56 protein-coding genes and 1 pseudogene (1 of these 57 running past the window's edge) are annotated in these 56,171 nt (G+C 70.8%); 31 read left to right on the top strand and 26 right to left on the bottom strand.

Annotation, left to right across the window (positions count from 1 at the left end; all coding sequences use genetic code 11):
* Nucleotides 1–1,079: the 3' end of a diguanylate cyclase gene (locus tag AB0G04_RS25410; RefSeq protein ID WP_360987373.1), read on the top strand. The gene continues 2,239 nt to the left of window position 1, outside the view; the window shows 1,079 of its 3,318 coding nt (coding positions 2,240–3,318); the start codon falls outside the window, past its left edge; its stop codon occupies nt 1,077–1,079.
* Between the two features lie 206 nt (nt 1,080–1,285).
* Nucleotides 1,286–2,818 (top strand): S8 family serine peptidase, encoded by a 1,533-nt coding sequence (locus tag AB0G04_RS25405; protein WP_360987371.1) that lies wholly within the window; start codon nt 1,286–1,288, stop codon nt 2,816–2,818.
* 79 nt (nt 2,819–2,897) lie between these two features.
* Here AB0G04_RS25405 and AB0G04_RS25400 read toward each other — a convergent pair whose 3' ends face one another.
* Entirely contained in the window at nt 2,898–3,056 is a 159-nt protein-coding gene (locus AB0G04_RS25400) for a hypothetical protein (RefSeq protein WP_360987369.1), read from the bottom strand.
* 110 nt (nt 3,057–3,166) lie between these two features.
* Between AB0G04_RS25400 and AB0G04_RS25395 the strand changes: the two genes are divergently transcribed.
* Together AB0G04_RS25395 and AB0G04_RS25390 are read left to right on the top strand one after the other, a co-directional pair.
* Nucleotides 3,167–3,523, top strand: coding sequence for a hypothetical protein (locus AB0G04_RS25395; RefSeq protein ID WP_360987367.1), 357 nt, complete (start codon nt 3,167–3,169; stop codon nt 3,521–3,523).
* Between the two features lie 87 nt (nt 3,524–3,610).
* Nucleotides 3,611–4,252, top strand: coding sequence for a class I SAM-dependent methyltransferase (locus tag AB0G04_RS25390; protein WP_360987365.1), 642 nt, complete (start codon nt 3,611–3,613; stop codon nt 4,250–4,252).
* Between the two features lie 86 nt (nt 4,253–4,338).
* Here the strand turns inward: AB0G04_RS25390 and AB0G04_RS25385 are convergent, their stop codons facing one another.
* The 3 genes from AB0G04_RS25385 to AB0G04_RS25375 all read right to left on the bottom strand — a co-directional run bounded on the left by AB0G04_RS25385 (nt 4,339) and on the right by AB0G04_RS25375 (nt 5,929).
* A complete protein-coding gene (locus tag AB0G04_RS25385; protein ID WP_360987363.1) occupies nt 4,339–5,205 on the bottom strand; it encodes an ABC transporter permease in 867 nt (288 codons plus the stop codon).
* A 148-nt stretch (nt 5,206–5,353) separates the two neighbouring features.
* Entirely contained in the window at nt 5,354–5,584 is a 231-nt protein-coding gene (locus AB0G04_RS25380; RefSeq protein WP_360987361.1) for a hypothetical protein, read from the bottom strand.
* A gap of 27 nt (nt 5,585–5,611) precedes the next feature.
* Nucleotides 5,612–5,929 carry a hypothetical protein gene (locus AB0G04_RS25375; protein WP_360987359.1) on the bottom strand — a complete coding sequence of 106 codons (318 nt, stop codon included), beginning with the start codon at nt 5,927–5,929 and terminating at the stop codon, nt 5,612–5,614.
* Between the two features lie 93 nt (nt 5,930–6,022).
* Here AB0G04_RS25375 and AB0G04_RS25370 point away from each other — a divergent pair, with 93 nt between their 5' ends.
* Entirely contained in the window at nt 6,023–6,775 is a 753-nt protein-coding gene (locus AB0G04_RS25370) for an SDR family oxidoreductase (RefSeq protein WP_360987357.1), read from the top strand.
* A 113-nt stretch (nt 6,776–6,888) separates the two neighbouring features.
* Nucleotides 6,889–7,728, top strand: a complete 840-nt coding sequence (locus AB0G04_RS25365; RefSeq protein WP_360987355.1) for a patatin-like phospholipase family protein — start codon at nt 6,889–6,891, stop codon at nt 7,726–7,728.
* Between the two features lie 139 nt (nt 7,729–7,867).
* On the opposite strand, the gene AB0G04_RS25360 is transcribed toward AB0G04_RS25365, so the two are convergent.
* On the bottom strand, nt 7,868–8,224 hold the full coding sequence (locus AB0G04_RS25360) for a hypothetical protein (protein ID WP_360987353.1): 357 nt from the start codon (nt 8,222–8,224) through the stop codon (nt 7,868–7,870).
* Nucleotides 8,225–8,590: 366 nt separating this feature from the next.
* On the opposite strand from AB0G04_RS25360, the gene AB0G04_RS25355 reads away from it, so the two are divergent.
* From AB0G04_RS25355 to AB0G04_RS25315, 9 genes and pseudogenes are all read left to right on the top strand, one after another.
* Nucleotides 8,591–9,046: a hypothetical protein gene (locus AB0G04_RS25355; RefSeq protein WP_360987351.1), complete on the top strand. Its 456-nt coding sequence runs from the start codon at nt 8,591–8,593 to the stop codon at nt 9,044–9,046.
* Nucleotides 9,047–9,080: 34 nt separating this feature from the next.
* The gene (locus tag AB0G04_RS25350) at nt 9,081–9,605 is read left to right on the top strand and encodes a hypothetical protein (RefSeq protein ID WP_360987349.1); all 525 of its coding nucleotides are present in this window, start codon (nt 9,081–9,083) and stop codon (nt 9,603–9,605) included.
* Between the two features lie 13 nt (nt 9,606–9,618).
* On the top strand, nt 9,619–10,587 hold the full coding sequence (locus AB0G04_RS25345) for an aldo/keto reductase (RefSeq protein WP_360987347.1): 969 nt from the start codon (nt 9,619–9,621) through the stop codon (nt 10,585–10,587).
* A 261-nt stretch (nt 10,588–10,848) separates the two neighbouring features.
* Nucleotides 10,849–12,300, top strand: a complete 1,452-nt coding sequence (locus AB0G04_RS25340) for a Y4yA family PLP-dependent enzyme (RefSeq protein WP_360987345.1) — start codon at nt 10,849–10,851, stop codon at nt 12,298–12,300.
* A complete protein-coding gene (locus AB0G04_RS25335; RefSeq protein ID WP_360987343.1) occupies nt 12,297–13,616 on the top strand; it encodes a pyridoxal-phosphate dependent enzyme in 1,320 nt (439 codons plus the stop codon). The genes AB0G04_RS25340 and AB0G04_RS25335 overlap by 4 nt, the downstream gene beginning before the upstream one ends.
* 4 nt (nt 13,617–13,620) lie before the next feature.
* On the top strand, nt 13,621–14,811 hold the full coding sequence (locus AB0G04_RS25330; protein WP_360987341.1) for an aminotransferase class V-fold PLP-dependent enzyme: 1,191 nt from the start codon (nt 13,621–13,623) through the stop codon (nt 14,809–14,811).
* 44 nt (nt 14,812–14,855) lie between these two features.
* Nucleotides 14,856–15,605, top strand: coding sequence for a methyltransferase domain-containing protein (locus AB0G04_RS25325; RefSeq protein ID WP_360987339.1), 750 nt, complete (start codon nt 14,856–14,858; stop codon nt 15,603–15,605).
* 152 nt (nt 15,606–15,757) lie between these two features.
* Nucleotides 15,758–16,285 (top strand): GNAT family N-acetyltransferase, encoded by a 528-nt coding sequence (locus tag AB0G04_RS25320; RefSeq protein ID WP_360987337.1) that lies wholly within the window; start codon nt 15,758–15,760, stop codon nt 16,283–16,285.
* A gap of 161 nt (nt 16,286–16,446) precedes the next feature.
* Nucleotides 16,447–16,824, top strand: a pseudogene (locus AB0G04_RS25315) (transposase); the annotation flags it as partial.
* 12 nt (nt 16,825–16,836) lie between these two features.
* Here AB0G04_RS25315 and AB0G04_RS25310 read toward each other — a convergent pair.
* The 4 genes from AB0G04_RS25310 to AB0G04_RS25295 form a co-directional block, all read right to left on the bottom strand.
* Nucleotides 16,837–17,292, bottom strand: coding sequence for a GNAT family N-acetyltransferase (locus tag AB0G04_RS25310; protein ID WP_360987335.1), 456 nt, complete (start codon nt 17,290–17,292; stop codon nt 16,837–16,839).
* Nucleotides 17,293–17,376: 84 nt separating this feature from the next.
* Complete coding sequence (locus AB0G04_RS25305; protein ID WP_360987333.1) at nt 17,377–18,147, bottom strand: ABC transporter ATP-binding protein; 771 nt, start codon at nt 18,145–18,147, stop codon at nt 17,377–17,379.
* A complete protein-coding gene (locus AB0G04_RS25300; RefSeq protein WP_360987331.1) occupies nt 18,147–19,163 on the bottom strand; it encodes an iron chelate uptake ABC transporter family permease subunit in 1,017 nt (338 codons plus the stop codon). The genes AB0G04_RS25305 and AB0G04_RS25300 overlap by 1 nt, the downstream gene beginning before the upstream one ends.
* Complete coding sequence (locus tag AB0G04_RS25295) at nt 19,160–20,140, bottom strand: ABC transporter substrate-binding protein (RefSeq protein WP_360987329.1); 981 nt, start codon at nt 20,138–20,140, stop codon at nt 19,160–19,162. The genes AB0G04_RS25300 and AB0G04_RS25295 overlap by 4 nt, the downstream gene beginning before the upstream one ends.
* Nucleotides 20,141–20,274: 134 nt before the next feature.
* On the opposite strand from AB0G04_RS25295, the gene AB0G04_RS25290 reads away from it, so the two are divergent.
* The 10 genes from AB0G04_RS25290 to AB0G04_RS25245 all read left to right on the top strand — a co-directional run bounded on the left by AB0G04_RS25290 (nt 20,275) and on the right by AB0G04_RS25245 (nt 30,048).
* Nucleotides 20,275–21,633 carry an alanine racemase gene (locus tag AB0G04_RS25290; protein ID WP_360987327.1) on the top strand — a complete coding sequence of 453 codons (1,359 nt, stop codon included), beginning with the start codon at nt 20,275–20,277 and terminating at the stop codon, nt 21,631–21,633.
* Between the two features lie 31 nt (nt 21,634–21,664).
* Nucleotides 21,665–22,645 carry an ornithine cyclodeaminase family protein gene (locus AB0G04_RS25285; RefSeq protein ID WP_360987325.1) on the top strand — a complete coding sequence of 327 codons (981 nt, stop codon included), beginning with the start codon at nt 21,665–21,667 and terminating at the stop codon, nt 22,643–22,645.
* The gene (locus AB0G04_RS25280) at nt 22,642–24,030 is read left to right on the top strand and encodes an MATE family efflux transporter (RefSeq protein ID WP_360987323.1); all 1,389 of its coding nucleotides are present in this window, start codon (nt 22,642–22,644) and stop codon (nt 24,028–24,030) included. Before AB0G04_RS25285 ends, AB0G04_RS25280 begins: the two co-directional genes overlap by 4 nt.
* A complete protein-coding gene (hisC, locus tag AB0G04_RS25275; protein WP_360987321.1) occupies nt 24,027–25,139 on the top strand; it encodes a histidinol-phosphate transaminase in 1,113 nt (370 codons plus the stop codon). Before AB0G04_RS25280 ends, hisC begins: the two co-directional genes overlap by 4 nt.
* The gene (locus AB0G04_RS25270; protein ID WP_360987319.1) at nt 25,136–26,119 is read left to right on the top strand and encodes a cysteine synthase family protein; all 984 of its coding nucleotides are present in this window, start codon (nt 25,136–25,138) and stop codon (nt 26,117–26,119) included. The genes hisC and AB0G04_RS25270 overlap by 4 nt, the downstream gene beginning before the upstream one ends.
* 221 nt (nt 26,120–26,340) lie before the next feature.
* Complete coding sequence (locus AB0G04_RS25265; protein ID WP_360987317.1) at nt 26,341–27,342, top strand: metal ABC transporter substrate-binding protein; 1,002 nt, start codon at nt 26,341–26,343, stop codon at nt 27,340–27,342.
* 1 nt (nt 27,343) lies between these two features.
* A complete protein-coding gene (locus tag AB0G04_RS25260) occupies nt 27,344–28,099 on the top strand; it encodes a metal ABC transporter ATP-binding protein (protein ID WP_360987315.1) in 756 nt (251 codons plus the stop codon).
* Nucleotides 28,096–28,965, top strand: coding sequence for a metal ABC transporter permease (locus AB0G04_RS25255; RefSeq protein WP_360987313.1), 870 nt, complete (start codon nt 28,096–28,098; stop codon nt 28,963–28,965). The genes AB0G04_RS25260 and AB0G04_RS25255 overlap by 4 nt, the downstream gene beginning before the upstream one ends.
* Nucleotides 28,949–29,758 (top strand): metal ABC transporter permease, encoded by an 810-nt coding sequence (locus AB0G04_RS25250; RefSeq protein WP_360987312.1) that lies wholly within the window; start codon nt 28,949–28,951, stop codon nt 29,756–29,758. Before AB0G04_RS25255 ends, AB0G04_RS25250 begins: the two co-directional genes overlap by 17 nt.
* Nucleotides 29,755–30,048, top strand: coding sequence for a metalloregulator ArsR/SmtB family transcription factor (locus tag AB0G04_RS25245; RefSeq protein WP_360987310.1), 294 nt, complete (start codon nt 29,755–29,757; stop codon nt 30,046–30,048). Before AB0G04_RS25250 ends, AB0G04_RS25245 begins: the two co-directional genes overlap by 4 nt.
* 1 nt (nt 30,049) lies before the next feature.
* Here the strand turns inward: AB0G04_RS25245 and AB0G04_RS25240 are convergent, their stop codons facing one another.
* Genes AB0G04_RS25240 through AB0G04_RS25230 form a run of 3 tightly spaced genes read right to left on the bottom strand, consistent with a single transcriptional unit; the run spans nt 30,050 to nt 32,843 of the window.
* Nucleotides 30,050–31,135 carry a hypothetical protein gene (locus tag AB0G04_RS25240; protein ID WP_360987308.1) on the bottom strand — a complete coding sequence of 362 codons (1,086 nt, stop codon included), beginning with the start codon at nt 31,133–31,135 and terminating at the stop codon, nt 30,050–30,052.
* Complete coding sequence (locus AB0G04_RS25235; RefSeq protein WP_360987306.1) at nt 31,132–31,836, bottom strand: TIGR03943 family protein; 705 nt, start codon at nt 31,834–31,836, stop codon at nt 31,132–31,134. Before AB0G04_RS25235 ends, AB0G04_RS25240 begins: the two co-directional genes overlap by 4 nt.
* A complete protein-coding gene (locus AB0G04_RS25230) occupies nt 31,833–32,843 on the bottom strand; it encodes a permease (RefSeq protein ID WP_360987304.1) in 1,011 nt (336 codons plus the stop codon). The genes AB0G04_RS25235 and AB0G04_RS25230 overlap by 4 nt, the downstream gene beginning before the upstream one ends.
* A gap of 230 nt (nt 32,844–33,073) precedes the next feature.
* Here AB0G04_RS25230 and AB0G04_RS25225 point away from each other — a divergent pair, with 230 nt between their 5' ends.
* Nucleotides 33,074–33,523: a hypothetical protein gene (locus tag AB0G04_RS25225; protein ID WP_360987302.1), complete on the top strand. Its 450-nt coding sequence runs from the start codon at nt 33,074–33,076 to the stop codon at nt 33,521–33,523.
* A gap of 41 nt (nt 33,524–33,564) precedes the next feature.
* Here AB0G04_RS25225 and AB0G04_RS25220 read toward each other — a convergent pair whose 3' ends face one another.
* Complete coding sequence (locus AB0G04_RS25220) at nt 33,565–34,656, bottom strand: cellulose binding domain-containing protein (RefSeq protein WP_360987300.1); 1,092 nt, start codon at nt 34,654–34,656, stop codon at nt 33,565–33,567.
* A gap of 120 nt (nt 34,657–34,776) precedes the next feature.
* Between AB0G04_RS25220 and sigJ the strand changes: the two genes are divergently transcribed.
* Nucleotides 34,777–35,697: an RNA polymerase sigma factor SigJ gene (gene sigJ, locus AB0G04_RS25215; protein ID WP_360987298.1), complete on the top strand. Its 921-nt coding sequence runs from the start codon at nt 34,777–34,779 to the stop codon at nt 35,695–35,697.
* 76 nt (nt 35,698–35,773) lie between these two features.
* A complete protein-coding gene (locus AB0G04_RS25210; protein ID WP_360987296.1) occupies nt 35,774–36,883 on the top strand; it encodes an FAD-dependent oxidoreductase in 1,110 nt (369 codons plus the stop codon).
* An 80-nt stretch (nt 36,884–36,963) separates the two neighbouring features.
* Here the strand turns inward: AB0G04_RS25210 and AB0G04_RS25205 are convergent, their stop codons facing one another.
* Nucleotides 36,964–37,374, bottom strand: a complete 411-nt coding sequence (locus tag AB0G04_RS25205) for an ATP-binding protein (RefSeq protein ID WP_360987294.1) — start codon at nt 37,372–37,374, stop codon at nt 36,964–36,966.
* Here AB0G04_RS25205 and AB0G04_RS25200 point away from each other — a divergent pair.
* On the top strand, nt 37,310–37,651 hold the full coding sequence (locus AB0G04_RS25200; RefSeq protein WP_360987680.1) for a DUF6228 family protein: 342 nt from the start codon (nt 37,310–37,312) through the stop codon (nt 37,649–37,651). The two genes, AB0G04_RS25205 and AB0G04_RS25200, sit on opposite strands and share 65 nt — an antisense overlap.
* A 22-nt stretch (nt 37,652–37,673) precedes the next feature.
* Here the strand turns inward: AB0G04_RS25200 and AB0G04_RS25195 are convergent, their stop codons facing one another.
* The 8 genes from AB0G04_RS25195 to AB0G04_RS25160 all read right to left on the bottom strand — a co-directional run bounded on the left by AB0G04_RS25195 (nt 37,674) and on the right by AB0G04_RS25160 (nt 51,137).
* Nucleotides 37,674–38,558, bottom strand: coding sequence for a phosphotransferase (locus tag AB0G04_RS25195; protein WP_360987292.1), 885 nt, complete (start codon nt 38,556–38,558; stop codon nt 37,674–37,676).
* Between the two features lie 332 nt (nt 38,559–38,890).
* Complete coding sequence (locus AB0G04_RS25190; RefSeq protein ID WP_360987290.1) at nt 38,891–39,949, bottom strand: hypothetical protein; 1,059 nt, start codon at nt 39,947–39,949, stop codon at nt 38,891–38,893.
* Nucleotides 39,946–41,484 (bottom strand): plastocyanin/azurin family copper-binding protein, encoded by a 1,539-nt coding sequence (locus AB0G04_RS25185; RefSeq protein ID WP_360987288.1) that lies wholly within the window; start codon nt 41,482–41,484, stop codon nt 39,946–39,948. Before AB0G04_RS25185 ends, AB0G04_RS25190 begins: the two co-directional genes overlap by 4 nt.
* Nucleotides 41,485–41,538: 54 nt before the next feature.
* On the bottom strand, nt 41,539–45,468 hold the full coding sequence (locus AB0G04_RS25180) for a ThuA domain-containing protein (protein ID WP_360987287.1): 3,930 nt from the start codon (nt 45,466–45,468) through the stop codon (nt 41,539–41,541).
* Complete coding sequence (locus tag AB0G04_RS25175) at nt 45,468–46,493, bottom strand: multicopper oxidase domain-containing protein (RefSeq protein WP_360987285.1); 1,026 nt, start codon at nt 46,491–46,493, stop codon at nt 45,468–45,470. The genes AB0G04_RS25180 and AB0G04_RS25175 overlap by 1 nt, the downstream gene beginning before the upstream one ends.
* A 429-nt stretch (nt 46,494–46,922) precedes the next feature.
* The gene (locus tag AB0G04_RS25170) at nt 46,923–48,242 is read right to left on the bottom strand and encodes an extracellular solute-binding protein (RefSeq protein WP_360987283.1); all 1,320 of its coding nucleotides are present in this window, start codon (nt 48,240–48,242) and stop codon (nt 46,923–46,925) included.
* The gene (locus tag AB0G04_RS25165) at nt 48,242–50,743 is read right to left on the bottom strand and encodes a VWA domain-containing protein (protein ID WP_360987281.1); all 2,502 of its coding nucleotides are present in this window, start codon (nt 50,741–50,743) and stop codon (nt 48,242–48,244) included. Before AB0G04_RS25165 ends, AB0G04_RS25170 begins: the two co-directional genes overlap by 1 nt.
* 1 nt (nt 50,744) lies before the next feature.
* Complete coding sequence (locus AB0G04_RS25160) at nt 50,745–51,137, bottom strand: hypothetical protein (RefSeq protein WP_360987279.1); 393 nt, start codon at nt 51,135–51,137, stop codon at nt 50,745–50,747.
* 177 nt (nt 51,138–51,314) lie between these two features.
* On the opposite strand from AB0G04_RS25160, the gene AB0G04_RS25155 reads away from it, so the two are divergent.
* Entirely contained in the window at nt 51,315–51,776 is a 462-nt protein-coding gene (locus AB0G04_RS25155; protein WP_360987277.1) for a DUF427 domain-containing protein, read from the top strand.
* A gap of 87 nt (nt 51,777–51,863) precedes the next feature.
* Here AB0G04_RS25155 and AB0G04_RS25150 read toward each other — a convergent pair whose 3' ends face one another.
* Complete coding sequence (locus tag AB0G04_RS25150) at nt 51,864–52,964, bottom strand: hypothetical protein (protein WP_360987275.1); 1,101 nt, start codon at nt 52,962–52,964, stop codon at nt 51,864–51,866.
* Between the two features lie 439 nt (nt 52,965–53,403).
* Between AB0G04_RS25150 and AB0G04_RS25145 the strand changes: the two genes are divergently transcribed.
* Nucleotides 53,404–53,574 (top strand): excalibur calcium-binding domain-containing protein, encoded by a 171-nt coding sequence (locus AB0G04_RS25145; RefSeq protein ID WP_360987273.1) that lies wholly within the window; start codon nt 53,404–53,406, stop codon nt 53,572–53,574.
* A gap of 90 nt (nt 53,575–53,664) precedes the next feature.
* Here the strand turns inward: AB0G04_RS25145 and AB0G04_RS25140 are convergent, their stop codons facing one another.
* From AB0G04_RS25140 to AB0G04_RS25130, 3 genes are all read right to left on the bottom strand, one after another.
* Entirely contained in the window at nt 53,665–54,783 is a 1,119-nt protein-coding gene (locus tag AB0G04_RS25140; protein ID WP_360987271.1) for a winged helix DNA-binding domain-containing protein, read from the bottom strand.
* A complete protein-coding gene (locus AB0G04_RS25135; protein ID WP_360987269.1) occupies nt 54,783–55,142 on the bottom strand; it encodes a hypothetical protein in 360 nt (119 codons plus the stop codon). The genes AB0G04_RS25140 and AB0G04_RS25135 overlap by 1 nt, the downstream gene beginning before the upstream one ends.
* 140 nt (nt 55,143–55,282) lie before the next feature.
* The coding region (locus AB0G04_RS25130) for a hypothetical protein (protein ID WP_360987267.1) at nt 55,283–56,171 on the bottom strand (889 nt) is incomplete at its 5' end.

Here is a 56,171-nt window from a genome sequence, read left to right as displayed (position 1 = left end):
TCGCCGAGCGGGCCGCCGCCGGGATGGAGTCGCCCGAACAGCTGAACTGGGCGGACCGGCTGGAACGTGACTATCCGAATCTGCGATCGGCGATCGACCGGGCCCTGCGCGCGGGCGACCCGGACAGTGCGGCCCGGATCTGCCTGGGCCTGTGGCGGTACTGGCGGCAGGGCAGCCACATCCGCGAGGGCCGCGAGTGGATGGACCGCGTGCTCGCCGCCACCGGCGACGCGCGGCTGTACTACCCGGCCGCCGTTCTCGCCGCCACCCAGGACGACCACCTGACCGCTACCGATCTCGGGCTGCGTGGCCTGGAACTGGCCCGGGCGGCCGGCGACCGGGTGGCCACCGCCCAGGCCCACAACGTGCTCGGCGCCGCGCGCCTGGCCGCCGGGCGGTACCCGGACGCCGAGGAGCACTTCCGGCAGAGCCTGGCCATCTGGCAGGAGCTGGGCGAGGACCGGGGGACCGCGATGGCGCTCGGCAACCTCGCCAAGCTGTCGCTGCGCGTCGGCCGCGTCGAGCGGGCCGGCGAGTACATCAACGAGTGCCTGGCCCGGGAACGGGCGGCCGGCAACAGCGGCGGGATCCTGCTCGGCCTGGAGGTGCTCGGTGATGTGCTGCGTGCCCAGGACCGGCTTCCCGAGGCCCGGGACGTACTCACCGAGAGCCTCGCGCTGAGCCGCGACCTCGGTGACATGTTCGGTGAGGCGATGGCGTTGCACCAGCTGGGCACGGTGGCGAGCGCGTCCGGCGACGCTGCCGGGGCGCTGCGGCTCCTGCAGGAGTCGATCCAGCGCCGGCAGGAGGTCGGCGATCACGAGGGCCTGACCATCTCGCTGGAGAGCGTGGCGGAACTGATCGTCGGCCGGGAGCCGGAACTGGCCGTACGCCTGCTCGCCGTCACCGACGCGCTGCGGGAACGGTTCCGGCTGCCGGTACCGCCGGAGAGCCGCCCGCAACGCGAGTCCGTCCTGGTGTCGGCCCGGTCGGCGCTGGGTGAGCGGACGTTCGCGGCCGCCGGGCGGGCCGCGCCGCCGGACCTGGTCATCGACCAGGTGCTCGACCTGGACCGGTAGCCCACATCGACGGGCACGGCACCGTCCTGAAGACAATTCCGGGAATCTGCCCGAGCGGCCACCGCGCGAGCCGACGTCCGGTTCTGATCAGGCGCCGGACCCGCTGCAACCATCCGGATACTAATGACTTTCCCGACTTGTGCCCCCACTCTCGATGGCGAGCCGGGTGAATTCCGCCCGGAACGACCCACAAGGAGGCGCATTACATGCGTGCTCGTAACTCCCTGCGCCGCCGGGCGCGGATGGCCACCGCCGCGATCGCCGCCGGTGTCCTCCCGCTCGCGCTGGCGGCAGCCGCCCCGGCGCAGGCCGCCCCGACCAGAGCCGGACTCGGTGCCGACGACTGGTCCGGGATCTGGCTCAGCAACGGCGGCACCACCTCGGCGACCACCACGCTCGCCCAGGTACGCACCACCATCGGTGCCGATACCGGGGCCGCCCGGAGCCTCACCGGCAAGGGCGTCGGCATTGCCCTGATCGACACCGGGGTCGCCCCGGTGCCCGGTATCCCGGCAGCCCAGGTCGTCAACGGCCCCGACCTGTCCTTCGAGTCGCAGAGCGGCAGCCTGCGCTACCTCGACACCTACGGCCACGGCACGCACATGGCCGGCATCATCATCGGCAACGACGCCGCCACCGGGACCAGGGGCATCGCCCCCGGTGCCAAGCTCACCTCCATCAAGGTCGGCACCGCGAACGGCGCCGTCGACGTCACCCAGATGATCGCCGCGATCGACTGGGTGGTCGAGAACCGCAACCATGACCCGTTGAACCCGATCAAGGTCATCAGCCTGTCGTACGGCACGGGCGGCAACCCCACGGTCTGGAACGACCCGCTGTCGCTGGCCGTGCAACAGGCCTGGAAGGCCGGCATCATGGTGGTCGCGGCCGCCGGGAACCAGGGCAACGGCTACGGCAAGCTCACCCACCCCGCCGCCGACTACTACGCCCTCTCCGTCGGCGCGACCGCCCCGAACGGCACCACCGACCCGGCCGACGACACCCTGACCAGCTTCACCAACCTGTCCACCAACGGCCGCCCGCTCGACCTGCTCGCCCCCGGCTCCTCCATCCCGTCCCTGCGTGTTCCCGGCTCCAACGTCGACAACGGCTTCCCGTCCGCCCGCGTCGGAGACACCCTGTTCCGTGGCAGCGGCACCTCACAGGCCGCCGCCGTCACCGCGGCCGCCGCCGCTCTCGTCCTGCAGGCGCGGCCGGCCCTCACCCCGGGCCAGCTCAAGAGCGTCCTCATGCAGGGCGTCTGGCTGCCGAAGCTGCTCGCCGGCGGCCAGGGCGCCAAGCAGATCGATGTCAACATGGCACTCGCGGCCACCCCCGGCCAGACCTGGACGAGCGGAGACTCCGACGGCAGCGGCACCCTCGAAGCCACCCGCGGCTCCAGCCACGTGGTCGCCAACAACGTCACCCTGACCGGTCAGAAGTCGATCTTCGGCCCCTTCGACACGACCGCCTGGGCGGCCCGGACGAAGGCGGAGACCGCCTGGTCGGGCGGCACCTGGATGGGTCACCGGATGGCCGCCGACGGCTGGACCGGCACCTCGTACGCCTCCAAGACCTGGGGTCCGGCCACCTGGGCGGGCGGCGCCTGGGGCGGCACCAGCAGCTGGACCGACCCGGCCTGGAGCGGCCGCACCTGGAACGGTCGCTTCTGGGCCGCCGGCACCTGGACCGGCCGCTTCTGGGCCAGCGACGACTGGTCCACCGGTTACTGGGGCTGAGCTCCACCGACGGGCACCAGAGGCCGGGGCTGCCGAGTGACGGCAGTCCCGGCCTCGGTCTGCTCGAGACCGGGGCGGACTACCGCAGCGTCCGGCGTCCCTTGACCACACCGAGCACGATCGTCGCCGCCAGGGCGAGCACGCCGATGATCAGCAACCACTTGACGGCCTTCAGGAACAGGCCGAGCAGAATCAGCACCACCGCGAAAACGGCCAGGGTGGTCAGCAGAGCACGCATCTCGATCTCCTTCGACATCTCCGCCGGCGGCGGGTCGCCCACGGCATTCCCCGGCTCGGCTCCGCCCAACCCGCCGTTTCGCCGGAAAGGACGGCGGGTACCCGGCGGCCATGGCGTCCTACCAGTTGAACAAGGCAGCGGTCGCCCACGCCCGGCGGCTCATCGACGCCCGGCAGTACGTACTCGACAGCGACTGGGGAGACGTCCAGCCGAACGCCGCGGCCGGCAACACCTACCTGGAGTCCCACAGCTGGCCCGAGTACGCCGCATGGCATCTCGGCCTCACCGACGGCGCCCGCGACGAGACCAAGGCCCGGCACGCGTTCGTCTACGGCGACTTCCGCCGGGTCCACCGCAGCGGCCTGATCGCCTGCCTGTACCGCGCGGCCGAGTGGCGGCACCGCGACGTCATGCGGGCCGCCTTCGAGCTGCTGGAACATCTGGACGACCGGGCAGCGCGGCGCTGAAGGTGACTCCCGGACACCGGCGCGATCCGTGGCGTACGTCTTCGGCGCGTGACCGCGTCGTGGTGCCGCGTCTGCCAGGATGGCCGGATGGCGAAGGACTGGCTCCGCTGGCACGAGGATTACGGCACGGCCGGTTCCTCACTGGCGCGGCGGCTGGAGGTCGTCCGGGCGTACCTGGAGCGGGCGTTGACCGAGGCACTGGCCGGCCCCGACGGTCAGCGCCGCCTGATCAGCATGTGCGCCGGTGACGGCCGGGACGTGCTGCCCGTCCTGGCACGCCACCCGCGGGGCCGGGCGGTCCGTGCGGTGCTCGCCGAACTCGATCCGGAGCTGGCGCGCCGGGCCCGGGAGACGGCCGCCGAACTTCACCTGCCCGACGTGGACGTACGCACGGGGGACGCGGGCCGTGCGGACACCTACCGCGACACCGCGCCCGCGCACGTGCTGCTGGCCTGCGGGGTCTTCGGCAACATCACCGGCGCGGACGTACGCCGTACCGTCGCGGCCCTGCCGTCCCTGCTGGTGCCCGGCGGGATCGTGATCTGGACCCGTGGCCGAGGCGACGGCGGCCCGGACGCGAGCGCCCGCGTAGCGGACTGTTTCGCGGAACACGGCTTCCACGAGCTGGCCTTCACCAGCCCGTCCGATGCCCGGTTCCGGGTCGGCATGCACCGTCTCGACGGCACCGGGTCGCAGCCCGTACCGGACCGCCTGTTCACCTTCATCTGATCAGCCACCCCGGGCCAGCTGTCGCGCACCGATGCCGGAGCGTGGCTGCTGGCGTCAGCCGGGTGACCGGCGTTGCGGTGGGGTGATCACAGCGAGGACACCTTGCGGTAGCGGGCGAGCAGGAGCAGCAAGCAAGCGGTGACCAGGCACGCCGCCTCGATGCCGTAGATCGGGCCGAACCTGCCCACGCCCACGTCCAGCTCGCTCTCCCCCCGGGTGAGCCACTCGCCGACGCCTGCGATCAGGAAGGTCGGGCTGGCCAGCCCGGACAGGCTGTTGGCGGTGGTGTTCGGCAGCGAGGCCAGCACGCCGACGATCGGGATGGTCATCATGAAGACCGCCACGACGCCACCGGCGGCGAACGCCTGCTTCCCGGTGAGCGACGCGACCAGCAGACTGACAGCGGCGAACGTCACCGCCCAGAGCAGGCTGTAGGCCCAGCCGGGCAGCAGATCCCCGAGCTCGTTGAACACCCCGCGGACGCCGGTCTTGGTGGTGAACGCGGCGCCGAGGAACATGATGAACTGCGGTACGCCGAGCAGCAGCCAGGTCGCGGCCGTCATGGCGGCGACCTTGGCGATGACGTAGTCGGCGGCCCGCAACGGCCGGCTGAAGTAGAGCGGCAGCACTCCGGCCCGCAAGTCGCGGGAGACCAGCTGCGGTGCGACGATCGCCGCGAAGAAGATGATCAGCAAGCTCATCTGGTCGGCGTACTGGAAGTAGGTGAAGAAGACCTGTCCGGTGATCGAGCGGGCAGCCGCCACGATGACGGCGACCAGCAACATGATGGCGGCCACGAGCCAGGGGAAGATCTTCGCCTTGGCGGAGCGGCCGGACCCGAAGGCGGCGCGCAACCCGTGCACGAAGAGGGCCCGCTGCATCGCGACGCGGCCGAGCCGGGGACCGGAGTACCGCTGGTACCCGATGTCATGGATGACGCCGGTCTCGGACATCGGCGGTCTCCTTCGTGGTGAAGAGGCAGCCGGGCGTCACCGTGACGGCAGCACGAACGCGGAGGGCCTGGCCTGTCGGTCACTGCTCACGCTACCGGCGAGAACGGATCGGGAAACACCCGCCGAGACAACGCTGATGCCCAGCTGGTCAGGGGAGGGCTGCCAGGGTGGCGGCCCAGCTGCGCATACCCGAGTCCGGGGCCTGATCGCGGTACCGGCGGAACTGGTCACGAACCTCCGCCCGGCGGATCCCGCCCACGATCGTCGGCGGCACGTACCAGGGCAGGTCCGCACTGACCCGCCAGCCGGCAGCGACCGAGGACCCGCCGTCCGCGGGCGACTCGAGTCCGTAGTAGACGTCGGTCACCTTGAGTGCCATCGCGGGGAGACACCCGCCGGCGTCGGGCTACCGGGTGGTCCGCACCGCCGCGATCGCCTCCTCGCGGGTGTCGCCGAAACGCAGCGGCACGAACTGGTTCCTCGCGTCCCGGCCGCACCGCACCAGCCCGCCGGCCACCAGCCCGCCGCGCGGCGGGTCCCACGTCACCAGCGGGGAGAACCGGGCGTCGGCACCGGTGGCCGCCGACGAGTCGGCGATCTTCTCGGCGGCGACCGGCTCGGGCGACAACAGGTCCGACATCCAGCCGAAGACGCGGCCGACGCGTACGTCCTCACCGTCCAGGGTCGCGCACCACAGCGGGTACGCCTGCGGAATGGCCGTCACCGTGGCCTCCTCTCTCCACCCCGACCATTCTCGGACAAGGCGCGGGGTCAGCCGGCCGGTATGCGACATCCGGCGGGTGGGTACCAGCGGGCCATGACGGACATCGCCATCATCACCGGTGGTGGCGGCGGACTGGGCCGGGAGATCGCGCTCGGCCTGGCCGGGGCCGGGTACGGCGTGGTGGTGGCCGACGTCGACGAGCGGGCCGCGCACACCTGCGCCGCACTGGTGGAGGGGTACGGAGTGCCGGCCCGCGCGGTGCGTGCCGATGTGCGTGACGATGCCGATCTCGATCGGATCGTGGCGGCCGCGCGCGAACTCGGCGGCCCGCGGGTGCTCGTCAACAACGCGGGAGGCTGGACTCCGGGGCGGCAGTACCCGGCGGCGACCGCCGCCGAGTGGGGCGCGACGATCCAGCTGAACCTCGTCGCGCCGATGAGACTCACCCAGCTCGTTCTGGAGCCGATGCGCGCCCACGGTGGTGGTGCGGTCGTCAACGTCGCCTCCAGTGGGGGCGTCGGTTTCGATCCTTACGGTTCGCCCGAGTACGGGGCGGCCAAGGCCGGTCTGATCCGGCTGACCTCGAGCCTCGGCGCCCTCGACGGGGTGCGGGTGATGTGCGTGGTGCCGGACTGGATCGGGCTGGACCGCGCCCACGCGCAGTGGGAACGCATGAGCGCAGCCGAACGGGACCGGTCCGGCCCGCTGATCCCGCCGTCGGAGGTCGTGGCCGTCGTCCGGGACCTCATCCGGGACGGCGCAGGCGGAACCGTGGTGGAACTGCCGGGAGGCGGACCGCTGACCGTGCACGCTCCCCGGGACGGCTGGCCGGGCCGGTCCGGCTGATCGAAACGGCGGATCCGGGTGCCGGGCGGTCGAAGACGGCACCGGCCGCATCCGGCCACCGATCAGCGTTCCGGTGGCTGTCATCGCGGCGTTCCCGTGCTTGGATCTCATTCATGGGTGTTGACGGGAAGGCTCTCGTGCTTGGCGGTGGCGGCGTCACCGGTGTCGCCTGGGAGATCGGGCTTCTGCACGGCCTGGCCGAACGTGGTGTCGATCTGACGGACGCCGGTCTGTTCGTCGGTACGTCGGCCGGGTCCTCGGTGGCCGCACAGGTGCTTTCCGGCGTACCGCTGAGGGATCTCTTCGAAGCACAGCTCGCCGATGCGACCGGCGAGATGTCCGCCCGCATCGGTCCCGGGGTGATGCTGGGTTTCGCGGTCGCCGGTCTCTGGCCGGGCGATCCGGTGCGGGGCCGCGCCTGGCTCGGCCGGCGGGCGCTGCGCACCCGGACGATCCCGGAGGCGGAACGGCGTGCGGTGATCGCCCGCCGCATCGGTGACGGCGGCTGGCCGGCGGTCCGGTTGCGGATCGTGGCGGTCGAGGCGGAGACCGGGGTCGTACGGGTTTTCGACGCCTCCAGCGGTGTCTCGCTTGTCGACGCCGTCGCCGCCAGCTGTGCGGTGCCGCTCGTGTGGCCGCCGGTGACGATCGGCGGGGTCCGCTACGTCGACGGCGGTGTGCGCTCGGTCGCGAACGCCGACCTTGCCGAGGGCAGCCGTCAGGTGGCGGTGCTGGCGCCGACGGTCCGTTCGGCCCGGCGTGCCGGGCGCCCGGACGTGCAGCTGAGGAGCCTCGGGGCGGACGTACGCGGTGTCGTGGTGTCACCGGACGCGGCCGCTGTCCGCGCGATCGGCGCCAACGTGCTGGATCCGGCCCGCCGCCGTCCGGCCGCCGAGGCCGGCTACGCGCAGGCCGCCGCCGAGGCGGACCGCCTCCGCGCCGTCTGGGCGTAGGCCACGGCTCACGCCACGGCTCTCATCCCATGGCTCACGCCACCGCCGTCCTCCCGCCTGCCGACTGCGCCGCGATCTTGTGAGCTTGCGCCCTCGGGAGAGCCGCAAACTCACAAGTTCGCTGACTAAGCCGCTGACGCTAGTCGATGATCACGGCGATCTGAACCGGGCGCCGCAGGTGGTCGGCAAGGGTCTGGGCGATGACCGCGCGCAGCCGCGTCTCGATGATGTCGCGGGTGTACGAGTCGGGCACGGCGATGATGACGGTGTTCCCGACGATCGTGTCGATCCGGGCCCGGCCGAGGTAGGCGCGCTGCTGGTCGGAGGCGATGACGTGGCTGAGCCACGCCATCACGTCGGACCACAGACGGTCCGGGGCGACGGTGGCGTGCTTCCGGGCGGTGGCGGCGAGCCAGTCGCCGACGGTCAGGCCCGCCGAGGCCGCGGCTTCCGTGAACATCGCATGGTCATCGTGGCTGATCTTCACCTTGGGCATGGCGGCCATTCAACAATGCCGCGCAGTGACACGCGAAGGCCGTTCGGGTGAGTAGGCGTGTCGGGCGTGTCGGTCTGCCGTCCCACTATCCGGACAGGCCTCGAACTTCTTTTCTTTCAATTTCCGACATGCTGGCAGTGCTGCCGGGACGAAAACGCATGCCGGGAAGGCTCCCGACAAGAAAATGCGCAATAAAATGATGTCAAAGAGGTCAGGCGGGTAGCAATAGCTCCGGTGTGCGATGGTGTGCGACGAGCGTCGCCGACCGATGGGAATGTCGCTCGACAGCTGCTTGTCCCACTTGGTGCGACCAGCGAATCCGTGGCGGTTGCGGCTCTTCGGAGGCGGTATTTGACATCGCCGACCGTGAGCGACGGACATGGCTGGCGATCCACGGTGGCGAATCGCATCATCGGCGAACACCACGCCACCGGGAGAGTCTTCGACGGCATTTACCAGAACCTCCTTCCGTGCCTGCGCGAGATTCGCAGAGCCGATCCGGAGGAGACTCAGATCGACGGATTAATCAGACGCGTACAGGGAGTGACCGGTCATCGGTTCCGTGTTTCGGCGGTTCCGTTTCCGCACGTCATTCTCGACGCTGAGGTGCTCGTCTCGTACGCCCGGCTGGACAGTCAGACGGTCGGGACGGCGCTGGTGGACGCGGTGGACGACGCCGGTTGCCACATCGCGGTCTCGTCGCCGGCCTACCTGATCGCGCACACCGCGCTTCTCGCACTGTCGTACCGATGCGTCGTCGCCACGCTCGATCCCGGCGCCTATCACCGGCTCGGCTATCTGCGCACCGTCGACCTGACATGAATCCCACCGGCACCGCATCCGGAAGGAACGACCCATGCCTCAGAACAGGCTCGTGAAGTACCACCGGGCGATCCCGGTGTCGCAGTTGCAAGTCGATCCTCGCCTCGACGCGCAGCGGCAGTTCCAGGGAGGCTGGGCCACCACCCTCAAACGGATGTGGGACCCGGGCCTGATGCTGGTCCTCATCGTCTCCCGGCGCACCGACGGCCACTGCTACGTCCTCGACGGCCAGCACCGCAGACGCGTCGCGCTCGAGGTGGAAGGTCCGGACCTTCTGATGGACCGCTGGGTCATCGAAGGCCTCACCCCGCGGCAGGAGGTCCCGGCTGTTGCTGGCCGCCGACCGGGATCGCAAGGCGGTGCGCCCGTACGACACCTACCGGGTCGAACTCGCCGCGGAGGAGGAGGCGGCGATGCAGGTGCACCGGGAGGTGCGCGCGCCATCCACGGCAGCACCGGTGGCGGCGGTTCGCTGTCACGGTCGAATCCGCTGGCCCGCGACGTCGTCGCCGCCTACAACGAGCGCCTCGGGCCGGGCCGTACGCTGGTGGCGCCGTGACGGAGGTGCTGAGGTGGAGTTCACCAGACTGGGACGGACCGGGCTGAGGGTCAGCCGGGTAGGGCTGGGGTGCATGAGTTACGGCGATGCCGCGGCCGGCATGCACTCGTGGACCCTCGGCGAGGAGGCTGCGGCGCCGTTCTTCCGGCAGGCCGCCGAGCTGGGTGTGAACTTCTGGGACACCGCCAACGTCTACCAGGGCGGCAGCTCGGAGGAGTTCGTCGGGCGGGCCGTCCGGCGCTTCGCCCGCCGGGAGGACATCGTGCTGGCCACCAAGGTCAGCGGGCGGATGCACGACGGACCGGGTGGCAGCGGCCTGTCGCGCCGGGCGATCCTCGAGCAGGCCGACGCCTCGCTGCGGCGCCTCGGTACCGACTACATCGACGTCTACTACGTCCACCGGTTCGACCCGGAGACGCCGGTCGAGGAGACCATGCGGGCGCTCGACGACCTGGTCCGGGCGGGCAAGGTCCGTTACCTCGGCGCGTCGTCGATGTGGGCCTGGCAGTTCGCCAAGCTGCAGCACGCCGCCGTGCTGAACGGGTGGACCGCCTTCGCGGCCATGCAGGACCAATACAACGTCCTCAAGCGGGAGGAGGAGCGGGACATGATCCCGATGTGCCTCGATCAGGGTGTCGGGCTGACCCCGTACTCGCCGCTGGCGAAGGGGCGCGCCGCCCGGCCGTGGGGCCACGCGACGGAACGGTCGGCCTCGGACCGGGTGGCCACGGCGTTCGACCGTGACGCCGACGAGCCGGTGGTGCACGCGATCGAGAGGGTCGCCGAGGGCCGCGGCGTCCCGATGGCCAGGGTCGCGCTGGCCTGGGTGCTGTCCAAACCGGTCGTCTCCTGTCCGATCGTGGGCGCCACCAAGCCGCACCACCTGCAGGACGCCGTCGCGGCCCTGGACCTGAAACTCACCGACGACGAGATCATCGAGCTGGAGACCCCGTACCGGCCGCAGGACAACTACTGGTGGTGACGCCCGGCCCGGCCGGATGTGATCGTGAGGTGCGCGGCCCGCGGGTGTCTCCTCGTACGTGGGAACTGTTGCGCCGTGCCTTCTGTTGGAAACGATTTTCATTGTAATGTCAGGAGGTCCGGGCGAGGGCATATAGAGGTGTGGCGATATGCACAGCGTTGCATAGAGTAGTCGCCGCCTCACGATGTGGTGATCATCCTCTTGGCCCCGCCCGGTTCATGGATTACGTTCGGGCTGAACCGGTGTCGACACGGGGGTGAAATGGTTCCGTTCCTGCGACCGCGTGTCGAAGGCGACCTCGGGTCCCTGCTGGACGATCCCGCCTGGCTCCATCAGGTCGTCGACGCGCTCGGCTCACCGGTCAACCTCGTACTGCCCGACCGGCTCGCGCGCAACGTGGCCGAGTTCCGGGACGTGTACCGGGCCCATCACCTCAGTGGCGGCGTCTACTTCGCACACAAGGCGAACCGGTCCGCGGCACTGACCCGGGCGCTCGCCGCCACCGACGCCGGCATCGACGTCGCGTCGCTGGGCGAGCTGCAGCACGCGCTCGGCGCGGGGTTCGGACCCGCGCGCATCATGGCGACCGGGCCGAAGAGCCGCGAATACCTGTGGCTGGCCGCCCGTACCGGAGTGATCGTCAACGCCGACTCGATCGATGAGCTGGCCGAGACGGCCGCGCTGGTCACCGCGTACGGCCTGCCGAGGGTCCGGGTGATGGCCCGGCTGTCCGGCTTCGTCACCACCGGGACCAACGTGATGTCGCGGGCCAGCCGCTTCGGCATCCCGGCAACCGGCACCGCCGCGCTCTGGGACACCCTCGAGAAGCATCGCGACCAGCTCGACCTGCACGGCGTCGCCTACCACCTCGACACCACCGGGCTGCCCGAGAAGGCCGCCGCTCTGGAGGGCTGCCTGCACGCCATGGACGAGGCCGTCCAGCGTGGACTACGCCCGCGCGCCGTCGACATCGGCGGCGGATTCGGGATCAACTATCTGGACGACGAGAAGCAGTGGGAGGCGTGGACCACCGAGCTGACCGGCGCGGTGCTCGGCAAGCGGCCCCCGCTGACCTGGAACGGGCACGGTTACGGGCTGCGCAACGAGGCGGGCACCCTCCGCGGCGCGCTCAGCGTCTACCCGGCGCACCGGTCGGTGGCCGGGCCCGTCTACCTCGACCGGCTGCTGCGGACCGCTTCGGCGGCGCACCGGCGGCCGCTCGGGACGCTGCTGCTCGACAGTCTGTACGACCTGCACACCGAACCGGGACGGGCGCTGCTCGACCAGTGCGGGGCGGTGCTGCTGCGCGTCGAGGAGGTCCGCGGCGACGGGCGGGGCGAGACGCTGGTCCGGGTCGCCGGCAACGGCACCGACCTGGGACTGGAGCAGCACGGCGTACAGATGGATCCGCTGCTGGTCTCCCGGGGCGAACCCGGACCTGAGGGACCGGCCGGTGTGTATCTGACCGGGAATCTGTGCCTGGAAGCCGACTTCGTGACCCGGCGCAAGATCTTCCTGCCGCGACTGCCTCGGGTCGGTGACCTGCTGGTCTTCGTCAACACCGCCGGTTACCTGATGGATTTCAGCGCCGGCCACGCGCTGATGCAGCCCACCGCCCGTACGATTGCCGCCTTCCGGACCGGCGACGACTGGCGGTGGTGCCTGGACGAGCGGTACTGGCCCGTCACGGGCCGGGAGGAGATCAACGGGTGAGGTACGACAGCGTCACCGACGTCATCGGCGACACGCCACTGGTGCGCATCGACGCGGCTGTGCACGGCCTGCGCAACATCGACCTGTACGCGAAGATGGAGTTGTTCAACCCGTTCGGCTCGGTCAAGGACCGGGCCGCGTGGAACATGTCCCGCCATCGCCTGGCCGCGGCCGCCGAACGCGGCGAGACCGTGGTCGAGCTGTCCAGCGGCAACACGGCCAAGGCTCTGGCGGTGATCGCCGGCATGCACGGGCTGCCGTTCCGCAGTGTCACCAACCGCATGCGGGTACCCGAGATCAAGGACCTGTTGCTGCTGCTCGGCGCGCAGATCGACGAACTGCCGGGCCGGTCGGAATGCCTCGACCCGGACGACACCGACGACCCGCTCACCCGGATGTACCACGCGGTGTCCGCCGACGGTGCCGGCTACCTGCACACCGACCAGTACTTCAACGACCTCAACGTCGAGGCCCACGTACGGGGCACCGGCCCGGAGATCATCGCCGACCTCGGTGGCCGGGCGCCGGACTACTTCATCGCCTGCGTCGGCACCGCCGGCTCGTCGAGCGGGGTGGCCCGGGTGCTGCGCGAGCACGACCCGGGTGTCACCGTGGTCGGGCTGGTCGCGGAGAAGTCCGACTTCATCCCGGGTATCCGCGACATCGACGAGGTGCACGAGGTCGGCCTGTTCGATCCGGGCGTCTACGACGCCATCGAGGCGGTCAGCTCCGACGAGGCGATCGACGGCCTCCTCACTCTGGTACGCCGCTGCGGAACCCTGGCCGGGCCGACCGGCGGTGGCGCCTACCAGGGTGCGGTGCGCTACCTGCGCGGTGTCGACGCCGAACTGACCGAGCGCCGGACCGCGGTGTTCATCGTCTGCGACCGGGTCGAGAGCTACATGAGCTACCTGCGGGAGCGGCGTCCCACCCTGTTCCAGCAGCCGGCCCGGGCCAACTCGGTGCGCCACCTCACCGGCGAGGACCTGGCGGGCGCGCGGAGTGTCGGCGTGGCCGAGGCACGGGAGTGGATCGACACCGACGGTCCGCTGGTGGTGGACCTGCGCAGCCCGTTCGCCTACCGGGCACTGCACATCGACCGGTCGATCAACATCGTCGACGACCGGTTCGCCGAGATGCTGCACGACGGCCTGCCGTTCAGCCGCCGTCAGCCGGTGCTGCTGGTGTGCCCGGTGGGGGAGAAGTCGGCCCGGTACGCGGCCCTGCTGACCAGGATGGGTCACCCCGATGCCCGATCGCTGGCCGGCGGCGTGATCGCCTGGCGTGACGCGGGCGCCGAACTGGTGCGGGACTGACCGGGTGTTCCCCGACGACCTGCGGGACTGGCAGTCCCGGCTGCGCGAGCAGTTCCCGATCCTGCTCGCCCATCCCGGCCAGGCCTATCTGGACAGCGCCGCCACCTCACAGAAGCCGCGTGCCGTCCTGGACGCCGTCATGACCTATCTGACCAGCGGCAACGCCAACGCCGGCCGGGGCACGTATCCGTGGGCGAACCGGACGACCGCGATCGTCGAGCAGGCGCGGCACCGGGTCCGCGAGTTCCTCGGCGATCCGGAACCGGACCGCTCCGGCGTCCATTTCGTCAGCGGGACCACCGAGGGCCTGCGGTTGATCGCCCGGGACTGGCTGGTCCGGTGTCTCCGCGACGGCGACGAGATCATCGTGCCGCCGGCCGACCACTCGGCCAACAGTGTGCCGTGGCGTGAGGCGGCCGGTCAGCTCGCCCGTGAGGGCGTCACGGTGCACGTCCGGGAGATGCCGTACGACCCGGCCCGCGACTACGACCACCGGCTGCTCCCGTCGATCGTCACCCAACGGACCCGGTTCATCGCCGTCACGCACGTGCACCACGTCTACGGCGGCGACATGAACCTCCACCGGATCCGCGCGGCGGCCGGCCCGGACGTGGTGATCTGCGTGGACGCCGCCCAGAGCGTCGGGCACCTGCCGGTGTCGGTTGCCGCACTGGACGTCGACTTCCTGGTCTTCTCCGGCCACAAGGCGATGGCACTGCCCGGCACCGGCGCGATCTGGGCCGCGAACCGGCGCGGTCCCCGGTTCCAGCCGGGCGGCTGGGCCGGCACGCCCAACACCAGCGGCATCGTCAGTCTGGCGGCCGCACTGGACTGGCTGGACGAGGCCGGTACGGACCGGATCGCCCGCTGGACGGTCGCGCTGGCTGCCCGGCTCACCGACGGCCTGCGACGGCTGCCCGGCTACGAGATCCTCGGATGCCAGCGCAGTCTCGCGGCCGGCTCGCCGGTGCAGCAGCGGCACGGCATCGTCACCTTCCGGCATCACCGGATCGGTTCCAACGATCTCGGGTTCATCCTGGCGGCGGACGGTTTCATGGTTCGCGCTGACGGTCACTGCCAGGCCGAGGCGGGGGAGAGGACCACGTCGGTACGGGTCAGCGTGCACGCGTACAACACGGCCGAGGAGATCGACCGCTTGCTCGAACTGCTGATCCGGCTCGACACCGAGGGCTGACCACCTCCACCTTATTGAAAACGAATTCCGTTAAAGTGGCCCTCGTGTCCCAGTCGCCGCCCGCCGCGCTCACGCTCGACCGCATGACCGTCGACCGATGGCGCCGTTCGTGGGACGAGATGATGGCCGGCTTCCTGCCCGGTGCCGCGAGCTTCGAGGCCGCGCTGCCGGTCGTCGCCGAGGCCCTGTCCGGTGGTGTGCCGCGCCGGGTTCTCGACCTCGGCGGCGGTCCCGGAGTCTTCGCCGAACGGATGGCCGGCTTCTGGCCGGACGCCGACGTCGGCATGATCGACCTGGACCCGGTGCTGCTCGCGCTCGCCCGCGCCGGGACCGGTGGCCGGATTCGCGTCCACCGCGGCGACCTCGAGTCACCCTGGTCCGGCACGGTCGTCGCCGACGGCCCGTACGACCTGGTCACCGTCGTGATGACCATGCACTACCTGGCACCGGAGGCGGCGCGTGCGGTGTACCGGGCCGCGCGGTCGGTGCTGCGCCCCGGCGGACTGTTCATCGTCGCCGACCTGATGCCCGAGAGCGGGCTCGGCGTGTTCGCGGACCGGCTGAATCCGTCCGTCGCGGGGCCGGCCTGGAACCGATGGTGGGAGGAGCTGCGCTGCCAGGAGTCGCTGCAGGACCTGCTGGACGAGCGGCGGGCGACCTTCGCCGGCCGGACGCCGGCCGAGTTCGCTCCGCCCGAGCACTGGCATCGATCGGCGGCCCGGCAGGCGGGCTTCGGTCAGGCGGGTGTCGTCTGGCGCTGGGGCGCGCACGCCGCGCTGGCAGCCGTCGCCTGAGAACCCGGCCTGTCCTCAACCTTCGGCCCAACTCAGTGGCGCTTCGGACGAGCCCATTGAGTCGCTAAGGTGCCGGTGACGCGGGGCGCTGGTCCCGCCTTCCAAACTTGGTTGGGGTTGCATGAACCTTCCTGAAGTCGTGATCCTTAGCCGTGCTCAAGCTGATCAACCCAACGACGGAGCTGCGTGCAGCATGGTTGGCGTCGCGCGACGAGTGGGGCATCGGCGTCCACCAGCCTGGCAGTGGTCTGCGCCCCAGCGATGACCTCGATTCTCCCGCTGGTTTCGCCGAGTGGGTGGCGCGGTTACGACGCGAAGGCGACGAGAGCCTGCCGCCAGCTGCCGGTTTGGTGCATGCCGCGTACTGGTGGATCCTCGGTCCCGAGGGCACAGTCGTGGGTGCCATCTCGTTGCGGTACGCGCTCACCGACTTCCTGCTGCAGGCGGCCGGCCATATCGGCTACAGCGTTCGTCCATCTGCGCGGGGTCGCGGCGTGGCGAGCTGGGCGCTCACTGAGGTGTTGGACACGGCTCGGCGACGACGCCTCGACTCCGTGCTCATCACTTGCGACGAGGACAATGCCGCATCGGCACGGGTGATCGAGAAGCATGGTGGAGTACTGGAGGACGTCCGCGACACACCTGTCGGACGCAAGCAACGCTTCTGGATCGGGCTCTGACGCCGATGGCTCAGCTTGGGCCCTTGCGAGACGCAGCCTTACCCGGTCCGATGAGGTGGCGACGCTTCGGCGGCTCGCGACCAAGTCCGTAGCGTATCGATCGTCGTTGTTGCAGTCGTGACTAACCGGGCGGAAGCGATCAATATGTCGGCCGGCATCCGGAGCAGTTATACCAATGCCCTAGCGCCCGGTCGGACGCGTTGTTCGAGCTGACCGATGCGGTGTTGTGCGTGGACCGGGCCGGTCAGCGCGTTGGTGGATCTGACGTTGCCGGCCGAGCACCGGCGCGGACACGGCGCGCTGTATGACGGGATCAACCAGCGTCGCATCGATCAAGGGCGGCTGCGCCGGGCGTTGACGGCGTTGCCTGTGCCGCGCTTCGCCGGCGGCCGGATCGTTCTGGCGGTGGACGTGTGGCGCGTCTCGGCCGCGTCGACGACTCCGCCGCGGTTACCGCGACTCAGCTGCGCTACGTGGTGAACCGGTTGATCGCCTGCGGCCGGCAGCAGCCAGGCGATCCGAACATCCTGATCGTCTGCATGGAACAGGTGCTACAGGTTCTTGGCCATGTTCCGGCCGGTCTCGGCGAAGCCCAGCCGTTCATAGAGGGCTCGGGCACCGGTGTTGTGGGCGAACACGTGCAGGCCGATGCGGCTCAGCCCGTTGTCGTGGCACCAGCGCTCGGCCGCCAGCATGATCGCCCGGCCGTAGCCCTGACGGCGCAGGTCCGCCTCGACCGCGACGTTGTAGACGAACGCGGTGTCGCGGGTGACCTTGATCCAGAGGAAGCCGACCCGGCGGTCGCCGTCGTAGGCGTACCAGAAATGGTGGTCCGGGGTGTCGATCTCACCGGGAAGCAGCTGTGCGTAGGTGTCGGCGGCGGTGCGGGCCGCCTCCTCCGCGGACCGGCCCGTGGCGGCGACACTGTGCGCGTAGTGCGCCTCGGCGTCGGCCCGCCACGGCTTGTACTCGTCATCGGTCATGGGCTGCAGCCGAACGTCCGTCATGCCGGAAACCTACAGACTTCGATGACGGTCGAGACGTCCGGGACGGTACGCGCCCGGGTCCTTCCGCCGAGGCACACGCTGTCGTCAGCGGCACCCCAGGTAGGTGATGCGGACGGCGCCGGTGGCGGGTTCCCGGTCGATCAGCACGTCGACGCCGTAGACCGCGGCGATCAAGTCGCGGGTGAGCACGGCCTCGGGCGGTCCCGCGGTGACGACCCGCCCGCCGTCGAGCATGACGACGTGGTGGCAGTAACGGGCGGCGAGGTTGAGGTCGTGCAGCGCGACGACGCAGGTGACGCCGAGGGTGCCCAGCAGTTGCAGGAGCTCGAGCTGGTGACGGATGTCGAGATGGTTGGTGGGCTCGTCGAGCACGATCTCGCGGGGCTCCTGGGCCAGCGCGCGGGCGAGTTGGGTGCGCTGCTTCTCACCGCCGGACAGGGTGTGCCAGTCGCGGTGCCGGCTGCCGCCGAGACCGGTCCGTTCCAGGGCATCGTCGATGATCTTCTGATCGTGGGCGGTCAGCGCGTCGAAGCGGCCCCGGAAGGGCGTACGGCCCAGTTCGACCACCTGCCGGACGGTGACGTGATCGTGGGTGGAGACGTCCTGTTCGACGACGGCGAGCCGGCGGGCGAGCGCGCGGCGGCCGAGGGAGGCGATATCGGTGCCGTCGTAGCTGATGGTCCCGGCGTCCGGGCGGCGCAGCCCGGCCAGCAGGCGCAGCAGCGTGGTCTTGCCCGATCCGTTGGGGCCGAGGAGCCCGACGATCTGCCCGTCGCCGGCCTCCAGGTGGATGTCGTCGAGCAGGCGGTGACCCTGGGCCGACCAGGACACGCCGCTCGCGGTGAGGCGGCCCATCAGGCGACCACCCTGCGCAGGACCAGCGCGAAGGCGGGCGCGCCGAGCAACGCGGTGATGACACCGGCCGGCAGTTCGTGGGGCGTGAACGCGGTGCGCGCGAACGTGTCCACCCAGATGAGGAACGTCGCGCCGACGATCGCGGACAAGGGCAGCAGGGTGCGATGCATGGGACCGGCCATGATCCGTACGGCATGCGGGACCAGCAGCCCGATGAACCCGATCGCGCCGGAGGCCGCCACCGCGGCCGCCGTCATGACGGCGGTCAGGACCATCAGCCGGACGCGGGCGGCGGTGACGTTGATGCCGAGGGCGGCGGCGGAGTCCCAGCCGAAGGTGAAGGCGTCCAGCGCGGGGGCGAAGAACTGGACCGCCACGGCGCCGGCCAGCACGATCACGCCGGTGACGATGACCGGCTGCCAGCGGGCACCGGCGAGGGAACCGAGAAGCCAGTAGGTGAAGCCGCGGGTGGAGTTCGCGTCGCCGCTGACCATGAGCACGACCGAGGTGACGGCGGCGAAGAACTGGGACACCAGCACACCGGTGAGCACCACGCGGGCCGGGCTGGCGACCCGGCCGCCACCGAGCAGGAGCAGCAGCACCCCGAAGGAGACCAGCGCGCCGGCGAACGCGCCGGTCGACAGGGACAGGCTGCCCGCGCCGATGCCGAGCATGAGGACGGCGACCGCGCCGGTGGAGGCGCCCGAGGAGACACCGAGCAGGTAGGGGTCGGCCAGGGGATTGCGGGTGACCGACTGCAGGACGGCGCCGGAGATCGCCAGGGCGACGCCGACGGTGCCGCCCAGAAGTACGCGGGGGATCCGTGACTCCCAGATCAGCGCGTCCAGCAGTCTCGGCAGCGGCTCGGCGGGGGCGATCCCACCGAGCCCGGCGTGCCGCAGCACCGTGGACACGACGTCGAGTGGCCCGACGTCCGCGGTGCCGAACATGGCCGCCCCGACGATCGAACCGAGCAGCCCGGCGGTTGCCAGGCCGAGCAGGACGCGGCTGTTCACCTGAGGGCGGCCAGTCCGTCGACCAGTGCGGGCACCGCCTGCACGCTGCCGTGGCCCGGGTCCATGTAGCGGCCGGGGATGGTGACGAACCGGTCGTTCGCGACGGCGTCCAGCCTGCTGGTGAGCGGGTCCTTCTTGAGCAGGGCGATCTTCTCCCGCGCGGTGTCGTTGGGTTCGCCGCGGGTCAGGTCGGCGAGGATGATCACGTCGGGGTTGCGGGCGGCGACCTCGTCCCAGCTCACCTCGGCCCACTTGGTCTTCGCGTCGTCGAAGACGTTCTTCACGCCGACGAGCTCGGAGATGTGCTGCGGCAGGCCGCCGGGACCGGCGGCCCACGGGGTTCCGGCGTAGGTGGAGTAGAACCACATCACCTTCGGGGTGCCTTCGATCTTCTTGCCGGCCAGCGCCTTGTCGATCACGGCCTGCTGCTCGGCCACCAGCTTCTCCCCGGCGGACGGCACGTCGAAGATCGCGGCCAGGTCGCGGTATTCCTCGAAGAGCAGCTTGAAGTCCGCGTCCGCCACGGTCTCGTGGTAGGTGCAGTCGAACTCGGTGAGGTACGTGGGTACGCCGAGCTTGTGCAGTTCGGCGCGGTCGCCGGACTGGTCGGCGGTGAACATGCTCGCGAACGAGCCGTACACGAAGTCGGGCTGGGCCTGCAGCAGTGCCTCGTGCTTGATCTCGGCGCCGGGCGCGGACAGGATCGGGATCTTCTTGTACTCGGCGGCGATGTCGTCCGGGGTCTTGTCGATCTCGTAACCGGAGCCGGCGACGCGGTCGCCCAGGCCCAGCCGGATGAGGATCTCGGCCGCGGACTGGTTCAGGGTGACGGCTCGTTTCGGCGCCGCCTCGACGGTCAGGTCCGTGCCGCAGTTCTTCATGGTGAGCGGGTATGACGTTCGCGCCTCCCCGGCCGCCGCCTGCTCGGTGGTGCCCCTGGCGGTTCCGGTCCCGGCGCATCCGGTCAGGACGGACAACGCGGCAACGGTAACCCAGACAGCACTGGTTTTCGTTTTCATTTTCATGTGGCGGAGCGTAGCAGTCCGTCCTGATCGGCCAGAAACCCCTCTTGAAAATGATTGTCAACACCATGTAGGAAGATGGGGTGTCGATGAACGAACCTCCCCTCGCCCTCCCCGCTCTGCGAAATCCGGCCGTCTCGGCGCTGCTCGACAACGATCCGGCCCTGCTGGAGAGCCTTGTGGACGGACTCGGATCACCGTTGCACGTGGTCCTGCCCGAGGTGTTCGAGGACAACGTGACCGCACTCCGGGAAGCGTTCACCCGGTCCGGCGCGGTCGTCGACATCCTGTTCGCCAAGAAGGCCAACAAGGCGGACGCCTACGTCCGGGCTGCCGCCCGGCTCGGGATCGGCGTCGACGTCGCCAGCACGCCCGAACTGATCGGATCCCTGGCCGGCGGTGTGCCCGGACAGCGGATCGGCGTCTCCGGGCCCGAGAAGGACGACACGCTGCACGCCCTGGCCGTCCACCATGGATGCCTGGTGGCGGTCGACTCCCTCGATGAGGCACGCCGGCTGGCCGCCACCGCGCGACGGGCCGGCACGACGGTCCGCGTGCTGCTGCGGGCCCGGGCCCGCAGCCAGCCCCGGAGCCGGTTCGGGATGGCCGCCGAAGAGCTTCGCGCCGCGGTCGGCCTCTGCGGGGAACTCGCCGGCGACATCACCTTGCGGGGGTTCTCCTTCCACCTCTCGGGCTACTCCGCCGCGGAACGCGCGGCGGCTGCCGACGAGATGATCGACCACTGCGTGCACGCCCGGCGGTGCGGTTCACCGTCCGCGGAGATCGTCGACATCGGCGGAGGGCTGCCGGTGCGGTACGTCGAGCCGTCCCGGTGGGACGAGTTCCTCCAGCGCAACGAACCGGGCCGGTACCACGCGAACAAAGAGATCAAGGACTTCTATCCGTACGGCGGACAGCCGGCCGTCGAAGCGGCGCGCGACATCATGGCGTACCCGGTGAACGACCGGGAGAGTCTCGCGCGGCGCGCGGCCCGCGACGGCATCCGGTTCATCGTCGAACCCGGCCGGGCACTGCTCGACCAGGCCGGATTCACCCTGTTCCGGGTCCAGCAGGTCGACGACCGGAGCGACACCGACGGCTACGCGATCGTCACCGTGGCCGGCAGCAGCTTCAGCCTGTCCGAACAGTGGTTCGGCAGCGAGTACCTGCCCGACCCGGAACTGCTGACGGCCCGGCCCGCCGGCGCGGAGGTGTTCCCGGCATGCGTCGCCGGTTCCACGTGCCTGGAGAGCGACATGCTGACCTGGCGCAAGATCGCGTTCCCCCGGCCGGTACGGCGCGGCGACCACCTGGTCTACCTGAACACCGCCGGCTACCAGATGGACTCCAACGAATCACCGTTCCACGACATCCCGTTGCCGCGGAAGGTCGTCCTGCGCACAAGCGGTGACGGACGCTCCCCGAGCTGGCGGCTGGACGGGCTCTGACTTCCGCCTCACCACCAAGGAGACACCTCTCATGTCCCACAGTTACGCCCCGCCGGGGCAGTTGTGGCTGCTACCCCAGAGCCAGCAGGAAGGCCTCGCGCTCGACCACCGGCAGGTGCTCGGGGTCGTCGAGCGGGCCTACCGGGCACTGCGCGAGACCGGGTCCGACAACCCGGTCAAGACGATCATCGAAGCGCCGGGCGACCGGTCGCTGAGCTACTCGATGGTGGCCCGCGACGCCGCCAGCGACACCGTCTGCTTCAAGGCCGTGTACGAGTTCGATCCGCGGCGTGCCCGCGACGGCTACCGGTTCCACTCGTTCGTGTTCCTCTGCGACGACACCACCGGCGCGCCGATCGCGCTGATGGACGTGGTCAAACTCGGACCGCTGCGGTCGTCGGCCACCACCGCCCTGTTCGCCCGCGAAGCCTGTCCCGACGCCCGCAGCGCGCTGGTCGTGGGCACCGGTGTGCAGGGGCAGACGGCACTGCCGATGCTGCTCGCCGCGCTTCCCGGCCTCGACCGGCTGCAGGTCTACGGCACCTACCCGGACGGGCTGCGCGCCGTCCGCGACAGCGCCGGCGGCCGGGACGTGGAGATCGTCGAGGACCTGCAGAAGGCGGCCGGCGAGGCGGACATCGTGATCGGCGCCGCCGGTCTGTCCGTACGCGAGGAGGTCCGCCGCGAGTCGATGAAGCCGGGTGCGATCGCCGTGCTGCTCGGGTACGGCGTGCACGCCGACGTGTGTCACGGCGCCGATCATCGGATCGCCACCGACACCGCGCAGATGCATGCCACCGGCGACGACCTGCGCGGACCGGACGGCAGCCTGCCCACGGTCGACGCCGAACTGCCGGACATCCTCCTCGGCCGGGCCCCCGCCCGCCGGGACCCCGGCGACGTGGTGTTCGCCTACAACAGCGGTATGGCCGTCACCGACGCCGCGCTCGGCCGGTACATCGCCGATCTGGCGCTGGCCGCCGGGCGCGGGGAGAGGGTCACGTTCTGGTGACCGGCTGGTGGATCACGAACTCCCGCAACCTGCTCGCACTCGCTTTCCCGCTGATCCTGACCAACTTCGCCTACGTCGCGCTGACCACCGTGGACATCGTGATGCTCGGCCGGCTCGGTGCACTGGAGATCGCCGCCGCCGGTCTGGCCATCACCCTGTTCAACCAGCTGCGCACCACCGGGACCGGCCTGGTCACCGGGGTCGGCAACCTGGTCGCCGAGGCCGCCGCCCGCGGCGACCACCGGCGGATCCGCGAGCTGCTGTTCGCCGGCTTCTTCTGGGCCACCGCCGGCGGTGCCGTCTTCGGGGTGGCGCTGCTGTCGATCGGCCCGCTGCTGGTCCTGCTGGGCCAGGACCCGGCCGCCGTCGCGAAGGCCGGTGACTTCCTGATGATCCTGGCGCCCGGGATGCTGCCGTGCCTGTGGTTCCAGAACCTGCGGCACTTCACCACCGGGCTGAAGCGGCCCGGCCCGCTGCTGGCCATCACGATCGTGTCCATCGGGCTCACCATCGCCCTGAACTACGTGCTGATCCACGGCAAGCTGGGCCTGCCCGCGTTCGGCTTCCTCGGTGTCGCGATCGCCACCGTCACGGTGTTCCTGCTGTCCTTCCTGGCCTTCGCCGTGGTCGTCCGCCGGGACGGCACGCTCCGTCCGTACACCGAAGGGTCCGTTCGCGGGGTCTGGTCGTCCGAGGCGGTCGGCTCGGTGTGGCGCCTGGGGCTGCCGATCGCGGGCACCTACGCCTCGGAGGCCGGGTTCTTCAGCGTGCTCACGCTGCTGGTCGGCACCCTCGGCGTGGAGGCGCTGGCCGCGCAGACCGTACTCAATCAGATCGTCTACATCGTCTTCATGATCTCGGCGGGCATCTCGCACGCGGCATCGATCCACATCAGCGACGCCGTCGGCGCCGGCGCCCACGCCCGGGCCCGCCGCCTCGGTCTGCTGGGTCTGGCCTGGGGTGTGATCGCGACGCTGGTCGTGGCGGTGCCCTACCTCCTGATGCCGGAGACGATCGTGCGGCTGTTCCTCTCCGCCGGCTACGCCGCGAACGCCGACGTCATCGCCCTGACCGCGTCGGGCCTGCTGATCGCCGCGGTCATGCAGATCTTCGACGCCGGCCAGAACATCGGCAACGGGATCCTGCGCGGCGTCGGCGACACCGCCGGACCGTTCCGGATCTCCCTGATCGGCTACTGGCTCATCGGGTTGCCGGCCGGCTGGCTGCTGGGCGTGAGCGCCGGCTGGGGCGTCCACGGCGTCTGGATCGGGCAGACCGTGGGGCTCGCCGCGACCGCCGGGATGCTGCTGGCCGCCTTCCTCCGGCGCGTCGGCCGGCTGGAGAGACCACCGATCGGCCACCTGACCACGGAAGTGAGTTCATGATCGAATCCCTGCTCCGCCGGGAGGTGACCGGCCTGCCCGCGTACGACCCCGGCGCGGACCCGGACGAGGTGGCACGCGACAGCGGCGCCCGCGTCATCAAACTGTCGAACAACGAGAACCCGTTCGGCGCCTCGCCCGCGGTCGCCGTCGCGGTGCACCGGCGGCTCGCCGACACCAGCCGCTACCCCGACCCGACCGGGAAACGGCTGGCCGCGGCGATCGGGCGGACCGTCGGGGCGCCGCCCGAGCGGATCGTGCTCGGCAACGGCTCGGAGAACATCCTCGAACTGCTGTGCCAGGCGGTGCTCAACCCCGGCGACCTGGTCGTCACCCAGGCGCCCGGCTTCAGCCTGCACGACATCTTCCCGCGCATGATGGGCGCGCGGGTCGAAAAGGTGCCGGTCACCGACGGGTTCGGGTTCGATGCCGGCGCGTGGGACCAGGCACTGGCGGCCGGCCCGAAACTCGTGTTCCTCGCCAATCCCTGCAACCCCACCGGAGTGATGCTCACCGGTGCCGAGCTGAAACGCGTCGTCACCGGGACTCCGGAGTCGGCTCTGCTGGTGCTCGACGAGGCGTACTGCGAATTCGCCCGCCCGGACCCGGACTATCCCGACGGGCTCGAGATGCTGCGCGACCACGACCGGCCGTGGATCGTGCTGCGTACCTTCTCCAAGGCGTACGGCCTGGCCGGCTTCCGGGTCGGTTACGGCATCGCCTCCAGCCCGGCGCTGGTCCGGGCGCTCGACCGGGTGCGTACCCCGTACAACGTCAACCAGCTGGCTCAGGACGCCGCCGTGGCGGCCCTCGGCGACCCGGCACACCTGGCCGAGACCGTGCGCCGGACCGGCACGGAGATCGGCAGGCTCACCGTCCGGCTGCGGGAGGCCGGGCTGCGGGTGGCGCCGTCGGCGGCCAACTTCCTGTTCATCGACACGGCCCGTGACGCCGGCGAGGTCGTCCGGCGGCTGCACCGCTCCGGAATCATCGTCAAGGCGTGGCGCGAGTCCGGATACGAGAGCTTCATCCGAGCCTCGCTGTCGACGCCCGAGGAGAACGACCTCTTCGTGCGGCGGCTGCTCGAGATCTGCGAAAGGCGAGACTGGTGATCACCGACAAGATCTCCGACCTGATCGGCGGTACGCCGCTTCTCCGGCTGGCTGTGGCACCCGGCATGGGCACCGTGCTGCTGAAGATGGAGCAGTACAACCCGACCGGCAGCGCCAAGATCCGGATGGCGCGCAACATGATCGACGAGGCCGAGGCGCAGGGCCTGCTCGCGCCGGGCGGCTGGCTGGTCGAGTCCACCTCCGGCAACACCGGGGTCGGCCTGGCGCTCATCGCCGCCGAACGCGGCTACAAGTTCAGTGCCGTCATCGACAACCACTCGAGTGCCGACAAACAGCGGGCCATGCGGGCGTACGGGGCGGAGCTCGTCAACGTGGGCGGGGACGACGACGCACTGGCCACCGCCGAACGCGACGCCGTGGCCGAGCGCCTGGCGATCGAGCACGGCGCCTACTGGACCGCTCAGCACCTCAACGAGGGCAACCCCAACAGCTACCGGGCCGTCGCCCGGGAACTCATCGACGCGCTCGGCGAACGGATCGACTGGCTGTACGGAGCGGTCGGCACCGGCGGCTCGCTCTGCGGCACAGGCCGCGGCCTGCGTGAACGCATCCCCGACCTGCGGATCGTCGGCGTCGAGCCGCTGGGATCGGTCGTCTTCGGCGGGCCGGGTGCGCCGTATCACCAGTCCGGCACCGGCACCCCCGAGGGCGCGGAGATCGGGCACCTCGTCGACTACGACCTGATCGACGACGGCATCACCGTCACCGACGCGGAGGCCTTCGAGACCTGCCGCTACCTGGCCCGCCGCTACGGGATCCTGGTCGGCGGCTCCGCGGGCGGTGTGATCTACAAGGCCCTGGAGCGGGCCCGTGACGTACCGCCGGAGACCGTCATCGTCGTGCTCGTCTGCGACGGCGGCGAGAAGTACCTGGACACCGTTTACAACGACGACTGGATGGCGGCCGAGGGCCTGTTCGACGCCACTGTGGTCAACCACCTGGAGTCGATGCTCCGCTGAACCCACCAGCTGGCCCGCACCGCTGTCTCAACCGCCCCGAGGCAGCGGTGCCCGCCAGCCCGCTTTTTGTGCCTGTGCGCTACCGCTGTCTCAGCGCGCTTGAGACAGCGGTAGCGCACAGCCTGGTTTTTGGTGGGCTTTGCGGGGCGGAACATATCGTCAGTTTGCGATTAGACGATAAATTTCGAAAATGATTATCGTTCCACTCCTCAGTGACAGGAGTGAGATCGTTGAAGAACCACCACCGTCTGGTCCGGACCGCCGCCATCGCCGCGGTCACCACCGCGATAGCCGCCTGCGGTTCCGGAACGCCCGAACCCGGCGCCTCGTCCGCAACGGGCGGCGGCCCGAAGCTCGCCGTCGTGGCGACCACCCCGGAGGTCGCCGACTTCGTCCGCAACGTCGGCGGATCCGACGTCGAGGTCACCCAGATCATCAAGCCCAACGTCGACCCGCACGACTACGAGCCCACGCCCGCCGACCTGCAGGCCATCGCGAGCGCCAAGCTGGTCGTGAAGAGCGGCGTCGGCCTCGAGGAATGGCTCGACCGCACCATCGAGTCGGCCGGCTTCACCGGCACCGTCGTCGACTCCAGCCAGGGCGTCACCCTGCGCGAGGGCGGCCACGAGGAGGAGGGCGAGCACGCCGGGGAGAAGGGCGAGGAGCACGCGGGCGAGGAGGAGCACGACCCGCACATCTGGCACGACCCGCGCAACGCCAAGATCATGGTGACGAACATCCAGAAGGGTCTCGCCGCGGCCGAACCGGCCAAGGCCGGCGCGTTCGCGAAGAACCTCGCCACCTACAGCGCCGAACTCGACAAGCTCGACAGCGACAACACCGCCGCCTGGGCGAAGATCGCGAAGGCCGACCGCAAGCTGGTCACCAACCACGACGCGTTCGGCTACTACATCGCCCGCTACGAGCTGGAGTTCGTCGGCTCGGTCATCCCCAGCCTGGACACCTCCGCCGAACTGTCGGCCAAGCAACTCACCGACCTGGTCGCCAAGATCAAGGCCACCGGCACCAAGGCGATCTTCGCGGAGAGCTCGCTGCCGCCCAAGACCGCCGAGGCCATCGCGCAGCAGGCCGGCGTCAAGGTCGTCGCCGGTCAGGACGCGCTGTTCGGTGACAGCCTCGGCGCGCCGGGCAGCCCGGAGGGCACCTACCTCGGCGCCGAACGGCACAACACGCAGGTCATCGTCGACGCGCTGGCCGGCTGAGATGACGACCGCCGCCCTGCGCCTGGCCGGAGTCAGCGTGGGCTATTCGGGCACCCCCGTGGTCACCGGCGTCGACCTCGAACTAGGCGCGGGGCAGCGGCTCGCCCTGGTCGGCCCGAACGGCGCCGGCAAGTCCACCGTCATCAGATCCGTGCTCGGCCTCGCCCAGATCCTCGACGGAACCGCCACCGTCCTGGACCGCACCCCGGCCCGCGCCCGCGCGCTCACCGGGTACGTGCCGCAGACCGGCAACCTCGACCCCGACTTCCCCGTCAGCGTCCGGCAGGTCGTGATGATGGGCCGCTACCGGCAGCTCGGCTGGTGGCGGCCCGCCCGCGCCACCGACCGCCGCGCCGTCACCGAGGCCCTCGACCGGGTCGGGCTCGCCGACCGGGCCGGGCACCGCTTCGGCCTGCTCTCCGGCGGCCAGCGGCAACGGGTCCTGCTCGCCCGCGCGATCGCCGCGCAGCCGCGCCTGCTGCTGCTCGACGAACCGTTCAACGGCGTCGACGCGGTCAGCCAGGAGGCGATCGTCCGGGTCCTGCGCGAACTGTCCGCCGACGGGACCGCACTGGTGCTCAGCACCCACGACCTCGCCGTCGCCCGTGACCTCGCCGACCTGGTCTGCCTGATCAACGGGCGGCAGTGGGCGGTGGGCCCGCCCGGCGAGACCCTCACGGCCGGTCCGCTCCGGCAGACGTACGGCAGCTCCGCCATCGATCTGGCCGACGGCCGGATGGTGCTGGTGGACCCATGATCGAGCCGTTCGCCGTACCGTTCATGGGCCGTGCCCTCACCGAGATCGCGCTGCTGGCACTCGTCTGCGGCCCGGTCAGCGTGTTCGTCTTCGTACGCCGGCTGTCGTTCGTCTCCGACGCGCTCACCCACACCGTCTTCCCCGGCGTCGTGGTCGGTTTCGTCGCCGGCGGCATGGACGGCCTGTTCACCGGCGCGCTCGTGGCCGGCGTGCTCACCGCCGTGGTGCTGACCGTGCTGACCCGCAGCGCCCGGCTCACCGACGACGCCGCCACCGCGGTCGTGCTCACCGCGATGTTCTCGATCGGCGTGATCCTGGTGTCCCGGCGTACCTCGTACACCTCCGATCTGACCGCCTTCCTGTTCGGCCGGCTGCTGACCGTGACGCCGCGGCAGATCGCCGAGACCGCCGTGCTGGCGGCGGTGATCCTGGTGGCGCTGGCACTCGGCGGGCGCGCGCTGATGTTCCGGGCCTTCGACCCGGCCGGCGCGGCGGCGGCCGGCCTGCGGATCGGCTGGCTGGACCTGTGGCTCAACATCCTGCTCGCTCTGGTGGTGGTCGCCGCGGTACGCGCGGTCGGCACGATCCTGGTCGTCGCGTTGCTGATCGTGCCGGCCGCGGCCGCCCGGATGGTGACCGACCGGCTCGTGCCGATGGCCGTGATCGGCACCGGCCTGGTACTGGCCGCCGGCTACTCCGGTCTGCTGCTGAGCTGGACCGCGTCGCTGCGCTACGGCATCGCGCTGACGTCGGCCTCCGCCGTGGTGCTGATGCTCGTTCTGGCCTACGTGCTGCTCCTGCCCTTGCGCCGGTGGCGCGACCGCGCCTTCACCGGAAGGACGTCGCCGCATGAACTGGTGGGATGACGTGATGCACCGGGCGGTCGCCGAGGTGGTCCTCGTCGGTGCGCTGACCGGCCTGATCGGGGTGCAGGTGGTGGTGCGGCGGCTGTCGTTCTTCACGATGGCCCTGACCCACGCCACGTTTCCCGGCGTGGTGGCCGCCTCGATCATCGGCGTGAACCTGCTGCTCGGCGGTGTCGTGACCGGCGCGATCGTGGCCCTCGGGGTGGCGGCGCTGACCCGCCGCCGCGGGCAGGACGCGGCGGCCGCCACCGGGGTGCTCGTGTCCGGCGGGTTCGCTCTCGGGGCGGCGCTGGTGGCTACCCAGAGCGGGTTCAGCCGGGACCTGTCATCGTTCCTGGTCGGCTCGATCCTCACGGTCAGCGCCTCGGATCTGCTCGTCACGGGCTGTGTGCTGGCCGTCGTCGCGCTGGTGCTGGCGCTCTGTGCCCGGCCGCTGCTGTACGCGGGTTTCGACCCGGCGGGCGCCCGCGCCTCGGGCGTCCGGGCCGCAGGCTGGGACGTGGTTCTGCTGCTCACCATCGTCCTCGTCGTGGTGACCGTGGTACCCGCGGTCGGCACGATCCTGGCGCTGTCGCTGATCGTCGCCCCGGCTGCGGCGGCCCGGCTCTGGTCGGACCGTCTGCCGGTGGCGACCGTACTGGCGGTCGTGTTCGCGGTCGCCAGCGGCCTGGCCGGACTCTGGGCGTCGAGCCGGTGGAACGTCGCGGCGGGCGCGAGCATCTCGCTTGCGGCAACCGCCGTGCTGGTGCTGTCGTGGGGACTGCGGCGGCTGAGGCGGGAAGTGCCGGCATGAAGATGGAACAGGCCGAGCTCGACCGTGCTGTGCAGGTGCTGCGCGGGATGGCGTACCAGCACCGGCTCCACATCCTGATGGTGCTGCGCGACGGTGAGGCGACCCCGTCGGCGCTGTGCGAGGTCGTACCGGCGCACCCGACCGCGATCTCGCACCACCTGCGGCACCTCGCCGACGCCGGCCTGATCCTGCGCCGGCGCAGCGGGCAGCGGGTCTATTACTCGCTGCCGGGTGAGTCGACCGGAAAACTCATCGACGACATCCTGGACTTCCTCAGCGGCGGGCGGTGACTCAGATCGTGCGCAGGTCCAGGACGTGCCACTCGGCGGCACTGCCGCTGCTGGTGTACCACCACACGAGCCCGTTGCGGCTCTGTGTGTCGTTCGCCGCGGTGGCCAGCTCGACGGTGCCGCCGGTGTCGATGTCGTAGACGAGCAGGCCCGCCGTGCCGGTGGTTTCCGAGTGCTGCCCCGGCTCGGCGAGGATCTCGAACCGGTCGAGGACCGCGACGTCGGGGATCGCGGTCCGGGCCGTGCCGGCCGCCATCTCCCGGCGCTGGGAGCCGTCCGGTCGCATCAGGTCGATACGGACCAGATCGTCACCGCCGACCACCATGACGCGGCACCAGGACGGGCTGCACGCCGCGAACTCGCCGCCGGCGGTCGGCACCGTGATCTCCCGGCCGGTACTCATGTTGCGCATCAGGGTGGCGGCGGCACCGCCGCTGGCGCCGTCGTCGAGCCACGGCCACGACGCCATCGTCCACTCGCCCTGCTGGCGGGTGATCGAGACGGGTCCGCCGGTCAGCGCGACCGAACGGACCTCGGTCACGGCGTCGTCAGCCGATCCCGCCGTCCAGTACACCCGGCCGGCGTGGTGCACCAGGTCGTACTGGCTGCCGTGGAACACCACGTCGCCGACGTCGGCGGTGAGGCGCCGGGCCGGGCCGGCGCCGGTGGTGTTCGCGGCCCAGAGCTGCGGTGGCCCGCTGTCGGTGAACTCGGTCCAGACGACGTGGTCGCCGGCCGGTGTCACGTTCTCGAACCGGGGGTTCGCGGCGGTGTCCAGGCGGCGCAACTCCCGCATCCCGTCGCCGGTACGCAGCAGCAGGCGCAGGAACTTGTCGTCGTTGCTGGTCGAGACACCCACCGCGGTGGTGGTGTCGAGGAACAGCAGGGGACGCAGCGGCAGGTCGCGGAGCGTCGTGAACTCCGCGTCCGGCCAGGCCGTCGTCATCGACGGGCGCGGGGTGCGCGCCTCGGCCACGGGTCCGGGTTCGGCGGGGCTGCCGCGGAGGATCAGGACGGCGGTCGCGCCGAGGGCGACGGTCAGGCCGGCGACGGTCAGGGCGCGGCCTCGCTGCGGTGCGGTGCTCATTCGTACGGCCGCCGGGGTGCCGTGGTCTTCTGCCAGCTCTTCACCTCGAGGTACGGCACTTCGGCACTGTTGACCGGGTCCTTGTCCATCCGGCTGCTGTAGGTGCCGACGACCTGGACCCAGGTGTCGACCGGCGCGTCGACGTTCACGCCACCGGTGAGACCGACCTTGATGGGGCGGCCGTCGGCGGCGCAGCAGGCCAGCACCATCCGGGCCAGCATCGGGCGGCCGTCCGGGCCGGGTGTGACGAAGCCGGTGAGCCGTACCGTGCGGCCCTCGAGGCTCCTGCCGGAGTCGAAGACGGCGCGCGACGCGTAGTCCATCAGGCTGAGCGGTACCGGATCGCCGGGCGGCAGCGGCGAGAACTCCGACTCGATCCGCGCCGAGGCCAGGACGCTGCCGGACTGCCCGGCGGCGTACGAGCCGAGTGCGGGCGGCGCGATCAGCAGCAGTCCGGCAGCCGGCAGGATCAGCAGCCAGCCGACCTGCGGCTCGTGGTGTCCGTGCTCGTCGTGGCCGGTTCGGGACCCCAGGTCGTGGACGAGAGTCATCACGGCGGCCGCCAGCAGCAGCACACCGGCCGCGATCAGGAACGGTCGCAGGCCCTCCTTGACGTAGCGCAGATACACGTCGGTGAGGCTCGCCTTGAGGATCGCCCCGCCGAACAGCACCAGCACGACCGCTTGCGCCCGCCGGTTCACCAGATCACCACCCCGACCGCCGTGCCCACCAGGACCGCTGTCACGAACGTCGCCGGCGCGAATCGCACGGCGAACCGCCGGCCGAACATCCCGGCCTGCATCGAGATCAGCTTCAGGTCGACCATCGGGCCCACGACCAGGAACACCAGCCGCGACGTGAGCGAGAACTGCGACAGCGACGCGGCGACGAACGCGTCGGCCTCGCTGCAGATCGACAGCAGTACGGCCAGCGTGGCCAGGGCCAGCACCGACAGCACCGGCTCGGCGGCCAGGCTCTGCAGCCAGGACTCCGGTACCACCACGTTGATGGTCGCCGCCGCGGCGGCACCGATCACCAGGAACCCGCCGGCGTGCATCACGTCGTGGCGACAGGCGGCCCAGAACGCCCGGGCCCGGGAATCGCCGTCGGAATCGGGACGGTGCGGGAGGCGGATCCATTCCGTTTTGCCGAGTCGTAGCCACAGCCAGCCCATCGCAGTCGCTACGACAAGGCTCGCCACCGCGCGGGCCAGCACCATTTCCGGGTTGCCGGGAAAGGCGACCGCTGTCGCGGTGAGCACGATCGGATTGATCGCCGGTGCGGCCAGCAGGAAGGCCAGTGCGGCGGCCGGCGTGACGCCCCGGCGGATCAGTGAGCCGGCGATCGGTACGCTGCCGCACTCGCAGCCGGGCAGGACGATACCGGCGAGACCGGCGGCGGGTACGGCCGCGGCCGGGTGCCGGGGCAGGGCTCTGGCCCAGAACGACCGGGGTACGAAGACGGCGATCACCGCTGACAGCACGACCCCGAACACCAGGAACGGCACGGCCTGCACCAGCACCGACACGAACACCGTGGTCCAGGTCTGCAGCCGTGGGTCGGAGACCAGGCCGGCGAGCGGGTTGCGGAACACCACCAGGAGGACGAGAAGGAGCGCCAGGGCTTCGACGGATCCGGGTCGCCACCCGTCGGCCGGTTCGGCGGCTTCGGGCGGAGCCGGGCGTGCGCGGGTCTCGAGGGGGTTCAACAATGCGCTCCAATTCCGCCACGGGGATCTTCCCGGCGACCGGAATAGTCACGGTCGTCAATCAATCTACCCGCCGCCGGGGAATGCGCAAGATCCGCTGCCGAATTCATTCCGGGTGCGAATAGGAATCAACTTATGCTCAATTGGTGATATGTGCAGAACTGCAAATTCCGCGCCTCTGCGACGAACCGCGGGCCCACCGGCCGGACCGGACGTGATCTACTTCCGCGATGGGCAGCTCGAACATGGACTACCGGGGGTCCGGCTTCTGGGTCCGCGACTACCAGGCCGAGGTGTGGCTGTATCTGCTGGCGCAGGAGGCCGGGCGAATGTCGCCGGCCCCGGCATGGCTGGCCGGCGCCCGAGCCGACTGGGAGACGCATGCCACCGCCGGATTCATGGGATGCGTGTCGTCCCGCCTGGATGATCATCTCGGCACCGAGCCCGATCGGGTCGCGGTGGTGCTGGACCTGTCCGAACGGGTCCTCCAGCGGCTGCGCGAGTGGTCACCGGCCATCCCGAAAGATCTCGTCAACTCCTTCGGCACCGGCGGTGACCCGGAGTCGTTCTCGTCGGACCTGGACACCGGCCCGATCCTGGCGTGCGGCCATGCCTTCGTACGGCTGCTCCGTGGCGAGTTCCCACCCGGTTACGACAGATGGGCCACAGCGTCCGGGTGACTGCCCGCGAGCCGGGGCGCCACGGGCAGTCACCGGCGTACTCAGCTGAAGCTGAGGTTGTAGCTGTTGGTGGTGAAGGCCGACCGGCCGGCGGTGCCGGAGATCTCGTAGCCGAACTGGAACTGGCCCAGGGCCACGTCACCCCACCAGTTGTTCGTCCGCAGCCAGTTCAGCATCGCGAGCACGTTGAGCGTGCCGGAGTTGCTGTTGGACGTACGCACGAACGAGAACACCGCGTTGGCGCCGTTGGAGCCACGGTAGATGTTCCAGGTGGCGCCGCCGACGCTGACGTTGCGGGCGGTCGGGACCGCGCCGTTGGCGTCGTACTGCTCGGCGATCGGGCCGACCGCGCCCTGCTTGTTGGTCCAGATCATGATCTCGTACGCGTTGTTGTCGGCCCAGATGTCATACGAGGTGACGTAGTCCCCGCCGGCCGGCACGGTCACGTTGTACGAACTGTTGAGCGTGTTCAGTGAGCTCAGTCTCCGGTTGAGCGGGTAACTGACGTTGGGGTACGACTTGATGCCGCTGGTCCGCGGGTGGTTGGCGATCACACCCCAGTTGCTCGTCGACCGGGCCCACGTCGTCTGGGTGCCGGCGCCCGAGCCCCAGATGTTGTTGTAGACGGTGTATCCGTTGGTGGTCCAGTTGTCCCACTGCCCGGAGCCGGACCAGACGGCGTCCGACGGTACGCCGGTGCCCGGCGTGGAGGGCGACGGGCTCGTCGGGGACACGCCGCCGGTGCAGGCGGTGCCGTTCAGGGTGAACGCGGCCGGCACCGCGTTGCTGCCGGTCGAGGACCCGTTGAAGCCGAACGACGCCGTGCCGTTGGTGCCGATCGACCCGTTGTGGCCGGCGTTCCTGGCGGTGACCGTGGAGCCGCTCTGGGTGAGGCTGGTGTTCCATGCCTGGGTGACCGTCTGGCCCGACGGGAAGGTCCAGACCAGGCTCCACGAGGTGAGCGGGTCGCCCAGGTTGGTGATCGTGACGTTGGCGCCGAAGCCACCCGGCCACGAGCCGCCGACCGTGTAGGCGACGCTGCAGCCGGCGGCGGCTGACGCGGGTAGTGCGGTCAGTCCTGCGACGAGGGATGCCGCGGCGGCCGCCGCGAGCACGCTTGTTCCTCTTCTCATGTCGTTGTCCGATCTCGGGGGAGTGGTCGTCGAAGCGCTTCGATGGGGATGTCAAGCCTCGACGAACATCAATGGGGTTGATGCCCGATGCTAGGGCGGGCCGAGTTAGATTGTCGAGTCATGGTGGTCAGCGGTGCGGATGTCGAGGTGTTCGAGCGGTCCCGTCCCCGCCTCGAGGCGATCGCCTATCGGCTGCTCGGCTCGGCGAGCGACGCCGAGGACGCCGTCCAGGACACCTTCCTGCGCTGGCAGGCCGCCGACCGCGACCGCGTCGAGATACCCGAGGCGTGGCTGACCAAGGTCCTCACCAACCTGTGCCTCAACCAGCTGACCTCGGCGCGCGCCCGCCGCGAGACCTACATCGGCCCGTGGCTGCCCGAGCCGATGCTCACCGGTGACCCGATGCTGGGCCCCGCCGAGACCGCCGAACAGCGCGACTCCGTGTCGATCGCCGTGCTCACCCTGATGGAACGCCTGACCCCGAACGAGCGCGCCGTCTACGTGTTGCGCGAGGCGTTCGGCTACCCGCACGCCGAGATCGCCGGGATCCTCGACCTGACCGAACCCAACTGCCAGCAGATCCACCGGCGTGCCCGTCAGCACATGAGCGCCGGCCGCGTCCGGACCACGACCGACGCGGCCGCCGCCCGCCGGATCGCCGACGAGTTCCTGGCCGCCGCGCTCAGCGGCGAGGTGGAACCCCTGGTCCGGCTGCTGACCGCCGATGCTGTCGGCCTCACCGACGGCGGCGGCGAGGTGCCGGCCCGTACCACCCCGATCCTCGGTGGCCTCCAGCTGGCCCGCGTGCTGCGCGGCATCTTCCGCCCCGGTGCGGTCGACCGGTTCCTTCCCGAGGGCGGTTTCAGCCTGCATGCGGCCGTCGTCAACGGCGGCCCGGCGATCCTGGCCGTCGCCGGGAACCGGGTGGCCGGCGCCATCTGTCTCGAGACGACCGCCGACGGCATCGCCGCCCTGCACATCCAGGCCAGCCCGTCGAAGCTCGGGCGCCTGACCCGCGACTGGGCCGCCGCCACGGAGTGACCCAGCTCACTGTCAGGGATCATCCCGCTGCCCGGTTCAAGGGGTGAACGCCGCCCATCGGAACAGGAGCGCACCCATGAGGCACCGCATCGTCGTCCTCGGAGCCGGATACGCCGGCGCCCACACGGCCGGCCGCCTGGCCCGCCGCCTGCACCCCGCCGACGCCGAGATCACCCTGGTCAACGCCGAGCCCGACTTCGTCCAGCGGATCCGCATGCACCAGCTCGCGACCGGCCAGAAGGTGGCCCGCCGCCCGCTGCGCGACGTGTACGCGGGCACCGGTGTCACTCTGCGGCAGGCACACGTCGTCGCCATCGACGCCGATGATCGAAGCATCACCTGCGGCAACGGCCTCGAGATCAACTACGACACCCTGGTGTACGCCCTGGGCAGCACCGCCGTCACCGACGGCCACCACGTCTCCGGCGAGCAGGGCGCCCTCCGGCTGCGGGACCGTCTGCGCGAACTGACCCGCGGCGGGACGGTACTGGTGGCCGGCGGCGGACTCACCGGCATCGAGGCGGTCACCGAGATCGCCGAGTCCCGTCCCGACCTCGACGTGACGATCGCCGTCCGCGGCGAATTCGGCGACTGGCTCAGCGACCGGGCCCGCGACCATCTGCACCGGGTCGCCGCCGGCCTCGGCATCACCGTGCACGAGCACACCGACGCCACCCGGCTCGCCGCCGACGTGACCGTGTGGGCGACCGGCTTCAGCGCTCACCCGATCGCCGCTGCCGGCGGCCTCACCGTCACCGACGGCCGGGTGGTCGTCGACGACAGCATGCGGTCGGTCTCGCACCCGGGGGTGTACGCCGTCGGCGACGCCGCGATCGTGGCGGGACCGGGCGGCAAGCCGCTGCGGATGTCGTGCGCGACGGGCGTACCGATGGCGTGGCAGGCGGCCGACGCGATCACCGCGCGTCTGACCGGCGGGACGGTCCCGTCGAATCACATCCGCTACTACGCCCAGTGCGTCAGCCTCGGCCGGCGCGACGGCATCATCCAGTTCGTCACCGCCGACGACCGGGCCACGCCGAAGGCGCTCATCGGCCGCCCCGCGGCACGGATGAAGGAGCTCGTCTGCGCGGGTGCAGCCTGGGCGATCGGCCACCCCACGATGCTGATGCCCACCCGCCGCCGGCACCTCACGCCGACCGGCCGTACCGTCACCGAGCCGGTCTGACCGCGAGGCCGCCGGCCTGCCGCCACGGCCGTCACGCCGTGCCCGGCCCGCGCTTCTCCAGGTGGCCGGACGTGGCACCGTCAGGTCGTTGGGGTGTCCGGGAACACGGTCGCCCAGACGACCTTGCCGCCGCGGGCGGGCATGGCACCCCAGGCCGGGACGACGGCATGCACCAGCAGCAGCCCCCGTCCCTGTTCCTGCAGCGCCGCCGCGCTGTCTTCCCCGGGCGGTTCGTGCAAGCGGGGATAGCGGGTGTCGCCGTCACGAACGGCCAGCAGCAGCCCGGGACCGGTACGCACCACGGTGACCACCAGGTCGGTACCGGCGTGCAGTACGGCGTTGGAGGCTAGTTCGGAGACGACCAACGCGGCGTCGTGTCGCAGATGAGGCAGTTGCCACCGGTCACAGGCCCGCGCCACGAGGCTTCTGGCAGCCGCCACCGCGAGCGGATTCGGGCCGAGCCGGACCTGCAGCCGCAACGCGCGCGGCACGTCCGCGGCGAGCGCCTGGCGTGCTGACTGGCGAGCTCCGCGCGGCTGGAAGGACGTACGAACCTGGCATTCGCTGGAGCGCGAGCTCGCCCTCGACGCCCGGCACGACGGGCGCGGTCACGTGTCGCTCGGGGTGACGCTGAGGAAACCGGGTCCTGACTGGGACGGCACCGCCTGGTCGGCCAGGGCCGTCTTCATGCTGGAGGCGGGCGAGGAGATGGCCGGGTTCGCCGCGGACCTGACCTACGTGATCAGCACCGGGGGTGACCCTGCCTGATCAGCGCCGGCGACGATCGCGATCAGCGCCAGGGGCGATCGCGGATGAGTTCCTCCAGGCCGGTCAGGCGATCGGTGAGCAGACCGGCCGGGACGTCGTCGGGGGTGGTCAGCGCCAGAAGGATGTCGGAGGCCAGGTAGGTCGCGTGCCGCACCTCGCAGGCGGCCCGCAGGTCTCCGGGGGAGGTCGCCGTCTCGCGGGCGACGACGTCGAGGACGGCGTCCTGGTGCGGGCCGCTCAGGGAGATCACGAAGAACCAGTCGTCGAGCGGCTCGCCGAAGCGGGCCCATTCGAAGTCGAGCAAGGTGGTCAGGCGGTCGCCGGTGGCGAGCCAGTTCCCCCAGTGGCAGTCGGCGTGTACCGGGACTACCGTCCGGGCCCGGTCCGGCGCGTTCGCCGCGATCGCGGTGATACCGGTGAGCAGCGCGGACGGCACGACGCCGTGGCGGTCGGCGGCGGCGAGGCCGTCCAGGAGGCGGAACAGGGCGTCGCGGCTGACGAATCCGCCGTGGCCGAGTGGTTCACGCAGGATCTGCGCGGCACGGTCCGGGGGAGTCCAGGCGTGCAGCGCGCCGAGCCGGTGGATCGCCTGCTCGGCCAGGGAACACGCGGTTCGGGCGCCGATGCCGGGCAGGCCCATGCCGGGTGCGATGCCCGGCATCCGGGTGTAGCAGGCGTAGCGGACCTCGCGGCCGTCCAGCGTGTGCACGCCGCTGGACAGCAGCGGCGCCGTGACGCCGGCCGGCAGGTCGGGTGCCAGCGCGATCTCCCGGTCCAGTCTGGTGTGACGGCCCGCGTCGATGATCTTCAGGACGACGTCCGAGCCGAGGAAGACCTGGTGGGAGAGGCTGTCCACGAGGGTCAGCGGGCCGGGTTCCAGGCCCAGGGACTTGAGCAGTGTCTCCATCCGGAACTCCCGTTCTTCGGTAGCTGCCGGACACCGTAGAGCCGAAGGTGACCGAGCGCGGCGGATGCCGTGCGGCGATCACCGGCTGAGTGGGCTGCACCAGCGCCGGGCGTCTTCGGTCGTACCGAAGGCATGAGATCGGGGGGTTTCGGCCGCGAACGTGATCGTCGAGGGTGCCGGAGGAATTGTCGAGCGCCGGCGGTGCGTGACGTCTTTCGTGATCTGTGCCACTGTCGCCGGGCTGCGGCGCGCAACGAGGATCGCGCGGGTTCCGCGCTCGACAAGTCGATCGGGCCGGCAGCGCTAAGGCTCCCGGCCCGATCGTCACTCACCTACAGGTCGGCCGGACCCGCTGCGGCGGCCTCCTGCTCGGCGACCGTACGGCGCTGCTCGCCGCGCTGTTCGGCCTCGCTGCCGCGGGCGGCACCGGCAGAATTGCCGCGGGCGGCACCAGCAGAGGTGTCACTGGTGGCGCCGGCGGAGTTGTCGCCGGCAGCCCCGGCAGCCCCGGCAGCCCCGGCAGCCCCGGCGGGCGCGGCACGCCGCTGAGCCGCCGCCGCCGTGTCGCCTGCCACGCCGCCGCGGATGCGATTGTTCGCGGCGACCTTGGCGACCGGATTGTTGCTGGTCACGGTCAGCGCGCCGTCGATGATGGTGTCGTCGACCCAGACGCCGCCGGTGGTGTTGGTGACGCTGACGTCCCGGCCGAAGTAGCCACCGGACGCGCACCCGTCGAGGGCGCCGTTCGGGCCGAGTTGCACGCCGCCCAGGTTGCCGGCGAACGTCGACCGGCCACGGACCGCGCTGCCGCAGACCACGCTGCCGGTCGAGCTGTTGAGCACTGAGAGCGTGCCGTCGACGAACGAGTCGTGCAGGTCGGTGTAGTGGGTGCCGGTGGTGCTCAGCCCGCCGGACACCTCGCTGCCCTTCTCCAGCCGCACCTCACCGGCCTGCGCGTTCACCGAGCCGGTGATCTTCGTGTCCTCGGCGAACAGGAAGCCGTCGATCGTGGCGGTGCCCTTGGGTCGTACCGTGACCGAGCCCGTCTCGGCCTGCCGCAGGTAGAGGCCGTAACCGCCGGCCGCCAGGACCACCACACCGCCGACGGTGCTGCTCGAGGCGTCCAGGTAGCCGTTGGCGGCGACGCGGACCTCGCCGTCGATGCGCCCGCCGTCGATGACCAGGTTGGCGCCGGCCGCGACGCTGACGTTGCCGGTGATCGTGGTGCCGGTCAGGTCGCACGACTCGCCGGCCGGGACATGCAGATCATTGGGTACGGTCACCGCGCCACCGGTGCCGATGCAGTGGGTGACCAGGGCGGCGCCGGCTGGTGCACCGGTGAGGGCGGTCGTGACGACCACGGCGGTGACGGTGGCGGCGATGAGCCTCATCGTGTTTCTCCCTTGTCTGATGCCGCCGCGGCGCGGACGATCGTCCCCGCCTGCCGGTGGGTGAGCTTGCCGGCGGTGGCCAGCGTTGTCGTCACGGCCTCCACGTGCCGGACGAACGCGGCGTGGGTGGGGTAGCCGGCGCGTTCCGCGATCAGGTCGTTGACGGTGCAGCCGTTGCCGGTGTCGGTGTTGGGGATCCGGGTGTCGAAGCCGTCGATGACGACGGTGTCGCGGGTGTCGGAGTCGGGGCAGGCGTCCGCGCCCCGCTCGGCGACCGTGAAGGTGACCGACTTCTCCGCCGCCGCGTTTCCGGCGTTGTCGGAGGCCCGGTAGCGGACGGTGTGGGCGCCGATCGCCGGCACGGCCACCGCGCTGGTGTAGACGGTCCACTCGCCGTCATCGAGGCGATACTCCGCAGACTTCAGCCCGGAGCCGCCGGTGTCGGTGGCAGTGAGCGTGACGGTCGCCGAACCGAGATAGTTGCCGCTCCCGTCCCGCTCGCCGGTCAGAGCTGCCGTGACCTGCGGCGGGGTGGTGTCCTCGACCGGCGGCGCGACGATCGTGAAGTGGGCCATCTGCTCGGCCGAGGTGTTGCCGGCGTTGTCGGTTGCCCGGTAGTGCAGCATGTGCGCGCCGACCGTGGTCACCGCGACCGGGCTGCTGTACGTGGTCCAGGCGCCGCCGTCGAGCTGGTACTCGATGCGGGCGAGGCCGGAGCCGCCGGTGTCGGTAGCGGTCAGTGTCGTGGTGGCGGCGCCGACGTAGTTGCCCGCGCTGTCGCGGTTGCCGGCGGTCTGTCCGGTCACCACCGGCGCGGTGGTGTCCGGCTGCTGGCCCTGGGCGACCCGGAACGACACCGAGCCGACCGCCGAGGTGTTGCCGGCGTTGTCGGTAGCGCGGAACTGCACCGAGTGGTCGCCGATCGCGGTGACCGCGACCGGGGCCGAGTACGCCTGCCAGCTGGTGTCGTCGACCTGGTACTCGACGGTGCGCACCCCGGAACCGGCGTCGGCGGCGGTGACCGTCACGGTGGCCGAACCGAGGTAGGCGCCCTGGCTGTCGCGGTTGCCGGTGACCGCGCCGGTGACCGTGGGCGCCGTGGTGTCCGGGTCGCCGCCGCCGGTGGTGACGGTCAGCTCGCCGACCATGGTGCTGTGCCCCGGGATGGTGCAGAAGTACCGGTACTTGCCGGGCGTCAGGGTGACGTTCGCCTGGTGGCGGCCGTTGTTGACGTCGAACGGGCCGGCCAGGATGTTGAGGGTGACGTCGTGGTTGTAGCCCTCGGTGCTGGTGTCGAAGGTCAGCGTGTGCGGCATGCCGGTGGTGTTGCCGGTGGCCGCGCTGTTCTCGAACACGATCGTCGTGGCCCCGGCAGCCGCGGTCGTGGGCACGGACTTGTATCTGGTGATGTCGTCGTCGGCGGTCCAGGTGAGCGTCTGCGCGGCGGCCGCGGGTGGAACTGCCCCCGCGAGCACCGCCAGCAGCACGGCGATGAGCGTCGCGCCGGCACGCCGGAGAACGGTGGATTGAGACATGGCACCTTCCTGACTTCAGGGCCGGCCGAGGGTCACCCGACCGGCCCTTGCGGGCTAGAGCGAGCGGACCCGGATGTTGCGGAACTCCATCAGGTCGTTGTCGCCGTGGTTCTGGAGCCCGATGTGCCCGCGCAGGAACTGCCGCAGGTCGGTGGGCGGATCGCCGGCCCGTGAGGACTGCTTGCCGGGGGTGTTGTCGAACTCGTTGATGACCACGCCGTTGCGGATGATCGTGTAGTGCTGGCCGACGACCCGGACCTCGTAGTCGTTCCACTGGTTCTTCGGGGTGACCCGGGCGTCGTCAAGCGTCACCGGGTCGAAGTTGTAGATCGAGCCGGTCTTCTGCGGCTCACCGGTGTCGCCGTCGTAGAGCTGCACCTCGTGACCGCAGTAGATGGCCACCCAGGCCGCCGAGGTCCGCGCGTTGCCGACCGTGCCGCAGCTGCCGGCCGGGCGGTCGGCGAGCGGGGTCCGCGGGTCGGGGAACCGGGTGAACACGCCGCTGTTGGCCCTGGTGGTGCCCGGTGCGACGTCCTTGAACTGCAGCTTCAGCGAGAAGTCACCCAGTTCCTTCGTGTGCCACAGCATGCCCAGCCCGCCCGAGGGACGCAGCGAGCCGTCCGGCCGGATGGCGAACTGCCCGGACGGTGCCTGCTGCCAGCCGCGCAGCGAGGCGGCGGTGCCGTCGAACAGCGGCTCGTACCCGGTGTGACCCTGCCGCCCGATCGGTGCGGCGGCTGCGGCACGCGTAAGGGCTCCGGCCTGACGGTCGGTGAGATGAGCGCGTGCGATGCCCGTGACGTGCCGCACGAAACTGTCGTGGTCCGGCCACGTGCTCTCGTCGTCAATCAGATCATTGACGGTGCAGCCTCCGCCGGCCTCCTTGTTCGGCACGGAGGTGTCGGTGCCGGCGAGCCAGATGGTGGCCCGTTTGTCCGGCACGTCACACCCGACCTGCACGGGGACCTGCGTGGTGACCGTTTCACCGTCGGCGTAGGTGACGGTGTGCCGCGCGTTGTAGGTGCCGGGCTTCGCGTAGACATGCTGCGGATCAGCGAGAGTGGAATTGGTGCCGTCGCCGAACTCCCAGCGGTGGCTGACCCCGCCCGAGCGCGACCCGGTGAAGGCGTACGTCAGCGGCTTGTTCTGCACCGCGACCGAGGTCGCCTGCGGAGCCGGGGTCGGTGCCCCGCCGGTGTAGACCACCCGCAGCAGCTTCTGCGCCGGGTGCAGGCTGAAGAACCCGCCGCCGTAGTCGAGCAGGTACAGCGCACCGTCCGGGCCGAACTTGGCGTCCATCCAGCTCATCAGCCGGTTGTCGGCGTTGCCGCCGGGCAGGATGGCGCGCAGCGTCTCACCGAACAGCGGCGGCTTCTGCTCCGGCACCCCGGCCGGGTCGACGGTGATCGCCACCCGGTTCGCGGCGTTCGACTGGTCGCCGATGAACCACTTGTCGTCCCAGTAGGCCGGCCACTTCACGGTGCTGGCCGGGTCGGCCAGGTCGTGGTGGTAGGTCGGGCCCGACATGATCGCCTGACCGCCGCCGCGCAGGTACGGCTGCGTGTAGACAGCGTCGGCGGCGTTGTAGGTGGGCAGGCCGCTGCCGTCGCCGCGGGCCGGGAAGACTGGGCCGCCACCGCCGGGCGCGTACCAGATCATGTTGTCGCGGGCCGGTGGGATGTCGACGAGGCCGGTGTTGCGCGGTGAGTTGTTCTTCAGGTTGCCGCAGTCGTACCAGCCGGTCAGCTGGGTGGCGTCGGTGCTGCTGCGGTCGCGGTACGGCTGCCGGTTGCCCATGCAGTACGGCCAGCCCTGGTTACCGGCGGACGTGATGATGGTGGCCGTCTCGTACTTGGCCGGGCCGAGTTCCGGGTTCGGGTTGGAGGCGTCGGGGCCGACCCAGCCGGCGGTCAGCCAGTCGGTCTCCGGGTCGATCTGCAGGCGCGCGATGTTGCGTACGCCCATCACGTAGATCTCCGGGCGGGTCTTCCCGGTGCCCGGCGGGAACAGGTTGCCCGGCGGGATCGTGTACGTGCCGTCCGCTTCCGGGTGGATACGGATGATCTTGCCAGCCAGGTCGTTGGTGTTGCCCGAGGTGCGCCGCGCGTCCTGGAACGAGATCCCGGCGTACTCCTGGGTCCAGTTGTTGCCGGAGTAGCCCTGCGAGCCCTCGGACGAGTTGTTGTCACCCGAGCCGATGTAGAGGTTGCCCTGCTTGTCGAAGGCCATGCCGCCGCCGGCGTGGCAGCAGCTGTGGATCTGCACCGGGAATTTCAGCAGGTCCTTGCGGGTGGCCCGGTCGATGCTCTGGGCGGTGTGGTCGTAGGTGAACCGGCTGACGGTCCTCTCGCCGACCCGCTTGGTCCGGTCGATCGAGTCGTGCGGCATCCAGTAGACGTAGAGCCAGCCGTTCTCGGCGAACTTCGGGTCCGGCACGATGCCGAGCAGGCCCTCCTCGTTCTTCACCAGCTCGGAGCCGCTGCCCCGGTTGCCCATCACCGGCAGCGTGGTCAGCAGTTTGACCTGCTTGGTACGCGGGTTCCAGGAGTGGATGGTGCCGCAGCCGAGGCCGACCTTCGGATCGTCCCAGCTGACGACCGGCCCACCCGGGCAGGCGGCCTTGCCGACGTAGAAGACCGTGCCGTCACCGGCGATGGTCAGCCCGTGCGGTTCGCCGATCTGGTCGAGCTGCCCGGTCTGGTTCGCCGCGGTCAGCCGCTCGGTGCGGTAGTTGGCGGCGATGGTCGCCTGACAGTCACCGCGCACGATCCCGGAGGTCCACTTCAGGGCGCCGGTCAGATGCTTGCGGAAATCCTGCTCGTCGTAGCTGCCCGCGGTGTGCCCCATGCCGGTGTAGAAGGACCGGCCGCCGTCGTAGTCACGGCACCAGGAGATCGGGTGGAACGGACCGTTGGCGCCGGTGCCGGGGTTGTAGTGCCGTTCCTCGACCTGGGCCAGGGTGTGCACGGTGCCGAGCGGGTTCGGGTCCCAGTTGTGCCAGCGGTCCGAGCGGGTGATCGTGCGCGGCAGGCCCGCGGTGGCCGGGTGCCTGGTGTCGAGCACGTTGATCACGGCCCGGTTCACGCCCGGCGGCGGGGGAGCGACGGCGTCGGCGGTGAACAGCCGCAGGTCGGCGAGCTGGATGAGCGGCTCCCCGCCGTTTGCGGTGATCTCCAGCCGGAAGAACCGGTGGTTCTGCGGCGCGGACAGCTCGAACCGCCGGGTCTGGAACCGGTCCGGGAAGCTCTGCCCGGTCCGCCGGTCGAGTTCGGTCCAGGTCTGCCCGTCGGCGGAGGCCTTCAGCGTCCAGTCCTTCGGGTCCCGGCCGGGGAAGTCGTTGGCCGAGGTCAGGGCGTAACCGGTGATGGGCTTCGCGGCGGCCAGTTCGTAGCTCACCCAGGCGGTTGCCGTGCGTACCAGCCACTTCGTATTGGCGTCGCCGTCGGCGAGCTTCTCCTTGGTCTCGTTCGGCGTGTTCTCGCCGCTCGCGGTGACCTTGCTGACCGGTTCCGCCGCCGGGATCGCACCGGCCGGGCGGGTTCCGATCAGGCCGGTGAACCAGGTCGAGTCCAGTTGCGCCTTCGCGGCGTCACCGATCCCGACAAAACCACCACCCCCTCTGATGTACGCCTGGAGCGCGCTCTCCTGGTCACGGCTGAGTGTGGTGCCGGTCGCGGACAGGAAGACCACGGCCCGGTGCCCGGCCAGCCCGGCGGCGGTGAACACGGCCGGGTCGGAACTCACCGTGGCGCTGAGTCCGGCCGCGCCGGCGAGTCCGTCGATGGTCGCGGCGGCCTTGGCGACCGGGTCGTCCTGCTCCGCGCTCGCGCCGTGGAAGACCAGCACCGACTCCGCTGGTGGCGCAGCACCGGAGCGTGACTGGGGCGCCGGTGACGCCACGGCGGGCGCCGATCCGGTGAGGACGGTGAGTACCGCGGCCGCGGCTGCCAGCGCTCGTCGTACCGGAAGATGGGTCGTTGTCATCAGCCGTGCCCCCCATGTGCGTCGTTGTTCTGCGACGTGGTGGTGTGCGCGTGGCCCTGGAACCGGTGGATGGCCTCCTGTGCGCCCGGCGGCATGCTGCCGTCGGCGTTGCGGACCAGGAAGATCCCGGCCATGCCACCGTCCGAGTGGTTCTGCACGTGGCAGTGGTACATCCAGGCGCCCGGCCCGACGCCCTCGCCGGCCAGCACCTGGAAGCCGAACGAGCTGCCCGGGTTGAGATCCTTGTTGTCGATCGTGGGGCTGGGGTCGCTGACGCTCTCCAGCATGCCGGTGCGGTTGTCGACCCAGCGGTGCGCGTGCAGGTGGAAGGTGTGGAACAGGTTGCCGTGCCCGATGGCGACCCACTCGACCCGCTGGCCCAGGTTCGCCTCGAACATCGGGGTGTTCGGCGCCGCCTTGTTGTTGATGGTCATGTCGTGGAAGACCACGGTGAACTGCTTGTCCGGCAGGATGTCGCCGCGCCGCCGCACGATGAGACCGCCGTACAGGCCCCTGGCCACGCCGCCGGTGCCGTGGTCGGTGCCCATCGCGTGGTCGTGGTAGTGCCAGTAGCCGGCGCTACCGGGCATGAACCGGCGTCCGGCGGCCGCGAACATCTCCCGCGAGCGCCACACGTACGTGCGGGTCTCGCCCGGGTCGTTGTAGGAGTCGTTGAACGGGCTGCCGTCGGACCCGGTGCTGTAGTCGACCCCGTGCGGGTGGATCGACAGCCGCTGTGTCGTGGTGTTGACCAGGGTGATCTCGAGGGTGTCGCCCTCGTACATCTCCAGCAGCGGGCCCGGCACGGTGGCCTTGCCGGGTTCCAGGCCGTAGCCGTACAGCCCGCCCGGCAGGGCTTCGGCGTAGATGGTGATCTTCTTGGTCGCCCCGGCGGAGGCCCGGGCGCTGCCGCCGGTCAGTGCTACACCCGCGCCGATCGTGGGCACGGCGAGTCCGGCGGTGCCGGCGACGATCAGGGAACGGCGGGAGAAGGCCGGCCGGGGCCTGTCGGCGGTGTCGTCCATACGTCTCCATTCGCTTGCAGACGGCAGCACGACATCACGGAGTGTCGCGGGAGGTTGTCCCGCTGGGCACGCCGTTCGACTGGGCAGCAGCCATCGGACCGCGATGGGATGATGTCGCGTTGTCGGCTCGGGAATCCGGAACTTTTGCCGGATGGCACCAAGCTATGCGTCACATCGACGAAAGTAAAGGTCCCTAAGCGATAACCCGGAGGCGTCTTCGCACTTCAGAGCCTTGCGGATGTTCGATCGGACGCGGCGATGTTTGTTTCGATGACGTTGCGTCGATCGACATCCGGCCCCATGCGTCATTCATTGGAATCGATTGCGTCCCGCGTTGCCTGCCACGTCGCCGCCATGGGAGCGATACCACGATGACTTACGGTGAGTAGTCGACAGGAGGGCTGTCACCGCCGAATGAACACCGGCCGGTTACCGGGGCGGCAGCCGGCCCTTCGAGGCGTCGAGAAGTCGCTTCTCCAGATTCGCCGGTACCTCTTTGCCGCCCTTGGCGCGGATCTCGGTCACGATCGTCCGGAGCTCCTCGCTGAACCGCGGGTAGTACGGCGTCTGCAGCCGCTGCCGGCTGTTCTCGATCGCCGCCCGGATCGTCGCGGCGTACGGATGAGCCGCCTGGATCTCCGGCCGGTCGTAGGTGGCGCCGGTGGCCGCCGCGAAACCGCCGACCTGCATGAGCAGCCGCTGCGAAGGCTCACCGGCCAGGAACTCGATCAGCTCGCGGGCGTCGTCGCCGCGGGCCGAGCCGGAGACCACGGCCAGGTTCTGGCCGCCGAGGACGGCCGGGCCGGGAAGCGGCGTCATCACGATGTCCGCGGCCGCGACCGAGGCCGTCTGGTCGCTGGTCTCCACCAGGGTCCGGTACGCCACCGGCCAGTTCCGCATGAAGGCGATCTTCTTGCGGAGGAACTGGTCGCTGGTTCCGCTCTCCCGGTACGTGGTCGATGCCGGGTCGATCACCCGGTCACCGGGACGGCCGTACAGGCGGTCCACCGCGGCCGACCACACCGCCGGGTCGACCGGCACCCCCAGCGGTCCCGCCTCCCCAGCTCTGGCTTCGCGCGGTTCCAGCGCCCAGAGGGCCTCCATGGCGTTGACGGTCAGACCCTCGTAGCCGTCCAGCTGGCCCGCGTACGCCGCCGCGAGCGGGCTGGAACCCGACGCCGGGCCCTGCTCGGCGACCTTCTCCCAGGAGAACGCCGTGGGGGTCGTCGCCGGAACCGGTACGAGAAGACTGCGGCGGGCGAAGAGCACCCCGGCGTCGCTGTTGAACGGCAGGCCCCACAGCTTGCCCCGGTAGTAGCAGCTGGCCCGCGGCTTCTCCAACAACTCGCCGAGCACCCGCGCCGGCGCCTCGCCCGCGGGCCACTCGGCGATGTGGCCGAACTCGGCGAACTCCGCGACCGCCGTCACGTCGAGATTGAGGATGTCCGCCTTGACCTCTTCCTCGGCCTTGGCGAAGCGCACCATGGCGCCGTGCTGCTCGTCGGCGCTGCCCGCGACCAGCTCGATCCTGGCCCGCTTGTCGGGGTGCAGCTGGTTCCAGAGGTCGATGAGGGCCTGCCGGGCGCCGCCCTCGCCGTCCTCGACCCCGCTCACGATCACCAGATCGGCCGGTGTGCCCCGCCACCACCTCAGCGCCGCCGGAACCGTGGCGACGAGCAGTACGCCGATGGTGAGGCCGGCCGCCAGTGGCAGCAGCCAGGCGGGCGGACGCCAGGCGCCGATTCTCATCACGTCGCTTCCTTCTGCCAGAGCCGTTCGATCTGTTCGGTGACCTTGACGTCGACCTGCGCGGACGGCACACCGACGCAGTCACCGTGGCGCTTCGTCAGGGCGGCCAGCCTGGCGTCCGGGCACCCCGACATCCCCACGTTGACGATGACGACCCGGACGGAGTCGTCCTCGAGCTGAGGCAGTGGATGCTTGACGGTGTTCTCGCCGTCGGTCAGCACCACCAGGATGCGGTGCCGGTCGCCCGACGGCGTCCCACCCCTCTGGGCCCGCAGCCTGCGAACGCCGTGATCCACGGCCTGGTACAGCGGCGTGCCCCCGGCCGGCGGGTAACCGCGGGCCCGCCCGGTGGCCTCGGAGGCCTGGCCGGCGATCTCGGTGATGCCGCCCTTGATCGCTGTCGAGAAGACGAACAGGCCGAAGTCGTCGCGCGGGCCCATCGTGGCCACCGAGGCCGCGATTCCGTCGAGCGCGGCGTCGAACCGGGACCGGCCGCCGCTGCGTGCCGTCATCGACCCGGAGCCGTCGACCGCGACCAGGACGGTGGCCGGCTGCTTGGCTTCCTTGTACGCCGTGGCCGCCCGTTCCAGATCCGCGGTGCCGGTCCGGTGCTCCAGGTCGATGAACCAGTCCGTCCGAGCCCCGCTTTTCTTGATCAACCCGGCGTCCGGGCCGACGGTACGCGGGCGCAGGCCCTGATCGGCGAGAGCCCGGTCGCCGGCCGAGGAACGCAGCCAGGCGGTGAAGGTGTCGGCCGTACGCCGGATCCGATCGCTCTGCTCGCGAGCCCAGACCGGTTGCACCATCGGATAGTCCAGCCAGCGGGTGTCCGGCGGGTACAGGAAGTTCCACGGGGCCAGCCCGGCGTCGCCGCATCGGCTCGAGTTGTGCCGGACGAGTTGCCACTCCGCGACGATCAGGCCGGTACGGCCCGGCCGGCACAGCAACCCGGCGATGTCGGGCGTGCCGATGCCCTGCCCGGCGTCCACCGCGGCGGTGTCCAGAAGCCGTTGCACCCTGCTGTGCTCAGAGGCCGACTTGGCGTCGTCCGGGTACAGCGACACGTTGACCAGCCGGCCGACCGCCGTGGTGTCCGGATCCGGCCGGACGACGCCGGTGATGACCGGGCCGCGGTCCTGATCGGCGACAACCTTGCCCCAAGCCAGGCTGATCCGGGTTAAGGGGGAGCCGCCGGCGACGCCCGGCTCGGCCAGCACGATAGGGGACTCGGCCAGCGCCCATCGTTCGGGATCGCCCGGGATCCGTACCTCGGCCCCGTCGGTCTCGGCCACTGCGGCCTGGACCGCCGCCATGTCGACGCCGAGGTCGGCGACCCACACGTCCGGCGGCAGGCCGACCCGCCGCAACAGCAGCCGGTCCTCGTCGGAGGCGTCCGGCGGGGTGCGCCAGGACAGGACGAACGCCCGCGCGGCGTCGTCGCGGGACGCGCCGGCGACGGTGACGCGGACCCGCTGGCAGTCGCCGCCGCCGCGGGTGGCGTACTCGTAGGCGTCGGTGATGCCGGTGAACATCTCGACCGTGTCCAGCGGCACCAGCATCCGGATCGCGGTCGGGGCGGCGCACGGCACCGGGACCGGCGAGCCGGCCGCCGACGCGCTCACCGCGCCGGTGACCAGGGCCAGGCCGAGTCCACCGCCGACCGCCCGGCGCCAGCTCCGCAGAGCCGGGTAGGTGTCGGTCCACCGCGTCCGGCGGACGTCGCCGGCGACTTCCGGAACGTCGGCAGGGGGCGGCAGCAGCGCCCGGTTACGGAACAGCGCCGCCTCGCCCGCGAGGTTGCCGGTGTGCTGCTGAGGCCAGGGGAGCCGGCGGTGTCGCATCTCGTCGTTGACCGCGGTGTAGAGCGCCCGCATCGTCAGCAGTTCCGGCGTGCCGGGCACCCCGGCGTCGATGAACTCGAGCAGCCGGCCGGTGAAGGCGGTGAACGTCTCACCCTCCGGAGCCAGCGAGGGCTTGTTGCCGGCGCTGGAGGTGAGCACGTACAGCCCGTCGATGTCGAGCTGGGCGGTGGCCCGCGCGACCATCCCGTCCTCGGACATGTGCAGATCCCGGATCGCGCGACCGCTGTAGCAGCAGTCCAGGACGACGATCTTGCTGCGGGCGCCGCTTCCCAGGACCAGCCGGGCGAACTCGGCGAACCGCACACTCGTCCACGGGTCCTCCTCGTGGGCGAACCGCACGCCCAGGTGGAGGTCGCTGTCCTCGTCAAGCAAACCGTGCCCGGCGAAGTACACGAAAAGCACGTCGCGGGCCTCTCGTGCGGCCCTTTTCAGCGGTTTCAGAACGTCGTCGGGATTTTCCGGATCGACGATGACGGCACAGTCCCGCTGGCGGAATCCGGAAAGTTCAGAATCGGTCAGCCGGGCCCACAGGGCGGTGACATTGTTGGCCACCGCCGGCAGATCGGGCAGGCGCCCGCTGTCATACGTCGCCGTGCCGATGAGCACGGCGCGCGACTCCTCGAAGTTTGGTAGCCGCATGTCACGGTGCCTCGCCCAGCTCACTGCGGAGACGGCGCGCGACGCCCTCCGGATCCCGCAGCGCGGGGCCGTCCATCTCGATCTCGCGCTCACCCACCTTCACCCGGATCCGGGTGCGCCGGGCGGAGGCCCGGGCGGTGACCCAGCCGCCCACCGCTCCGATCAGCGCCCCGAGTACGCCGGGGTCCGCGATCGTCGCCATCAGCGCCTCGGCGATGCCACCCGACATCTCGTCCGGCCGGGAATCCGGGGCGACGAAGTCCACCTCGGCGCCGACGAGCTCGTCATCGCTGCGCAGCCATTTACGCAGCTCGTTGACGGAGTGACCGGATTCGTCGCCATCAATGATGATCTTCACACGGATCTCGCCACCGGAATCACGGCTGATTGGCATCCCGATACCGTAACCGAGCGGAGCAATCGCCACCGGCCAGTGGTCGGCCCGGTTGCATTCCTGACGATCAAAAGCGGTCGGCAATGCGAATCGCGGCGACGTATTCTCCGTGCCGCCGTCACGCCGAGCCGTGACCGTCCGCACCGCCCCGCCAGTTCGTGCGGGCAGACTGGAGGGATGGAGTCGGTCTGGGACTACCCGCGTCCGCCGTGGTTGGAGCGCACCCCGGCGCGGGTGACGATCGTGCACGCCGGGCGGATCATCGTCGACAGCAATCGTTGCCGGCGGGTGCTGGAGACCTCGCACCCGCCGGTCTACTACATCCCCCGCGACGACATCGCCGCCGATGTGCTGGAACTCGGTGAAGGCCGTTCGTACTGCGAGTTCAAAGGTGTCGCCACCTACTGGGACCTCGTCGCCGGGGACGTCCGGGTGCCACGGGCCGGCTGGTCCTACGAACATCCGTCAGCCGCGTACACGGACATCACCGGAGCGGTCGCGTTCTACCCGAGCCGCGTCGACGAATGCCGGGTCGACGGCGAAACGGTCCAGCCACAGGAGGGCGACTTCTACGGTGGCTGGATCACCCCCGGCATCACCGGCCCGTTCAAAGGGCCGCCCGGAACGATGGGCTGGTGAGATCGGCGCGGAGCTCAGCTGGGGGCCGGGACGGATACGACAGGACCGCTGCCGCCCGCGCTGTGCGGTGACCCGTCCCGGCCTCGCTCATCGGGCTTCGGCCACCCAGCGCGCCGGCCGCGGGGGGAAGACGAGATCATCGATCATCCCGACCACACGACCGCTGCCGTCGATGCCGGTGAGCGACAGGCCCATCACGGTGTTGTAGCCCTCCGAGAACACGACACGGTTGTCGCGCCAGCGGAAGACACGATTCTGAGCCGGGTCCCCGGAGGTGGCCCAGCCGGCCACGTCACCACGCTCGTTGATCTGGGTGGCGTAGGTGTACTGACCCGGTACGGCCAGGTCGACGACCTTGCCGCCGCGCCACAGGACGGCCTTGGACCCGATGTTGCCGACCACGTCGCCGGCGTTGTTCACATCCCATGCAAGGCCGGCCTCGGCCGGGTGACCGGCAGTCAGGTCCCGCATCCGCCCGTCCTGCCAGGAGAAGGCGTGCAGAACCTCGGAGCCCGCCACGGTGCTGTAGCCGACGACCTGACCGCGGTCGTTGATCGCCCGCGGGGTGAGCGCGTTGCCACCCAGGAGGGGCTTGAGGATCGTCATCCGGCCGGCGCGCCAGACGAACCCCTGCTGGACCGACCAGCTCGCATTGGTCAGATACCCCAGCACCTCACCGCGATTGTTGACGCTGAGCGGGTGACCACGCATTCCGGCCGGCGGGCCGAAGGTGGTGAACCGCCCGTCCTGCCACAGGAACATCCGATCCACCCCGGACGAGTCGGGGTCGATCGTGCCGGTGACCTGGCGCCGGTCGTTGATGTCCACGGCCCGCATCTGCCGGGACGGGCCGGCCAGGGTCCGGAGCTGGCCGTTGCTCCACAGCCAGTTGTCACCCACCACGTCGCCGAGCTCGTTGACGGCGGTCGGGTATCCACGGTCGACACCGATGCGTACCGGGGCACCGTCGCGCGGCCACACCACCGGCTGTGTGTTGACGTTCTCGTCGTTGAGGGTGCCGACGACGTCGCCGCGCTCGTTGGAGTCGTTGAGGTAACCGCCGCGGCCCCAGTCATCGAGGTATGCCGTGCTCAGGCCGGGATCCGTCGGTGCGGCCGCCGCCGGGACGGCCGGGGAGAGAAGTAATACGGTCGTGGCCGCTACCGTCCATAGTCGGGAAGACATCATGGTGAGCGCCTCCAGGTTTCACGTCCCCGGCGACGGTGGCGCCGCACGGGTGACAGCGGATCGGCGCCGAGCCGTCTCAGCGGGTCTGTGGCGCCTGCCTGCATCGTCGTCCTTTGATGTGGCTGCGGCACATCCCGGATACGTGCCGACTGTCCTCGGGCGGAATCCCTCGTGCCACCGTCCTGTCAGTCCGTCCGAACATCCACTTCGCCGGATCGAACAGTGGCCGACCGGCCACCGGATCCTTCTCCGGTGATCTCGATGCCGACCGGGCCGCGTCGTCGCGGGAGACGGCGCCCGCAGCCGCCGGCATCGGCGCGACGGTCAGCCGTGCCGCCACCGGGAAGCCCGCCCGTTCCGCCTCGCCGGGCGCGACGCGCAGCAAGCCGGCCCCCAGCAGGGCCACTACCGCCCCCCGCGGACCAGGAAGCCGGCCCCGGTGCGGACCACGAGCAGACCGAAGCCCACGACGAAGAGTCCCAAGGCCGTGTACTACGAGAACTGCGCTGCCGTACGCGCCGCGGGCGCCGCCCCGATCCGCCGCGGCGATCCCGGCTACGCCCGGCATCTCGACCGGGACGGCGACGGCCAAGGCTGTGGCGACGACTGAGGCCGGGCGGCGCAGAGCCTTCCGTCTCGTTGCCGTCCGGATCGAGGGCCGGATGAAGGTGGTGGCGGAATGTATGGGCCTGGTCGACGGTCAGACCGTTGTCACGGTCAGGCCGGGGCGGCAGCCGATGATCGCTGCGACGTGCGCGGCCTCGGCGGCCAGGTCGTCGCCGGGGACGGGGCCCGCCTCGGCGAACAACTGGACGGTGATGCCGCTGTCGGTCTGCTCCCAGGTGCCGGCGACACGGCCGGCGGCGACCACGACCGGGGAGATCCAGCCGGCCGCCTTGCTGATCAGCGGACGGCGTTCCGGATCGATGATGTGCTCCTCCCTCGTTCCGGGGCCGAGCACGAACTGGTCGAAGGCCGGGAGCAGCCGGACGCCCGGCACCGGTTCGGCGGCGGCGATGTCGTCCAGGTCGGCCGTGCGGGCGTACGCGGACCGGCCGTCGACCTCCACCTCGGTGAGGACACCGGAGCGGGTCAGGCCGGTGAACCACTTGCGCAGCGAGGCCTTCTTCGACATGCCGCGGATCAGCCACTGGTCGAACGACTCCGTCGTGGCCGGGCCGAAGGCGCCCAGGTATGCGGGGATGACGCGGACGGCGGCCTCGTCGGGTTCGGGCAGGCCCGTCCAGCCGTCGATCCAGGTGCCGGGGCTGGTGAACGTGACCCGGTTGCGGTCGCTCGGGCCGTGGCACAGGTAGCCCTGCCAGGCCAGCGGCTTGAGCACGGTGCCCCAGCCAGAGCCGAGCGGTCCGGTAAGCGCGTCGTCCCCCGTGCGCTCCAGGATTTCCGCGGTCAGTTGCTCGCGCGTCAGGGTCCGGCCGGGCAGGATCTCGCGGATGGCTTCGGCGATCGCGGTCATCTGCGCGGTGGTGGCGAACGTCTTCTGCCAGGAGGGCTTCTCCCACGTGCGGGGTGCGGCCATCAGGCTGAGGTACGCGGGCGCGTCCTCGGCGGTCAGCAGGTGCAGCGTGCCCCGCATCGCCCACACCTTGATCAGGCTGCGGCGCTCGAGAGCCGGGTCCGTGCCGCTGTCGCCGGGTGCCGGACGGCGTACGGCGACGGCCAGTTCCGCGGCGGAGGCAACCTGGGCCTGCACACCGCAGAGACGTTCCACGATCGTCTCGGCCGGGGTTTCCGCCGGCCGGTCGAGGAACTGCCGCCGCATCCGCCACGACAGGACCTGTCCGAGGGAGAACCGCATCAGGACTGCGGCGGGGGTGGCGGGTACGGCGGCTCCGACTGCGGCGGGGGCGGCGGCGGATACTGACCGTACGGCGGGTACGTGCCCGGCGGGGGCTGCTGCCCGGGTGGTGGCTGGTAACCGGGCGGAGGCTGATAGCCCGGCGGCGGCTGCTGCTGATAGCCCGGCGGTGGGTAGGGCGCCTGGCCGAAGTTGCGCGCCGCGGACCGGCTGCGTGCCGACCGCACCGCCATCACGATCGCCGTCACGATGCCGCCGATGACGACGAAGCAGCAGAAGAGCCTGCCTGCCAGGTAGCCCAGGCTGTACGACACGTCGCCGCCGGACTCCACGGCCACGACGGCGGTCTGCCAGTTCACTCCGATGCCTCCCCCGCTCGTGCCGGCGGGGACGAGCCGCGCCGGACCTGAGCAGACTATCCAACAGCGAGCGTCGGCCCGGACCGGTCCACCGGCCGGAGCCGGAACGGGTGCTGAGGGGACGGCTCGGGTAGCGGCCGTCAGGTCGTGAAGACGGTGAAGGCCACCTGGTGCAGCGTGCCGCCGGCGCGGAACTGCAGGAACATCCGCTTGTCGCCGCGTTCGGCGAACGCGGCGTGGAAGGAGAGCACGCCGTCGGCCGGTGCGGCGCCGGTGGCTCCGGCCGGGATCGGGTGCAGGTGCTGGAGGCCTTGGGTGCGCACCTCGAAGTTGGACAGGTGGGCGTACGCGCCGAGGTACGGTTCCAGCACTGCCGGCCGGCCGTCGCGCAGCACCTGGAACTGCAGCGCCGTCTGCGTACCGGAGGCCAGGTCGACGGCACCGCCGAGGCGGCGCACGGTGTACGCGCCGGAGCGGGCCTCCGCCTCGGGGGCGGGTACCGGAACCATGGTGGTGTCGCCGGCGATGACGAACGGCACCCCGAGCACGGTCGGTTCGGCGCCCATCGGGCCTTCCGGGCGGCCGTGCGGTACGAACTCGATGTACACCCGGTAGGCACCGCCGTCGGTGATGGTGACCGGTGCGGTCCAGGCGCCGTCGACGACCTCGGGGTGCAGGTGCTGATAGCCGGACAGGTCGTCGCGCAGCACGTACATGTGCATGGGCTTGGTGTGGACCTCCCGGAAGCCGGTGGCCGGGCCGTCCGGACCGGTGACCCGCAGGGAGACGGTGCCGGGACCGCGGCCGGTGGGCAGCGCCAGCGGCTCCACCCGGAACCCGTCGTAGGCGTCGGCGAGCCCGTCGCTGTGGTACGCCACGGGGGAGGGGACCGGCGCCGGCGCCGCGGCCGGGGCGGGCCCGCGGCTGTCGAGGAACAGGTACGCGGCCCCGATGAAACCGGCCAGCCACCCGGCTGTACGACCCGGGCGAGTTCCGCGAACGCGCGGGCTCTGGCGTCCGGCGCCAGGT

The sequence above is a fragment of the Actinoplanes sp. NPDC023801 genome (assembly GCF_040639655.1).
Classification (GTDB): Bacteria; Actinomycetota; Actinomycetes; order Mycobacteriales; family Micromonosporaceae; genus Actinoplanes.
This window is presented reverse-complemented; position numbering and strand designations above follow the sequence as displayed.

Bases quoted from the DNA above. Each gene is read 5' to 3' on its own strand.
- AB0G04_RS25405 (WP_360987371.1), top strand. From the start codon at position 1,286: ATGCGTGCTCGTAACTCCCTGCGCCGCCGGGCGCGGATGGCCACCGCC.
- AB0G04_RS25400 (WP_360987369.1), bottom strand. From the start codon at position 3,056: ATGCGTGCTCTGCTGACCACCCTGGCCGTTTTCGCGGTGGTGCTGATT.
- AB0G04_RS25395 (WP_360987367.1), top strand. From the start codon at position 3,167: ATGGCGTCCTACCAGTTGAACAAGGCAGCGGTCGCCCACGCCCGGCGG.
- AB0G04_RS25390 (WP_360987365.1), top strand. From the start codon at position 3,611: ATGGCGAAGGACTGGCTCCGCTGGCACGAGGATTACGGCACGGCCGGT.
- AB0G04_RS25385 (WP_360987363.1), bottom strand. From the start codon at position 5,205: ATGTCCGAGACCGGCGTCATCCATGACATCGGGTACCAGCGGTACTCC.
- AB0G04_RS25380 (WP_360987361.1), bottom strand. From the start codon at position 5,584: ATGGCACTCAAGGTGACCGACGTCTACTACGGACTCGAGTCGCCCGCG.
- AB0G04_RS25370 (WP_360987357.1), top strand. From the start codon at position 6,023: ATGACGGACATCGCCATCATCACCGGTGGTGGCGGCGGACTGGGCCGG.
- AB0G04_RS25365 (WP_360987355.1), top strand. From the start codon at position 6,889: ATGGGTGTTGACGGGAAGGCTCTCGTGCTTGGCGGTGGCGGCGTCACC.
- AB0G04_RS25360 (WP_360987353.1), bottom strand. From the start codon at position 8,224: ATGCCCAAGGTGAAGATCAGCCACGATGACCATGCGATGTTCACGGAA.
- AB0G04_RS25350 (WP_360987349.1), top strand. From the start codon at position 9,081: ATGCCTCAGAACAGGCTCGTGAAGTACCACCGGGCGATCCCGGTGTCG.
- AB0G04_RS25340 (WP_360987345.1), top strand. From the start codon at position 10,849: ATGGTTCCGTTCCTGCGACCGCGTGTCGAAGGCGACCTCGGGTCCCTG.
- AB0G04_RS25310 (WP_360987335.1), bottom strand. From the start codon at position 17,292: ATGACGGACGTTCGGCTGCAGCCCATGACCGATGACGAGTACAAGCCG.
- AB0G04_RS25305 (WP_360987333.1), bottom strand. From the start codon at position 18,147: ATGGGCCGCCTCACCGCGAGCGGCGTGTCCTGGTCGGCCCAGGGTCAC.
- AB0G04_RS25290 (WP_360987327.1), top strand. From the start codon at position 20,275: ATGAACGAACCTCCCCTCGCCCTCCCCGCTCTGCGAAATCCGGCCGTC.
- AB0G04_RS25285 (WP_360987325.1), top strand. From the start codon at position 21,665: ATGTCCCACAGTTACGCCCCGCCGGGGCAGTTGTGGCTGCTACCCCAG.
- hisC (WP_360987321.1), top strand. From the start codon at position 24,027: ATGATCGAATCCCTGCTCCGCCGGGAGGTGACCGGCCTGCCCGCGTAC.
- AB0G04_RS25260 (WP_360987315.1), top strand. From the start codon at position 27,344: ATGACGACCGCCGCCCTGCGCCTGGCCGGAGTCAGCGTGGGCTATTCG.
- AB0G04_RS25255 (WP_360987313.1), top strand. From the start codon at position 28,096: ATGATCGAGCCGTTCGCCGTACCGTTCATGGGCCGTGCCCTCACCGAG.
- AB0G04_RS25250 (WP_360987312.1), top strand. From the start codon at position 28,949: ATGAACTGGTGGGATGACGTGATGCACCGGGCGGTCGCCGAGGTGGTC.
- AB0G04_RS25245 (WP_360987310.1), top strand. From the start codon at position 29,755: ATGAAGATGGAACAGGCCGAGCTCGACCGTGCTGTGCAGGTGCTGCGC.
- AB0G04_RS25240 (WP_360987308.1), bottom strand. From the start codon at position 31,135: ATGAGCACCGCACCGCAGCGAGGCCGCGCCCTGACCGTCGCCGGCCTG.
- AB0G04_RS25225 (WP_360987302.1), top strand. From the start codon at position 33,074: ATGGGCAGCTCGAACATGGACTACCGGGGGTCCGGCTTCTGGGTCCGC.
- AB0G04_RS25220 (WP_360987300.1), bottom strand. From the start codon at position 34,656: ATGAGAAGAGGAACAAGCGTGCTCGCGGCGGCCGCCGCGGCATCCCTC.
- sigJ (WP_360987298.1), top strand. From the start codon at position 34,777: ATGGTGGTCAGCGGTGCGGATGTCGAGGTGTTCGAGCGGTCCCGTCCC.
- AB0G04_RS25210 (WP_360987296.1), top strand. From the start codon at position 35,774: ATGAGGCACCGCATCGTCGTCCTCGGAGCCGGATACGCCGGCGCCCAC.
- AB0G04_RS25195 (WP_360987292.1), bottom strand. From the start codon at position 38,558: ATGGAGACACTGCTCAAGTCCCTGGGCCTGGAACCCGGCCCGCTGACC.
- AB0G04_RS25190 (WP_360987290.1), bottom strand. From the start codon at position 39,949: ATGAGGCTCATCGCCGCCACCGTCACCGCCGTGGTCGTCACGACCGCC.
- AB0G04_RS25185 (WP_360987288.1), bottom strand. From the start codon at position 41,484: ATGTCTCAATCCACCGTTCTCCGGCGTGCCGGCGCGACGCTCATCGCC.
- AB0G04_RS25180 (WP_360987287.1), bottom strand. From the start codon at position 45,468: ATGACAACGACCCATCTTCCGGTACGACGAGCGCTGGCAGCCGCGGCC.
- AB0G04_RS25175 (WP_360987285.1), bottom strand. From the start codon at position 46,493: ATGGACGACACCGCCGACAGGCCCCGGCCGGCCTTCTCCCGCCGTTCC.
- AB0G04_RS25170 (WP_360987283.1), bottom strand. From the start codon at position 48,242: ATGAGAATCGGCGCCTGGCGTCCGCCCGCCTGGCTGCTGCCACTGGCG.
- AB0G04_RS25165 (WP_360987281.1), bottom strand. From the start codon at position 50,743: ATGCGGCTACCAAACTTCGAGGAGTCGCGCGCCGTGCTCATCGGCACG.
- AB0G04_RS25160 (WP_360987279.1), bottom strand. From the start codon at position 51,137: ATGCCAATCAGCCGTGATTCCGGTGGCGAGATCCGTGTGAAGATCATC.
- AB0G04_RS25155 (WP_360987277.1), top strand. From the start codon at position 51,315: ATGGAGTCGGTCTGGGACTACCCGCGTCCGCCGTGGTTGGAGCGCACC.
- AB0G04_RS25150 (WP_360987275.1), bottom strand. From the start codon at position 52,964: ATGATGTCTTCCCGACTATGGACGGTAGCGGCCACGACCGTATTACTT.
- AB0G04_RS25140 (WP_360987271.1), bottom strand. From the start codon at position 54,783: ATGCGGTTCTCCCTCGGACAGGTCCTGTCGTGGCGGATGCGGCGGCAG.